The 57477-nt window shown below is 27.5% G+C and carries 70 protein-coding genes and 1 pseudogene (1 of these 71 only partly in view); 65 read left to right on the top strand and 6 right to left on the bottom strand.

Annotated elements, in window-relative coordinates; all coding sequences use genetic code 11:
• A protein-coding gene (locus tag ABUA17_RS07000) for a THUMP domain-containing class I SAM-dependent RNA methyltransferase (protein WP_055275729.1) crosses the window boundary here: on the top strand, nt 1-906 show its 3' portion. The gene continues 252 nt to the left of window position 1, outside the view; the window shows 906 of its 1158 coding nt (coding positions 253-1158); its start codon lies beyond the left edge, outside the window; the stop codon is at nt 904-906.
• Between the two features lie 66 nt (nt 907-972).
• On the opposite strand, the gene ABUA17_RS06995 is transcribed toward ABUA17_RS07000, so the two are convergent.
• Nucleotides 973-2712 carry an Rqc2 family fibronectin-binding protein gene (locus ABUA17_RS06995; protein WP_195951051.1) on the bottom strand — a complete coding sequence of 580 codons (1740 nt, stop codon included), beginning with the start codon at nt 2710-2712 and terminating at the stop codon, nt 973-975.
• An 89-nt stretch (nt 2713-2801) separates the two neighbouring features.
• Here ABUA17_RS06995 and dapF point away from each other — a divergent pair, with 89 nt between their 5' ends.
• The 34 genes from dapF (at nt 2802) to spo0A (ending at nt 29459) form a co-directional block, all read left to right on the top strand.
• On the top strand, nt 2802-3620 hold the full coding sequence (gene dapF / locus ABUA17_RS06990; RefSeq protein ID WP_055290968.1) for a diaminopimelate epimerase: 819 nt from the start codon (nt 2802-2804) through the stop codon (nt 3618-3620).
• A gap of 17 nt (nt 3621-3637) precedes the next feature.
• Nucleotides 3638-4633 (top strand): hypothetical protein, encoded by a 996-nt coding sequence (locus ABUA17_RS06985; RefSeq protein WP_195951052.1) that lies wholly within the window; start codon nt 3638-3640, stop codon nt 4631-4633.
• 124 nt (nt 4634-4757) lie between these two features.
• Nucleotides 4758-6155, top strand: a complete 1398-nt coding sequence (locus ABUA17_RS06980) for a GspE/PulE family protein (protein ID WP_070098822.1) — start codon at nt 4758-4760, stop codon at nt 6153-6155.
• Entirely contained in the window at nt 6127-7158 is a 1032-nt protein-coding gene (locus ABUA17_RS06975; RefSeq protein ID WP_042396701.1) for a type II secretion system F family protein, read from the top strand. The genes ABUA17_RS06980 and ABUA17_RS06975 overlap by 29 nt, the downstream gene beginning before the upstream one ends.
• An 11-nt stretch (nt 7159-7169) precedes the next feature.
• A complete protein-coding gene (locus tag ABUA17_RS06970; RefSeq protein WP_042396705.1) occupies nt 7170-7607 on the top strand; it encodes a prepilin-type N-terminal cleavage/methylation domain-containing protein in 438 nt (145 codons plus the stop codon).
• A gap of 3 nt (nt 7608-7610) precedes the next feature.
• A complete protein-coding gene (locus ABUA17_RS06965; RefSeq protein ID WP_042396708.1) occupies nt 7611-8045 on the top strand; it encodes a type IV pilus modification PilV family protein in 435 nt (144 codons plus the stop codon).
• Nucleotides 8038-8529, top strand: coding sequence for a type II secretion system protein (locus tag ABUA17_RS06960; RefSeq protein ID WP_042396711.1), 492 nt, complete (start codon nt 8038-8040; stop codon nt 8527-8529). The genes ABUA17_RS06965 and ABUA17_RS06960 overlap by 8 nt, the downstream gene beginning before the upstream one ends.
• Nucleotides 8520-8960: a hypothetical protein gene (locus ABUA17_RS06955; protein WP_055275721.1), complete on the top strand. Its 441-nt coding sequence runs from the start codon at nt 8520-8522 to the stop codon at nt 8958-8960. The genes ABUA17_RS06960 and ABUA17_RS06955 overlap by 10 nt, the downstream gene beginning before the upstream one ends.
• Before the next feature lie 17 nt (nt 8961-8977).
• A complete protein-coding gene (locus ABUA17_RS06950) occupies nt 8978-9610 on the top strand; it encodes a hypothetical protein (protein ID WP_195948773.1) in 633 nt (210 codons plus the stop codon).
• Nucleotides 9588-9980 (top strand): hypothetical protein, encoded by a 393-nt coding sequence (locus ABUA17_RS06945; protein ID WP_055275716.1) that lies wholly within the window; start codon nt 9588-9590, stop codon nt 9978-9980. The genes ABUA17_RS06950 and ABUA17_RS06945 overlap by 23 nt, the downstream gene beginning before the upstream one ends.
• The gene (locus ABUA17_RS06940; protein ID WP_195951053.1) at nt 9973-10344 is read left to right on the top strand and encodes a hypothetical protein; all 372 of its coding nucleotides are present in this window, start codon (nt 9973-9975) and stop codon (nt 10342-10344) included. Before ABUA17_RS06945 ends, ABUA17_RS06940 begins: the two co-directional genes overlap by 8 nt.
• 165 nt (nt 10345-10509) lie before the next feature.
• Nucleotides 10510-11067 carry an elongation factor P gene (efp, locus tag ABUA17_RS06935; protein WP_042396725.1) on the top strand — a complete coding sequence of 186 codons (558 nt, stop codon included), beginning with the start codon at nt 10510-10512 and terminating at the stop codon, nt 11065-11067.
• A 111-nt stretch (nt 11068-11178) separates the two neighbouring features.
• Nucleotides 11179-11544 (top strand): CD1247 N-terminal domain-containing protein, encoded by a 366-nt coding sequence (locus tag ABUA17_RS06930; RefSeq protein ID WP_042396727.1) that lies wholly within the window; start codon nt 11179-11181, stop codon nt 11542-11544.
• A 263-nt stretch (nt 11545-11807) separates the two neighbouring features.
• On the top strand, nt 11808-12731 hold the full coding sequence (spoIIIAA, locus tag ABUA17_RS06925) for a stage III sporulation protein AA (protein WP_042396730.1): 924 nt from the start codon (nt 11808-11810) through the stop codon (nt 12729-12731).
• Nucleotides 12716-13234: a stage III sporulation protein SpoIIIAB gene (gene spoIIIAB / locus ABUA17_RS06920; RefSeq protein ID WP_195951054.1), complete on the top strand. Its 519-nt coding sequence runs from the start codon at nt 12716-12718 to the stop codon at nt 13232-13234. Before spoIIIAA ends, spoIIIAB begins: the two co-directional genes overlap by 16 nt.
• 18 nt (nt 13235-13252) lie before the next feature.
• Complete coding sequence (gene spoIIIAC / locus ABUA17_RS06915) at nt 13253-13450, top strand: stage III sporulation protein AC (protein ID WP_042396735.1); 198 nt, start codon at nt 13253-13255, stop codon at nt 13448-13450.
• A gap of 9 nt (nt 13451-13459) precedes the next feature.
• Nucleotides 13460-13843 (top strand): stage III sporulation protein AD, encoded by a 384-nt coding sequence (gene spoIIIAD / locus ABUA17_RS06910; protein WP_042396738.1) that lies wholly within the window; start codon nt 13460-13462, stop codon nt 13841-13843.
• An 8-nt stretch (nt 13844-13851) separates the two neighbouring features.
• Nucleotides 13852-15051, top strand: a complete 1200-nt coding sequence (gene spoIIIAE, locus ABUA17_RS06905; RefSeq protein ID WP_055275713.1) for a stage III sporulation protein AE — start codon at nt 13852-13854, stop codon at nt 15049-15051.
• A gap of 4 nt (nt 15052-15055) precedes the next feature.
• Nucleotides 15056-15643, top strand: a complete 588-nt coding sequence (spoIIIAF, locus tag ABUA17_RS06900) for a stage III sporulation protein AF (protein ID WP_042396745.1) — start codon at nt 15056-15058, stop codon at nt 15641-15643.
• Nucleotides 15644-15648: 5 nt separating this feature from the next.
• Complete coding sequence (gene spoIIIAG, locus ABUA17_RS06895; protein ID WP_042396750.1) at nt 15649-16260, top strand: stage III sporulation protein AG; 612 nt, start codon at nt 15649-15651, stop codon at nt 16258-16260.
• Between the two features lie 39 nt (nt 16261-16299).
• Nucleotides 16300-16830: a SpoIIIAH-like family protein gene (locus tag ABUA17_RS06890; RefSeq protein WP_042396752.1), complete on the top strand. Its 531-nt coding sequence runs from the start codon at nt 16300-16302 to the stop codon at nt 16828-16830.
• Between the two features lie 84 nt (nt 16831-16914).
• Nucleotides 16915-17307, top strand: a complete 393-nt coding sequence (locus ABUA17_RS06885; RefSeq protein ID WP_042396755.1) for an Asp23/Gls24 family envelope stress response protein — start codon at nt 16915-16917, stop codon at nt 17305-17307.
• A 317-nt stretch (nt 17308-17624) separates the two neighbouring features.
• The gene (gene nusB / locus ABUA17_RS06880) at nt 17625-18032 is read left to right on the top strand and encodes a transcription antitermination factor NusB (protein ID WP_042396758.1); all 408 of its coding nucleotides are present in this window, start codon (nt 17625-17627) and stop codon (nt 18030-18032) included.
• Nucleotides 18033-18057: 25 nt separating this feature from the next.
• Complete coding sequence (locus ABUA17_RS06875; RefSeq protein WP_042396761.1) at nt 18058-18906, top strand: bifunctional 5,10-methylenetetrahydrofolate dehydrogenase/5,10-methenyltetrahydrofolate cyclohydrolase; 849 nt, start codon at nt 18058-18060, stop codon at nt 18904-18906.
• Nucleotides 18896-20131: an exodeoxyribonuclease VII large subunit gene (xseA, locus tag ABUA17_RS06870; protein ID WP_042396762.1), complete on the top strand. Its 1236-nt coding sequence runs from the start codon at nt 18896-18898 to the stop codon at nt 20129-20131. The genes ABUA17_RS06875 and xseA overlap by 11 nt, the downstream gene beginning before the upstream one ends.
• Entirely contained in the window at nt 20109-20324 is a 216-nt protein-coding gene (gene xseB / locus ABUA17_RS06865) for an exodeoxyribonuclease VII small subunit (protein ID WP_042396764.1), read from the top strand. Before xseA ends, xseB begins: the two co-directional genes overlap by 23 nt.
• On the top strand, nt 20314-21183 hold the full coding sequence (locus tag ABUA17_RS06860) for a polyprenyl synthetase family protein (RefSeq protein WP_042396766.1): 870 nt from the start codon (nt 20314-20316) through the stop codon (nt 21181-21183). Before xseB ends, ABUA17_RS06860 begins: the two co-directional genes overlap by 11 nt.
• Before the next feature lie 17 nt (nt 21184-21200).
• The gene (gene dxs, locus ABUA17_RS06855) at nt 21201-23060 is read left to right on the top strand and encodes a 1-deoxy-D-xylulose-5-phosphate synthase (protein WP_042396767.1); all 1860 of its coding nucleotides are present in this window, start codon (nt 21201-21203) and stop codon (nt 23058-23060) included.
• Between the two features lie 11 nt (nt 23061-23071).
• Nucleotides 23072-23881, top strand: coding sequence for a TlyA family RNA methyltransferase (locus tag ABUA17_RS06850; RefSeq protein ID WP_042396769.1), 810 nt, complete (start codon nt 23072-23074; stop codon nt 23879-23881).
• Between the two features lie 42 nt (nt 23882-23923).
• On the top strand, nt 23924-24754 hold the full coding sequence (locus tag ABUA17_RS06845; protein WP_042396772.1) for an NAD(+)/NADH kinase: 831 nt from the start codon (nt 23924-23926) through the stop codon (nt 24752-24754).
• Nucleotides 24755-24791: 37 nt separating this feature from the next.
• Nucleotides 24792-25241, top strand: a complete 450-nt coding sequence (locus ABUA17_RS06840; RefSeq protein ID WP_042396774.1) for an arginine repressor — start codon at nt 24792-24794, stop codon at nt 25239-25241.
• A gap of 20 nt (nt 25242-25261) precedes the next feature.
• Nucleotides 25262-26956, top strand: coding sequence for a DNA repair protein RecN (recN, locus tag ABUA17_RS06835; RefSeq protein WP_042396776.1), 1695 nt, complete (start codon nt 25262-25264; stop codon nt 26954-26956).
• A 183-nt stretch (nt 26957-27139) separates the two neighbouring features.
• Complete coding sequence (gene spoIVB, locus ABUA17_RS06830; RefSeq protein WP_042396778.1) at nt 27140-28330, top strand: SpoIVB peptidase; 1191 nt, start codon at nt 27140-27142, stop codon at nt 28328-28330.
• 310 nt (nt 28331-28640) lie between these two features.
• Nucleotides 28641-29459: a sporulation transcription factor Spo0A gene (gene spo0A, locus ABUA17_RS06825; RefSeq protein WP_055290978.1), complete on the top strand. Its 819-nt coding sequence runs from the start codon at nt 28641-28643 to the stop codon at nt 29457-29459.
• A 30-nt stretch (nt 29460-29489) separates the two neighbouring features.
• Here the strand turns inward: spo0A and ABUA17_RS06820 are convergent, their stop codons facing one another.
• Nucleotides 29490-29822, bottom strand: a complete 333-nt coding sequence (locus ABUA17_RS06820; RefSeq protein ID WP_243275558.1) for a DUF1622 domain-containing protein — start codon at nt 29820-29822, stop codon at nt 29490-29492.
• A 174-nt stretch (nt 29823-29996) separates the two neighbouring features.
• On the opposite strand from ABUA17_RS06820, the gene ABUA17_RS06815 reads away from it, so the two are divergent.
• The 17 genes from ABUA17_RS06815 (at nt 29997) to scpB (ending at nt 45078) form a co-directional block, all read left to right on the top strand.
• Complete coding sequence (locus tag ABUA17_RS06815; RefSeq protein WP_042396786.1) at nt 29997-30665, top strand: HD domain-containing protein; 669 nt, start codon at nt 29997-29999, stop codon at nt 30663-30665.
• 84 nt (nt 30666-30749) lie between these two features.
• Complete coding sequence (gene spoIIM / locus ABUA17_RS06810; RefSeq protein ID WP_078061300.1) at nt 30750-31385, top strand: stage II sporulation protein M; 636 nt, start codon at nt 30750-30752, stop codon at nt 31383-31385.
• 75 nt (nt 31386-31460) lie between these two features.
• Nucleotides 31461-32339 carry a tyrosine-type recombinase/integrase gene (locus ABUA17_RS06805; RefSeq protein WP_042396791.1) on the top strand — a complete coding sequence of 293 codons (879 nt, stop codon included), beginning with the start codon at nt 31461-31463 and terminating at the stop codon, nt 32337-32339.
• Between the two features lie 41 nt (nt 32340-32380).
• A complete protein-coding gene (locus tag ABUA17_RS06800; RefSeq protein WP_195951445.1) occupies nt 32381-33553 on the top strand; it encodes a phosphopentomutase in 1173 nt (390 codons plus the stop codon).
• A 17-nt stretch (nt 33554-33570) separates the two neighbouring features.
• A complete protein-coding gene (locus ABUA17_RS06795) occupies nt 33571-34875 on the top strand; it encodes a pyrimidine-nucleoside phosphorylase (protein WP_042396798.1) in 1305 nt (434 codons plus the stop codon).
• Nucleotides 34876-35031: 156 nt separating this feature from the next.
• A complete protein-coding gene (locus ABUA17_RS06790) occupies nt 35032-36246 on the top strand; it encodes a D-alanyl-D-alanine carboxypeptidase family protein (RefSeq protein WP_042396801.1) in 1215 nt (404 codons plus the stop codon).
• Between the two features lie 146 nt (nt 36247-36392).
• Entirely contained in the window at nt 36393-37013 is a 621-nt protein-coding gene (locus ABUA17_RS06785; RefSeq protein ID WP_042396804.1) for a hypothetical protein, read from the top strand.
• A gap of 121 nt (nt 37014-37134) precedes the next feature.
• Nucleotides 37135-37854: a PspA/IM30 family protein gene (locus tag ABUA17_RS06780; RefSeq protein WP_042396807.1), complete on the top strand. Its 720-nt coding sequence runs from the start codon at nt 37135-37137 to the stop codon at nt 37852-37854.
• A gap of 46 nt (nt 37855-37900) precedes the next feature.
• Nucleotides 37901-38974, top strand: coding sequence for an SPFH domain-containing protein (locus ABUA17_RS06775; protein WP_042396809.1), 1074 nt, complete (start codon nt 37901-37903; stop codon nt 38972-38974).
• Between the two features lie 63 nt (nt 38975-39037).
• On the top strand, nt 39038-39649 hold the full coding sequence (locus ABUA17_RS06770; protein ID WP_042396811.1) for a DNA-3-methyladenine glycosylase: 612 nt from the start codon (nt 39038-39040) through the stop codon (nt 39647-39649).
• A gap of 54 nt (nt 39650-39703) precedes the next feature.
• Entirely contained in the window at nt 39704-40069 is a 366-nt protein-coding gene (locus ABUA17_RS06765; RefSeq protein ID WP_042396814.1) for a methylglyoxal synthase, read from the top strand.
• Between the two features lie 246 nt (nt 40070-40315).
• The gene (locus ABUA17_RS06760) at nt 40316-41266 is read left to right on the top strand and encodes a CobW family GTP-binding protein (RefSeq protein ID WP_154821155.1); all 951 of its coding nucleotides are present in this window, start codon (nt 40316-40318) and stop codon (nt 41264-41266) included.
• An 11-nt stretch (nt 41267-41277) separates the two neighbouring features.
• Complete coding sequence (locus tag ABUA17_RS06755; protein WP_042396819.1) at nt 41278-41913, top strand: GTP-binding protein; 636 nt, start codon at nt 41278-41280, stop codon at nt 41911-41913.
• 16 nt (nt 41914-41929) lie between these two features.
• The gene (locus ABUA17_RS06750; RefSeq protein ID WP_052330627.1) at nt 41930-42838 is read left to right on the top strand and encodes a permease; all 909 of its coding nucleotides are present in this window, start codon (nt 41930-41932) and stop codon (nt 42836-42838) included.
• A gap of 18 nt (nt 42839-42856) precedes the next feature.
• Nucleotides 42857-43522, top strand: coding sequence for a TIGR03943 family putative permease subunit (locus ABUA17_RS06745; RefSeq protein ID WP_042396822.1), 666 nt, complete (start codon nt 42857-42859; stop codon nt 43520-43522).
• A 97-nt stretch (nt 43523-43619) separates the two neighbouring features.
• Complete coding sequence (locus ABUA17_RS06740) at nt 43620-44375, top strand: segregation/condensation protein A (protein ID WP_042396824.1); 756 nt, start codon at nt 43620-43622, stop codon at nt 44373-44375.
• Nucleotides 44368-45078, top strand: a complete 711-nt coding sequence (gene scpB, locus ABUA17_RS06735; RefSeq protein ID WP_394805646.1) for an SMC-Scp complex subunit ScpB — start codon at nt 44368-44370, stop codon at nt 45076-45078. The genes ABUA17_RS06740 and scpB overlap by 8 nt, the downstream gene beginning before the upstream one ends.
• 58 nt (nt 45079-45136) lie before the next feature.
• Here the strand turns inward: scpB and ytfJ are convergent, their stop codons facing one another.
• A complete protein-coding gene (ytfJ, locus tag ABUA17_RS06730; protein WP_042402709.1) occupies nt 45137-45556 on the bottom strand; it encodes a GerW family sporulation protein in 420 nt (139 codons plus the stop codon).
• Nucleotides 45557-45578: 22 nt separating this feature from the next.
• Complete coding sequence (locus ABUA17_RS06725; protein ID WP_195951447.1) at nt 45579-46163, bottom strand: DUF2953 domain-containing protein; 585 nt, start codon at nt 46161-46163, stop codon at nt 45579-45581.
• Between the two features lie 133 nt (nt 46164-46296).
• Between ABUA17_RS06725 and ABUA17_RS06720 the strand changes: the two genes are divergently transcribed.
• The 5 genes and pseudogenes from ABUA17_RS06720 to ABUA17_RS06700 all read left to right on the top strand — a co-directional run.
• On the top strand, nt 46297-47481 hold the full coding sequence (locus ABUA17_RS06720; RefSeq protein WP_070098869.1) for a D-alanyl-D-alanine carboxypeptidase family protein: 1185 nt from the start codon (nt 46297-46299) through the stop codon (nt 47479-47481).
• A gap of 102 nt (nt 47482-47583) precedes the next feature.
• A complete protein-coding gene (locus ABUA17_RS06715) occupies nt 47584-48192 on the top strand; it encodes an NUDIX hydrolase (RefSeq protein WP_042402714.1) in 609 nt (202 codons plus the stop codon).
• Between the two features lie 195 nt (nt 48193-48387).
• Entirely contained in the window at nt 48388-49728 is a 1341-nt protein-coding gene (locus ABUA17_RS06710) for an APC family permease (RefSeq protein ID WP_195951448.1), read from the top strand.
• Nucleotides 49729-49895: 167 nt separating this feature from the next.
• Nucleotides 49896-50888, top strand: a complete 993-nt coding sequence (locus tag ABUA17_RS06705; protein ID WP_042402721.1) for a sulfide/dihydroorotate dehydrogenase-like FAD/NAD-binding protein — start codon at nt 49896-49898, stop codon at nt 50886-50888.
• Nucleotides 50888-51673 (top strand): annotated as a pseudogene (locus ABUA17_RS06700) (FAD-dependent oxidoreductase); the annotation flags it as partial. The gene ABUA17_RS06705 and the pseudogene ABUA17_RS06700, both read left to right, overlap by 1 nt.
• Here ABUA17_RS06700 and ABUA17_RS06695 read toward each other — a convergent pair.
• Together ABUA17_RS06695 and ABUA17_RS06690 are read right to left on the bottom strand one after the other, a co-directional pair.
• Complete coding sequence (locus ABUA17_RS06695) at nt 51653-53371, bottom strand: recombinase family protein (protein ID WP_154821370.1); 1719 nt, start codon at nt 53369-53371, stop codon at nt 51653-51655. The pseudogene ABUA17_RS06700 and the gene ABUA17_RS06695 sit on opposite strands and share 21 nt — an antisense overlap.
• Nucleotides 53371-53742, bottom strand: coding sequence for a helix-turn-helix domain-containing protein (locus ABUA17_RS06690; protein ID WP_042402727.1), 372 nt, complete (start codon nt 53740-53742; stop codon nt 53371-53373). Before ABUA17_RS06690 ends, ABUA17_RS06695 begins: the two co-directional genes overlap by 1 nt.
• Nucleotides 53743-54004: 262 nt before the next feature.
• Here ABUA17_RS06690 and ABUA17_RS06685 point away from each other — a divergent pair, with 262 nt between their 5' ends.
• The 8 genes from ABUA17_RS06685 to ABUA17_RS06650 all read left to right on the top strand — a co-directional run bounded on the left by ABUA17_RS06685 (nt 54005) and on the right by ABUA17_RS06650 (nt 57380).
• Nucleotides 54005-54229, top strand: a complete 225-nt coding sequence (locus ABUA17_RS06685) for a helix-turn-helix domain-containing protein (RefSeq protein WP_052330765.1) — start codon at nt 54005-54007, stop codon at nt 54227-54229.
• 65 nt (nt 54230-54294) lie between these two features.
• The gene (locus ABUA17_RS06680) at nt 54295-54450 is read left to right on the top strand and encodes a hypothetical protein (protein WP_042402730.1); all 156 of its coding nucleotides are present in this window, start codon (nt 54295-54297) and stop codon (nt 54448-54450) included.
• 68 nt (nt 54451-54518) lie between these two features.
• On the top strand, nt 54519-55235 hold the full coding sequence (locus ABUA17_RS06675) for a phage antirepressor KilAC domain-containing protein (RefSeq protein WP_349817931.1): 717 nt from the start codon (nt 54519-54521) through the stop codon (nt 55233-55235).
• Between the two features lie 10 nt (nt 55236-55245).
• Nucleotides 55246-55410: a hypothetical protein gene (locus ABUA17_RS06670; RefSeq protein ID WP_288219101.1), complete on the top strand. Its 165-nt coding sequence runs from the start codon at nt 55246-55248 to the stop codon at nt 55408-55410.
• On the top strand, nt 55382-55507 hold the full coding sequence (locus ABUA17_RS06665; protein ID WP_349817932.1) for an aspartyl-phosphate phosphatase Spo0E family protein: 126 nt from the start codon (nt 55382-55384) through the stop codon (nt 55505-55507). Before ABUA17_RS06670 ends, ABUA17_RS06665 begins: the two co-directional genes overlap by 29 nt.
• Before the next feature lie 30 nt (nt 55508-55537).
• A complete protein-coding gene (locus tag ABUA17_RS06660; protein WP_349817933.1) occupies nt 55538-55690 on the top strand; it encodes a DUF6906 family protein in 153 nt (50 codons plus the stop codon).
• A 117-nt stretch (nt 55691-55807) separates the two neighbouring features.
• Complete coding sequence (locus ABUA17_RS06655; RefSeq protein WP_349817934.1) at nt 55808-56611, top strand: DnaD domain-containing protein; 804 nt, start codon at nt 55808-55810, stop codon at nt 56609-56611.
• Complete coding sequence (locus ABUA17_RS06650) at nt 56592-57380, top strand: ATP-binding protein (protein ID WP_052330750.1); 789 nt, start codon at nt 56592-56594, stop codon at nt 57378-57380. Before ABUA17_RS06655 ends, ABUA17_RS06650 begins: the two co-directional genes overlap by 20 nt.
• The last annotated feature ends 97 nt before the right edge of the window (nt 57381-57477 follow it).

Raw genomic sequence — 57477 nt, 5'->3', positions numbered from 1 at the left:
ATTATACCTGTAAATGGTGTTATGCACGTTGTAGGTAAATCTGTTAAGTCTACACTTTTTAGTGTTCCAGATTGTCAATCAATTGTTAAAAAAGCTATAGTAACAAGTATGAGCGAATCATATGGAGTATCTCATTTTTCTGAAGATGGACCAGTTTATAAGATAGAAGTATCAATTTTAAAGGATGTTGTAACTTTATCTATTGATACAAGTGGTGTAGGTCTTCACAAAAGAGGTTATAGAGAAGAAGCTGGTATTGCTCCATTAAAAGAAACATTAGCAGCTGCATTAGTTTTAATATCAAGATGGAAAGAAGATTATACTTTAGTTGATCCATTTTGTGGTTCAGGAACTATTTTAATAGAAGCAGCAATGATAATGCAAAATATAGCACCAGGTTTATTTAGAAACTTCGTAGCAGAAACTTGGCCAACTATAGGTTCAGAGGTATTTGAACAAGTAAAAGAAGGTGCAGAAAGATCTATTAAAAATAAGGATATAAAACTTATAGGTTATGATATAGATGGAAGAATGCTTAAGATTGCTAGAAGCAATTCACAAAAAGCTGGAGTTGCTAAATACATTGAATTCCAAAAGAGAGATTTCAAACAATTCTCAAGTAGTGAGAAAAATGCATTTATTATAACAAATCCTCCATATGGTGAAAGACTAGGAGAGAAAAAAGAAGTAGAAGAGCTTTATAAGTATTTAGGTATGAATAAGAGAAAGCTTGATACTTGGGATTTCAATATACTAACTTCTTATGAAGGTTTTGAAGTACCATTTGGTAGAAAAGCTACGAAAAATAGAAAGCTTTATAATGGTAAATTAAAATGTTACTACTATCAATACTTTGATAATGAAAAGATAAAGAACAATGGAGATATGGTTGTAAACCATATTTAAGGTAGTTAGAGTTAGAATAAAGAGAATGAAAAAGGTTAAATTGTAAAGCAATTTAACCTTTTTAATCTATTTCCTTTCTAGATTCAAACTTTTAATATCAGAAGGATCAACAGTCATTGTATAGTTTGTATGGTATATAACCATTCCAGGTTTAGCACCATTAGGCTTTTTTAAATTTTTTACTAATGTGTAATCAACATCTACTTTTGAAGATTCTTTTGCTTTACTGTAATATGCAGCTAAAGTTGCAGCTTCTACTAAAGTATTATCAGGAACATCGTTAGAACAAACAATTACATGTGATCCAGGAATATTTTTAGTGTGAAGCCACATATGATTTTTGTTTGCAAACTTTAATGATAAATTATCATTTTGAATATTATTTTTACCTACAAAAATGTCAATTCCGTCTGATGAGATATAGTGAAGCGGTTTTGATGGTTTTGCTTTTTTATTATTTTTACCATTAGCTTTTCTTTTTCTTACATAACCAGTTGAAATAAGTTCCTCTTTAATATCATCAATTTCAGTATAGCTTTCGCAATTTTCAATGTTAGTTAATACTGAGTTAAGATACTCTAATTCATCACTATTTTTTTCTAATTGTTCAATAGCTGATTCCTCTGATTTTTTTAACTTATTATACTTTTTATAATAGCTTTGAACATTTTCAGATGGTGTTTTGTTTTCATCAAGTGGTATAGTTACCTCTTCACCATCTTCACTAAAGAAATTAACAGTAGTGAATGAACTATCACCTTTTTTAATACTATAGATATAGGAAGTTAATAAATCGCCTTTTATTTTGAAATCTTCTTTATCATTACATTTTTCTAAGACACTATTTAATTTATTTTCTTTCTTTAAACATCTTTCAATATTAGTAGTTACTAATTTTTGAAGATTTACAGAACGTCCTTTAATTCTTTCTTGTTTATCCTTTTCTAAATAGTATTTATCCATTAATTCATGAATATTATCAAATACTTGCGGTGTAAAATTATCCTCAAGTTGATCTAATGGAAGCATATAAAAGTCTACATAATTGCCATCTTTATCTTTGTATATAGTAAAGACTTCGTTATCAATCAAATCTTTTAAGAATTTAGATAAGAATATGCTTATATTTTCTATTGAAAAATCATTATAAGTTTTATTATATTCCATAAATAAATGCTCAGATAATGGTTTGCTAATACCAGTAAAGCAAGAAACAAAGAAATTTTTGTTAAAAGTTATAGAATTATTATTCACAAACTCTTGCAAAGTGGTATTATTATAAGAGAAAGGATTAATTTTAGTTGATTTTGGAGGAAGTTTGTAAGTTATTCCTGGATACAAAACTCTAAAACTATTCATTGAAGGAGAAATATGTTTTATACACTCCATAATTTTATTATCTCTTTCTCTTACTAAAGTAATATTACTGTGTCTACCCATTATTTCTACTATTAATGTGTAGATACTATTAAAACCAAGTTCATCAGATGATTCAATAAGGAATTTTACAATTCTATCACCTTCAAGTTGGACAATATCAATTATTTTACCACCGATTAAATATTTTCTAAGAACCATTGTAAACATAGGAGCCTGCAAAGGGTTAGCTTTTATAACTTCTGTTAAGTTAAACCTTGGATATTTTGGTGAAGCAGATACTAAAAGTTTAAGATTCTTTCTTTCTTTTCGTAAAGTTATTATAATTTCATCTTTTTCAGGCTGATTAATTTTATCAATTTTAGAATTTAATATTGATTTTTTTAAATCTTCAACTAAACTATATAAGTAGATACCGTCTATTGCCATAAATTTCATCCTTTCTTTAGTATTAATTAAAGTAAGTATATCATTATTTTTTGTAATAGTAAAACGGTTAAATAAAGGAGGCAGATATTATGAAGTTTACAAAAATGCACGGAACAGGCAATGATTTTATATTTTTATTAGATTTAGATAATAAGTATATTGGACAAGAAGAAAGTTTAGCAAAAAAACTTTGTCATAGAAGATTTGGTATAGGAGCAGATGGAGTAGTTCTTGTAAGAAAATCTGATATTGCTGATATAAAAATGGTAATAATAAATAGTGATGGTTCATGGGCAAATATGTGTGGAAATGCTATAAGATGCTTTGGAAAATATGTTTATGAAAGAAATATTGTATCAAAAGATTTAATATCTGTTGAAACTGGAGATGGAGTTAAAAAACTGAATCTTACAATAAATAATGGCACTGTAGATGGTGTTAAAGTATATATGGGTGAAATATCTTTTGATGGTTCATTAGTTCCGTTAAAGAATAAATCACAATTAATAAATGAAGAAATAAATGTTAACGGTAAAAAATATAATGCATCAGCTCTTTTAGTAGGCGTACCACATACTGTCATATTTGTAGATGATGAAAACTATGATGTTAGTGAAGGGAAATATATTGAAAAGTTTGAACTTTTTGAAGAAGGAACAAACGTAAATTTCGTTAAAGTTGTAGACGATGAAAATATAATAGTAAGAACATGGGAAAGAGGTGCTGGAGCAACTTATTCTTGTGGAACAGGATGTTCAGCATCAGTTGTTGTATGTAATAAATTAAATTTAACAAAAGAAAAAGTAAATGTAAAAGTACCTGGAGGTGAGTTAAGAATAGAAATTGAAGGCAATTCAATTTATATGATTGGAGATGCAAACTTTATTTGTGATGGAATAGTGTATTAAAAAATGAGGAAAAATAAATGACTAAAAAAATATATATAAAATTATTAGTAGTATTTCAAGTTGTAGTATTAGGTTTTATACTTATTGGTTGCAATAAAAACGAAGAAGAAAATAAAGAAAGCATTATAATAAATAAAGGGGCATTTGTTGATGAAGGAAATGATTATGAAACCTTTAATATAAATGATGAAGGAAAATATGAGCTAATTGATACTGAAGGTAAAATAATTAATAACTATAATTTATCATCTAATACTTATACTTTCTTCAAGGATAATAGTTTTTATGTTAATTATAATTCAGAAGATATTAAGATTGAACATGATAATATTTTAGGTTTGAAAATATCGCCAGATGGAAACTATGTTTTTTATTTTATTAATGATGAATATCTTGTTCCTGCAGTTATGAGGCTTAATGATAAAAAAGAAATTTTATTAGAAAATAATGCTGTTATTTCTGGTCAGTTTATTGATTGGATCACTGATAAAAAATTAGCTTTTTATGGAGTAGATACAGTAAATAAATTGTCAGGGATATTTACATATGATATTGAAAGCAATTCTGAAGAAAATCTTTATAAAATTAATAATGGATTTGTAAAGTTTTTAAAACATATTAAAGATGGAGTTGCACTTGTAGAAGAACATTATGAAGAAAGTACAATGCTTAAGATAGTTAATATCGATGGGACTATAAGTGAGGTTTCTGATGAAGTTATAGATGTTAATGATGTTGAAGAGGTTAATGGAAACATATATTTATTAGGAAGAGTAAAAAATAATAATTTTTCTATTTATGAAATCAATAATGATGAATTAAAAAGACTTGTATTTGATTTTCCAAATACATTATATGTAGAAAAAGGATTATCCGTTAATGATAAAGGAGAAATTTTATTTGTAGGTGGAAGTGGAACAAGTAAAAATGAGCATCTTTATAAATATGCAGAAGGAACTGTTACTTTAGTTGACGATAGTCTTAAAACATGTGATTTTATAAATATTGAGTAAATAAGAGTTTAGAGTTATTCTAAATTCTTATTTTTTTTGTGAAAAATCACAAAATTTTTGTTGAAATAAACAAAGAAATGAATTTTTGGTATATAAAAAGCATTCATGGTGAGTTTTATAAAGGATGAAAGAAACAATCTATAATAATTTATTAAAAAATATTAATATTACAGTTGCTAGAAAAATTAATGAACAAAAAGCTAAAATCTTTAACGCAATTCCCTTTAAAGAAAATGAAAAGGAGGTTTATGTTTATTGTAGTGAGGTAAATAAAAAGGTTGAAGAGGATATGCTTTTCATTTTTAGAAAAAAAGTTATTTTAATTTTAATTAAGAAGGAAGAAATTCAGTATCTTATTAAAATAGCATATTTAGGCCAGAAAAAAGAAGCATATGACATAATTATTAAAGAAGCCATTAAACTTAATGTATCTGATATACATTATGAACCATATAAGGATTATGTAGTAGTAAGATTTAGAATTGATGGATTATTGAGGTCTATGTATATTTTTAATAAAGAAGAATATCAATTAATTTTATCAAAAATAAAGTTGAATTCTAATATTGATATAACTGAAAAAAGAAAACCACAGGATGGTAAAATTTCATTTGAGTACAATAAGAAAAGTTATGATTTAAGAATTAGTACAATGCCAGCTGTTTTTGGTGAAAAGGTTGTCATAAGAATTTTATATGGAAATGGATTTAATTATTCAATAGATAAGCTTAACTTAACGGCTGAACAAAAAGATAAGTTAAAATATATTATGAAAGTTAAATCAGGCCTTATTATTGTTAATGGACCTACGGGTTCAGGTAAATCAACAACTTTATATAGTATATTGCAGGAGTTAAATAAAGATGAAGTTAATATATCAAGCTTAGAAGATCCTATAGAAGCAATTATTCCAGGAATAAATCAAATGAATTTAAATAAAACTTTAAATATTGGCTTTGCAGAAGGTTTAAGGTGTTTTTTAAGACAGGATCCAGATATTATCATGATAGGTGAAATAAGAGATGAGGAAACTGCGGAAATGGCTGTTAGGGCATCTTTAACAGGACATAAGGTTTATTCTACAATACATACACGGGATCCAAGAGAAGTTTATTTTAGACTTGAAGATATGAAGGTTGAAAAATATTTAATAAGGGATTCATTAGTTGGAATAGTATCTCAAAGACTTATTAGGTTATTATGTGATAATTGTAAAACTATAATTGATGAAAAAAATATTGATGGAAAAGTAATTAAACTTTATGAAAAGTGTGGATGTAATGAATGTAATTTTACTGGATATAAAGGTCGATCATTAGTTGCTGCAATACATGTCATTGATAATGAGATGAAAGAGAAAATAAAAAATATAAATAATGATAATAGTCTTCTTTCGAATTTAGAAATGATTAAAAACTTAAAAGCTCTATTGATTAATGGGAATATTTCATTGTTAGATTATGAAAACTTTATTGAAGTGGAGGGATTAAGTTTTGAATTCAAAAAAGAAAGTAAGCTATAAAGATTTAGCATTAATTGCAGGTAATATTTCTAAATTATACGAAGAAGGTATTCAGCTATTACATATATTTTCATTATTAGATGAATTACCACTAAAGAAAGAATATAAGATGCTTCTTAAGGAAATGGAAATCATAATAAGAGATGGAGGAACCTTAAGAAAAGCTTTTAGTAAAGGGGAAGGCTTAATACCAATATTTTTTCTTTCTATGGTTGGGATAGGAGAAAGAACTGGGAGAATTGTTTATGTGTTGAAGGGATTAGAAATGTACTACAATAAGCTACAATATATAAATAAAACAATTATAAATTCAATAACATATCCCTTAATTTTAATGATTGCTTTAATTATATTAGGTTTTTTTGTTTTGTTTTTCTTTATTCCTAGTATGGCTAATATCTATGGTGCTATGGGGAAAGATATACCAGATATTTATTTAAAAATAATTTCTATGAAGAAATTTGTTTTTAGGAATCCAATTTTAATAATACTTCAAGTAATGATTTGGGGGATAATCGCACCAATATTCATATTTAATATTTTTCTTAGAAAGAGTTTTTATTATTATATAGAGAAAATTCAGGTTTATAATTTGTTTAATGAATATATAACTATTGTTCTTATGTCAGTAGTTATTAATAGTGGTATTAATATCGCTATAGGTTTGGAATATTGTTGTGAAGGAGAGTTAAATGAAAAGATAACTAAAGTCTTAAGAAAGATAAATGATGATATAAAAAATGGAAAAGTATTATCAGAATCTATGAATGAAACGATGATGTTTTCTAAATATACATTAGCTCATATAAAATTAGGGGAAGAATGTGGTTCTTTAGATAAGAGGCTTATTATATTAGAAACAGAAATATTTAATAACTTAAACGATAAAATTAGTAAAATAACTGTATTAGTTCAGCCTTTATTAATATTAACTATAGGAATAATCATATTAAGTTTTATTATAAAATTTGTAGTTCCCCTCTTAGATATTGTTTTAATTTAAGGAGTTTTTTTATGAAAAAGGGTTATACATTAATAGAATTAATAATTGTAATAGCAATAATTTCAGTATTGTTACTACCAACTATAAATATAGCCAATTCTATTAATAGCACAATAAATAGGGCTGAAGCAATTGGTTTTTGTAATGAACTAAGCAATATGATAAGTTATGCAAAGTTTTACTGTGTTAAAAATGCTAGTTATGGTGAAATTGAAATTAATAAGAGTGTTGGTACTGTAAATTTTAAAGATAAAAAACAAGGGGGAAAAATAATAAAAAGTATATATTTAAATAGTAAGTGTAAATTTTTAACTGTATATATTTTGAAGATTAACAATTTAGGACATATAGATTCTGATACAATTCAAATTTTAGATGGTAACGGTAATATTCATAAAATAGCAATAGCAACTGGAGTTGATACAGTAAATATATATGAGGGTAATTAGATAATGAGCAAGAAAAAGGGTAGTACATTAATAGAAACTATTGTTGCAGTGAATATTATAATGATGATGTTTTTAGTTGTTACCATGTTAATTGCAAGCAATAGAGCTAATTATTATAAAAGGAGAAAGATAGAAGAAGCAAGTAGAGTAGTATATTGTATCATGCAAGAAATAAAATATAATATATCAATGAATGAAATAATAGATGAAAATGAAATAGAATATCTTTCGTTAAGATATGATGAGGATATTTTGAAAAATTTGACTACAAAATCATTAACTAGTATGGATTTTGGAAGTGATATATTTATTTTTATCAATAAAAAAAGTGATAATGAAGAAATCTTAGAGGTTAAAATAGAAGTTTATCTTGAAAATGATATTGATAAATTAGAAAAGAGCTTTTTAAAGTATAAATGGATGGAGTATTATGAGTAAAAATAAAAGAGGTTATACATTAATTGAAAGTATTGTTGTAATAGCAATTGTTTTTATTTTAGGGGGTATAACTATAGGTTTATCTTTTGAAGGAGTAAAAGACTACTATATTAGTTTATATAATTGTTATTATGAAGATAAATTTGATAATGCTTTATTAAATATAGAGTCTTTATGGAAAAGTTCAGCTATTGTAGCTATAGAAATAAACAGCAGTTTTGATGATGTATATACAAGTGAGATAACTGGGGATAATATAGTAGTTAAATTTAAAGAAATAAGTGGTAATGAAAAAACTAAAATAATTCATTTAAGTAATGGAAAATTAATGTTAAAAACTATAAGTAGTGAAGATGGAAAAATTAAAGTTGGTAATAACACTATAATTGATAATATCAATGATTTTACTGTTATAAAAAAGGGAAAGCTTATATATTACTGCATAAGTAGTGAAAATTCAGGAGTAAGAATAAGATGTATATAGTTAAAAAGCATGGAGTTATAATGCTAGAAGTGTTAATTTTGTTAAATATATTAATAGTATTAATAGTTTTAAGTAGCAAAACAATAGTTGCAAATAGCAGTAAATATTCATTATATGAAATAGGAGAAGATGTTTTAACATTAACAAATGAAGAAAATAAATTAATAGAAGAAGTTAAGGAAGTTATATTTAATGATCAAGAAATATTAAATAAATTTGAAAGCTATAAAGATGATAATAGCATAAGCTTTGAATATTGTTTTAGCGAAAATGAAAATATAAAACTTATAATATCTAATGGAAACTGTTTTTTGAATGATGTTAAAAGTGAAACATCACAATTAATTAGAAAAATAGATTGTATTTTTATAGAAAATGAAGAAAGTATAGATATTATTTTTGTTCCAAGCTTATATAAAACCTTTATCTAAGAAAGCAAGGAGAAAGTATGAGAGATATTGTAATTGCTAAAAAAAATAAATATATTCACAAAGGAAAAATATATGATGATATATCTATTAAAAAAATAATAAATAAAGAGGTTAATTTATATATAATAGAAGAAAATTTATTAATAAAATCTTATGATGGAATAAAAAGTGTAAAGGAAAATGTTATTTGTGACATAATTAATGATGAATATGGAGTTAATCATAATGTTTTGATGCATTATGAATATGATAAAAAAAGAAAAAAACTATTTTTATATTCAATTGGAGATGTTGAAAGAATACAGTTTTTATGTGAGGGTTTAAGTGAGGTAACTATTTTACCTATACAATTTTATATTAGAGAAATAACAATGAAAAAAATTAAAAAACCATCGCAGTATAGAGTTTTAACAAAAATAAAGGATCACATTTATTATTTAGAGATTACCAATAATTTAATTACAAAAAGTATTGTAGATAATAAAGAAAATTTTGTTAAAAATTTTAATTATAAAGATATTAATGAAGGAAAAACTTTTGTTATAGACAAAAATATAGATAATGAGCTTATGGAACAATTTAAGGAAAAAAGGACTTTTATAAGATTAAATATTGGAGATAAAATTAATGAAAAAATATTTGAGGTATAAAAATTTTCTTCCTTTAGATTATATAGAAAAAAAGAAGCTTAAAGAAAGTAAAGAAAATAAAAAAGGATATCAAGCATTAATATTACTTAACTTAATATTATTAAGTTTTAATTTAAAACCTTTATTTAAGGAAGAAATAAAAACTAATAATAATTATGAAATTAATGATAGTTATATTAAACCTGAAGAGGTAAGTAAATGGTTAGGGTTGTATGATAATAAAATTGTAGAATTACATGTAGAAAATAATGAAGCTGATATCACTTACAATATTGATGAAGATATTAGTTATTTAGAAGAACGTGGTATTGTAATAAAAAAGATAACAAACAAAGATGATTTAAAGGTTGTGAAAATTTTTTATGAATAAATTTAAATTATATATGCATTATAATAAAGAAAGTGTAATTATTTTACTAACGTTTTTACAAGTTTTACTTTTTTTATTTTGTAGTACAATAAAAGAGGAAAAAGATATTAAAGAAATGCCGGTTGTTATGACAAAAGTAAATTTACTTTATAGTGATGTTTTTAATGAGTTAAAAACTATAAAAAATATCAATATTTTAGAAATGGAAGAAAGAGCAGAAAAGTGGAATATAAAAATAGAGATAAGTGGGAATGAAGAGAATATAGTTGAAGTGTTAGATAAACTAGAATTTTTTGATATAAAATCTTATAATATCATTGGAAAAGATGGAGTTTTGTTAGCAAACTTGGAGTTATATAGATAAATTGATTAAAATTTTAGATGTTCTTCCTTAAATAATTGCATTTCTTTAGTAATTTTGATAGAATGTTTTTGTTGTGTCATTAAACAACAAAAGAAGTTATGACTATTTGTAATTAATAAAGGTCATAATAACAATGAATTCAAGTTATTTGGAGGGAATTTTTTTATGATATCAGCAGGAGATTTAAGAAAAGGTACAACTTTTGAGTATGAAGGACAAGTGTATACAGTTATAGACTTCCTACACGTTAAACCAGGTAAGGGAGCTGCTTTCGTTAGAACTAAGCTAAGAAACGTTATTTCTGGTGGAGTTACAGATACAACTTTCAACCCAACAACTAAATTACAAGAAGCTGTAATTGAAAGAAAAGAAATGCAATACCTTTATTCTGATGGAGAATTATACTACTTCATGGATCAAGAAACTTATGAGCAAATTCCATTAAACTACGAAAAAGTAGAAGATGCTATAAAGTTCATAAAAGAAAACATGTTTGCTGTAATTAAGTTCTACAAAGGTGATGCATTCTCAGTTGAAGCACCAAACTTTGTTGAATTATTAATCACTCAAGCAGATCCAGGAGTAAAAGGAAACACAGCTACAAACGCTATGAAACCAGCTACATTAGAAACAGGAGCTGTTGTTAACGTACCAATGTTCGTTAATGAAGGTGACACTATCAGAGTTGACACTAGAACTGGCGAATACATGGAAAGAGTTTAATATTTAAAAGTAAATGCTAGGTTTAAAAACTTAGCATTTGTTTTATTTAAAAAAAGCAAAAATGGGTATAATTAGTAATAAGTAAAGTATTTCTTCGAAGGAAGTGAAAGTATGAAAGATATAAATAATAAGATAAATAATCTTAAAGAAAAAATAGAAGGTATCAAAGAAGAACAATATAAAGAGTTATTTGATTCTGTAAGTGATATTTTAAGTGATTTATCTTCTAAGATTGAAGAAATATCATTAAAGCAAGATTACTTAGAAGAGAATATTGAGTATATTGACAATGATTTAACTGATATTCAAGATGAACTTTTTGAAGAGGTTTCATTTGATGATTTAAATTCTATTGAAGATGAATATGTAGAGATTAAATGCGACAATTGTGATAAACCACTTTTTGTTGAACAACAAGCTTTAAATAATAATTCTAGTATTCCTTGTCCATTCTGTGGAGGAAAGGCAAGAGAGTGATAAATAATTATTTTATACATATTAAAGTGAAAGCATAGACTAATGCAATTAAATTTGCAATAGTCTATGCTTTTTTTCTATTTAAAAGCATTTATATGATAATAACTAAATATATTTTAAAGAGGGAGTTATTTTACATAGTATTAAAATTTGTAAATTATATAGTTATAAAATAAATATTTTACATATTTTTTTATAGTATGAATAATTATCTATTATGTGAAATAAAAATTAAAGAGAAAGATAATTAAGGAAGTGAGTTTATGGAATATGATGAGATTTACAAAATACTTCCCAAAGAGATTAGTAATATAGTAAAGCAATATTTACAAGAAGATGCCGTACAGGAAATACGAATTAAAAGCGGAAAGCCAGTAATATTAAATTTATCATATGGAGAAAAGGTGCTTGATTATAGGACAACTAGTGAAGATTTGAAGTTTATGATGGCTAAGGTATCGAATTACTCTTTATATGCTTTTGAAGAGGAGATAAAGCAAGGATATATTACTTTAAAGGGTGGACATAGAGTTGGATTAGCAGGAGAGTGTGTTATATCAAATGGAGAAGTTAGGACTATTAAAAATATTTCATCTTTAAATATAAGAATTTGTAGAGAAATAATAGGTTCTTCTAACAAGATAATGAATTTAATAACTAACAATAATAGAGTATATAATACGTTAATTGTTTCACCACCTAAGTGTGGGAAAACAACAATCTTACGAGACATAGCAAAGAATATATCAAATGGAATGTACAAGATAAATTTATCTGGTAAAAAAGTAACGATTGTAGATGAAAGAAGTGAAATAGCAGCTTGTTATAATGGTGTACCACAAATGAACGTCGGGATAAGAACTGATATTTTAGATAATTGTTTAAAGAAGTCAGGAATGATTATGGCAATAAGAAGTTTATCACCTGAAGTTTTAATTTGCGATGAAATTGGAACAAAGGGAGATTTAGAAGCTTTAAACATGGCATTTAATTCAGGAGTGAATGTAATAGTAACAGTTCATGGATATGATATTGCTGATGTTTATGGAAGGGCTGTATTTAAGGATTTAATTGATAATTGCATATTAGAGAGAATTATATTACTAAGTAATAGGAAGGGGGCTGGAACTATAGAAAAAGTATATAAGGTCAGTAGAGAAAGGGGATTACAATGCTTAGAAATATAATGATATTTTTAATGTTTCTAATATGTACCTTTATAGGTTATTTTATAGGAGAAAATTACAAAAGAAGAAGTATTCATTTAAAGGAAATGCAAAAGGCATTATTGCTTTTAAATAATGAAATACTATATTCCAATACACCATTGCCAAATGCCTTATTTGAAATTGGAAACAAAGTTTCAGAGCCTATTTCTTTTATATTTATTGAAATGTCTTCCATATTAGAGGAAGGCAATATTAGTAGTGTATATGAAAGTTTTGAAATAGCTTATGAAAAAAATAAGGATAATATAAGTTTAAATAAAGATGATTATAAAATCATAAATGATTTCTTTAAGACATTAGGTAATAGCGGAGTAACGGGTCAAGAAAGAATTTTCAGCTTAGCTTTAGATAATATAGATATTAATTATAAGGAAGCTAAAAAGTTAGAAAAAGAAAATATTAAATTATATAGAACGTTGGGATTATCTATAGGTGCTATGTTAGCAATATTTTTTATCTAAAAGGGGAGAGGCTTAGGGATGTTTGATGTAAGTTTGTTATTTAAAATAGGTGCAATGGGAGTTTTGCTTATGGTTATAGAGAAAATATTAAAGGACAATGGTAAGGGAGAAATAGCAGTATTAGCAAATTTAGCAGGAATAGTCATTATATTGATTACTGTAATTGGAATGATTTCAAATTTATTTGATACTGTTAGAACTATGTTCAGTCTTTAGGTGACTTATATGGATATTATTAAAGTTGCATTTTTTGCTTTTACTGCATTATTTATATATCTTTTATTAAAACAAACTAAATCTGATTTAGGACCACTTGTAATACTTGTAGCTGGGGCTGGTATTTTTCTATATATGATAGGGCAGCTCGGAGAGGTAATAGATTTTATAAATGACATTGCAAATAAAGCTAATATAGATACTGTATATATAGGAATTGTACTTAAAATTTTAGCCATTGCATATATAACCTCATTTTGTAGTGAGATTTGTAAGGATTCAGGAGCAGGTAGCATAGGAAGTAAGGTAGAGTTTGCAGGTAAAATAATGATTTTAGGATTAGCGATACCAATACTGATGGCTGTATTAGATTCAATACTTCAGATATTGTAGGTGAGAAAATGAAAAACAATATTTTAAAGATAGTTTTAATTTTTGTTTGTGCATTTGTATTAAGTTTAAGTAGTTTTTTTATTACAACAGAAAATGAAGTTTATGCTGAAGATCAAACTACAACAACATTAATTAATGATGAAGAAACAGAATCGAAATTAAATAATTTATATGACTATATAAATACGATGAAAAGTGATGTTGAACTAATGAATGAATTAGATCCAGTTTCATATATACAAAGTTATATTGAAAATGGAGAAGGAAATTTGTCTGTTTCAACGGTAATAAGCGCTGTAGTGAGTTTGTTTTTTAAAGAGGTAAAAACAGTATTATCATTAGCTTTTTCAATTGTAGTAATTGGAATAATATGCTCATTGTTTAAAAATTTACAATCCTCTTTTTCAAGTGAAGGAATTTCACAGATAGCATTTTTTGCATGTTATGCAATATTAATTATATTGCTATCAAAGACATTTATTATTTCTTTATCGCTTGCTAAGGATGTAATAGTACAAATAGCTACATTCATGGATAAAGTATTACCATTATTAGCAGCACTACTAATTGCATCAGGAGGATTAACACAAGCGGCAACAATGGATCCAATAATTTTAGGAGCAACAATATTAATACCTAAAATTTATTTAAATATAATTATACCTTTAATATTAATTACATTTGTGTTGCAATTTGCTAATAATATTTCTACGGAACCAAAGTTATCTAACTTATGTGGTCTTATTAAAAAGTCTACTGTATGGATACAAGGATTTATTATCACAGTATTTATTGGAGTTTTAACTATAAGAGGAATAAGTTCTTCAACAATAGATGCAGTTACATTAAAAACTACAAAATTTACAATAGATAATTTTATCCCAATTGTAGGTAAATCCTTATCGGATGCTATATCTTCCGTAGCTGGATATTCATTGATAATTAAAAATGCAATTGGCTCTATTGGACTTATAGTAATTATTTTAATAATTATATATCCAATAATAAAAATAGTATTATCATCACTTATATTTAAGCTTTCAGCCGCATTATTAGAGCCGATAACTGATAAAAGAATTACATCTTCAATTGCAGCAGCAGGTGAATCATTAATCTTAATAATGTCATGCGTATTATGTGTAAGCTTAATGTTTTTTGTACTTATAGCAATAATGATATCAGCTGGAAAGTTTGTTGTAGGAGGATAGAGAAATGGAATATTTAAATAATTTTGTTATTACATTAGTTGCAACAATAATTTTTATGACAGCTGTAGAGATAATTGCCCCTGATAATTCAATGAAAAAATATATAAAATTTGTTTTAGGATTAATATTAATTTCAGTAATGATTAATCCAATAATTAAATTCTTTACTGGTGGGGAGCAAGAGGTAGTTAAAATAATCAAAAATTATGAAAATATGCTTACACAAGGTATGACTAGTGAAAGTACTTCAGAGGATATAAGCGAAACGCAAAAGGAATCTTTTAAAAAAAATTTAAATAGCAATTGTGATAGTATGCTGAAGGAAGAGTTTTCAGATATGGATTTTAAATCAAATGTAGAGTGTACTATAAATTTAGAAGATATGACATACAGTATAGATGGTTTAGAGGTAGGAGTAAAAGAAAGTGGTATTAAAATTGTAGATAAAATTAAAATTAACATAAATGATGAAAGTGAAGAAACTGTATCTAATGAAGAAAATATTGAAAATGAAGAAGAAATAAAAAAATATTTATCAGAAGTATTTAAAATACCAGTAGAAAAAATAAAATTATACAGTATGGGAGGATAAAGAGTATGGATAAAGATAAGTTTAATAAAGAAATTAACAAAATGTTTCAAAATAAAAAGTTTGTTAATTGTTTAATTGTTTTATTAGCTATTATATTTCTATGGTTGGCAGTAAGTAATTTTTTAGGAGATGATATTGGAATATCGAAAGGAAGTGATACGCCACAAGGAGCACAAGAAGTATCTACAGATGATGGACTTATGACATCTAAGGAATTACTAAATTATGAAGATCAACAAAAGGCAGAGCTAGAAAAAATACTTTCTAAGATGAGTGGAGTAGGAGAAGTAATAGTTAATATTTACTTTGAAAGTGGAGAAATACAAGTGCCAGCAACAAATTCAAGTACTCAAACATCTGAGACGCAAGAAGAGGATACAAATGGAGGTACAAGAGTTACAAAGCAAGAGACAGAAGGTACAACTGTGGTTATGAAAAGTGATTCTAGCACAAGTGAACCATTTATAACTAAAACATATAAACCAACGATTACAGGAGTATTAATAGTTGCAGAAGGCGCAAATAGCAGTGAGGTTAAATATAATATACAAAAGGCAGTTTCAAATTTATATAATTTAAGTTTAGATCAAGTTAACGTATATCCAATGAATAACTAGCATATAAATGTTATATAAAATATATGGGAGGAATTAAAAATGACAAAAAAACAATTTGGGATTATCTTTACTCTAATGGCTTTGATAGTATGTGTAGGAGTTCTATCAATGAAATTAAATGAAAATGGATTAAATGATCCAACAAGTTTAGAAGCTGTATTAAAACAAAATACAGATAAAACTAATGAAAGTGAGGCTTCAACAGAAGAAACATTAAGTACATCTGAATATTTCTATAGCATGAGATTAACTAAAGAGCAACAAGACGATAAGTATGTTGATGATATGAAGGCTATTACTGAAGATGCTAATGCTTCTCAAGAATCTAAAGATGTTGCAAATAATGCTTTAGTTGCCAAAGCTAAGATGAAAGACCAAGAAAGCAGAGTAGAATCTGAAATAAGAAATAAAGGGTATGAAGATTCATTATGTATGATTAATGATAATGGAACTGTTAAAGTATATGTAAAAGTTGATGATGTTTTAGCAGAAGAAGATGCTGCAACAATTAAAAAGATAGTAGAAGATATCACTACATTAAGTGATGTAGATATAACATCAATGAAATAATGCATTGTAAAGTAATAACTCTTTTGTTATAATGAACATAAGTAAAAGTAGGTTTAACAAGATAAACCTTTAGGAGGTTAGGGAATGGAAAATGTAAACAATGAATCTGCAATAGGAATTGTTAAAATTTCTGACGAGGTTGTAAGTGTTATAGCAGAAATAGCGGCTGATGAAATTAAAGGAATCGTTGAAATTCCACATGGGGTTTCAAGTAACATATCACAAATTTTAAAAGGAAAAAAAGCTTCTAGTGGTAAAAGCGTAAAAGTTACATTAGAAGAAGATAAAGCTACAATTGAAATAAATGTAGCTGTAGAATATGGAATGAGAATTCCTGAAGTAGTTGCATCAGTTCAAGAAAATGTTAAAAGAACTGTTGAAGCTATGACTGGATTGAAAGTTGACAAAGTTAATGTTAATGTTCAAAACATATATGTTCCAAAACAAGAACAACCAGAAGCTGAAAAAGAAGTATAGTTAAAAAAACCCTCTGATATTCAGAGGGTTTCTCAATGTATAAGGAAATATTATATCTTTCAGTAGATGATTAAGTTCAATTAAAAAGTAAAATTTGAATTTTACTTTATGGAAGAAGTATTACAAAAAAACATGTGATATAATAATAAAAAATATTAAATTATTTATTAAAAATAAAAAAAAATGAAGTATGAAAGTATTATTTTTCTAGACAGAAATAAGATAATATTGTAATATACATATGTTTAATTAATGTAATATAAGCTTATAATACAGATAAGAAGATTATGTATATTATATATACCTAGGAGGAAGTTATGAAAAGACAAAAATCAAGAGAAAAAGCAATGGAACTGCTTTTTAGTATGGAATTAAGTAAAAATACTTACGAGGAAACAATAGAAACATTCATAGAAGATTATGAAATGGATTTAAAAACTATAGATGTTGATTACATAAAAAATGTTGTAAAAGTTGTTACTGACAATTTAGAAGATATTGATAGCAGAATAGTTAATGCGTTAGTGAACTGGAAATTAGATAGAGTTTCAAAAGTTAATTTAACAATATTAAGATTAGCTGTAGGTGAAATGTTATTTGTTGACGATGTACCAGGTAGTGTAGCAATTAACGAAGCTGTAGAATTAACTAAAAAGTATTCAGATGAAAAGAGTACATCTTTCGTAAATGGAGTTTTAGATAAAGTATTAAAAACTTTAGAGTAATAATTAATAAACTGGAGGGGCAAAAATGGGTAAAAGAATAGATGGCAAAGAAATAGCTTTAGAAATAAAAGAGGAAATTAAAGAGTTTGTAAATAAGAGAAAAGAAAACAATTTAAATGTTCCTAAGGTAGCATCTATATTAGTTGGAAATGATGGAGGATCTTTATTTTATTTAAATAATCAAGAAAAGGTAGCAACATCATTAGGAATGGAATTTGAAAAAGTTCATTTAAATGAAGAAGTAACAGAAGAAGAATTAATTAATAAGATAGATAAATTAAATAATGATAATACTGTTAGTGGAATAATTCTTCAATTACCATTACCAAAACATATAGATGAAAAGAAAGTTATATCAGCTATATCTCCTAAGAAGGATGTTGATTGTTTAACATTTGTTAATCAAGGAAAGCTATATATGGGAGAAGATACTTTTATGCCATGTACGCCTAAATCGGTATTAACAATTTTAAAAAGCTTAAATATTAATTTAGAAGGTATGGAAGTTGTTGTTATTGGAAGAAGTAATATTGTTGGTAAGCCAGCTGGAGCATTATTACTTAAGGAAAATTGTACAGTAACAATGTGCCATTCAAGAACTAAAAATTTAAGGGAAGTATGTAAAAGAGCAGACATTTTAGTTGTTGCAATTGGAAAGGCAAAGTTTGTAGATGAAAGCTTTGTAAAAGATGGAGCTATAGTAATAGACGTAGGAACAAACTCTGTTGAAGGAAAGATTACAGGGGATGTAGATTTTGATAAAGTTATTGATGTAGCTTCATTTGTTACTCCAGTTCCTGGCGGTGTAGGCGCGCTTACTACTACCTTACTTATGAAAAATGCATGTGAGGCTATAGAAAAGTATGAAGATTAAAACCTTAACGGTATCTGAAGTTAATAATTATATAAAAAAAATATTAGATAATGATTTTATATTAAATAATCTTTCAGTTAGGGGAGAAATTTCTAATTTAAAATATCACTCAAGTGGTCATATTTATTTTTCATTAAAAGATGATAATAGCAAAATTAACTGTATTATGTTCAAAAGCAAAAGCTATGATTTAGATTTTGTTCTTAAAGAAGGTATGGCTGTAATAGTTTCTGGTAGAGCTTCTGTTTACTCTGCTAATGGAACTTTTCAGTTATACTGTGATAGAATTGAACAAGAAGGACTAGGTGAGCTTCACATAAAGTTTGAAAAGCTAAAAGAAAAATTAAGTAGGGAGGGGTATTTTGATGAAGAACTTAAAAAACCCCTTCCTAAAAATCCTTATAGAATCGGAGTAGTTACATCAGAAACTGGTGCAGCTATATGTGATATAATAAATGTTATACGAAGAAGAAATAGTAAAGTAGATATTGTTCTTTATCCAGCATTAGTGCAAGGAGAAGGGGCTTATAAAACTGTAATTGATGGGATTGAATATTTTAATAAGACTAAGAGTGTAGAAGTTATAATCATAGGAAGAGGCGGAGGATCGCTTGAAGAATTATGGAATTTCAATGAAGAAGCCTTAGCTTATGCAATCCATAAATCAAATTTACCTATAGTTTCAGCAGTAGGTCATGAGGTAGATTTTACAATATCTGATTTTGTATCAGATTTTAGAGCTGCTACACCTTCACAAGCAGCAGAGGTAGTTGTACCTTTAGAAAGAGAATTATATAGGGAAATTAATGAATTTGAAAATAAATTAAACTTTATTATAGATAGTAAATTATCTAGTGAAAAAAGAAAACTTATGAATTTAGAAAAAGTTTTAAGTTTAAATTCACCAAGTAGCAAAATAGCTAATGCATATATAGAAATAGATAATTTAAAAGAAAAAATAGAAAAAATTATAGCATTTAAAATAAAGAGCAATAAAGAAAAAATATTTTCACTTAATAATGTATTAAATGCTCATAATCCAATAAATATATTAAGAAAAGGATATGCTATAATAGAAGATGAAAATGGAAAGATAATAAAAAGTAAAGATTTCTTTAGTGAAGATAAAGAAATTAAAATTTCTATGGAAGATGGATACGTTATAGGGAATTTTGTTCCAATAGAAAAAGGGGGAAATTGTCATGGCCAAGAAGGAAAGTTATAATGAGATGCTAGAAAACTTAGAAGGCATTTTATCAACTTTAGAAAATGATGAATTAAGTTTAGAAGAAGCTATGAAGGAATATGAAAAAGGAAGCAAAATAGTAAATAAACTATATAAAACCCTAGATACTTTAGAAGGGAAATTTCTAACTATTAAAGAAAATTCTGAAGTTGTGAGGGAAAATGATGTTTAGTGAAATGAAAAAGGAAGTTAATACTTTTCTATTAAATTATTTTGAAAATAAAGGTAGTTTTAATAAAGTAATTTATGATTCAGCTAGTTATAGTCTTAATATTGGTGGAAAAAGAATCAGACCTTTACTTATGTTGCTAACTTATAATATGTATAAAGAAAATTGGAGAGAAATATTAGAATTCTCTAGTGCAATAGAAATGATTCATACATATTCATTAATTCATGATGATTTACCTTGTATGGATAATGATGATTTAAGAAGAGGAAAGCCAACCAATCATAAGGTATATGGTGAGGATATTGCTGTATTAGCAGGAGATGCTTTATTGAATGAAGCAATGAATGTAATGATGAAATTTTCATTAAATCATGGTAGAGAGGCATTAGTGGCATCTCAAAAGATAGCAGAAGCTGCGGGTGCAGAAGGAATGATTGGTGGTCAAGTCGTTGATATAATAAACGAAGGAAAAAAGATAAGTGAAGAAGAGCTTAGATATATGCATATGAAAAAGACAGGCGCACTTATTAAAGTTTCAATAGTAGCTGGTGCAATACTTGGTAATGCATCAGAAGAAGAAATTGAATTATTAGAAAAGTTCGGGGAAAATTTAGGTTTAGCATTTCAAATTAAAGATGATATATTAGATGTTATTGGTAATACTGAAAAACTAGGCAAAAAAGTTTTAAGTGATGAAGAAAATGATAAGACTAATTTCATAAGTATGCATGGTTTGGATTATTGTATTAAGGAATGCGAAAGACTAACTAATGAAAGTATTAATATACTAGATAGCTTATCTGTAAATACGGAAGCTTTAAAAATTTTAACTAAGGAACTTTTGGATAGAGAAAACTAAACAAAGGAATGGTAATTATGTCAAAACTATTAGAGGATATAAATTCACCAACAGATGTTCATGCCTTGACTGATAAAGAGTTATATGAGCTTAGTAATGAAATAAGAAGCTTTTTAATAGATAAGGTATCAAAAACTGGAGGACATTTATCTTCAAATTTAGGTGTAGTAGAGTTAACGCTTAGTTTATATAAGAGCTTTAATTTTGAAGAAGATAAAATAGTATGGGATGTTGGACATCAAAGTTATGTGCATAAAATATTAACAGGAAGAAAAGATAAATTTGATACATTAAGAAAATATAAAGGTCTTTGTGGATTCCCTAAAATTAGTGAAAGCAAATACGATGCATTTGGAGTTGGGCATAGTAGTACTTCAATTTCAGCAGCTTTAGGAATAGCAAGAGCTAGAGATATAAAAAAAGAAAACTTCAATGTTATTGCAGTTATTGGCGATGGTGCATTAACTGGAGGAATGGCATTAGAAGCCCTTGATGATGTTGGATTTAATAAAACAAATATTATTATAGTTCTAAATGATAATCAAATGTCTATTTCTAAAAATGTAGGTGGTCTTTCAGATCATTTAAATAAACTTAGAGTAGGCCCAGGATATAATAAGCTAAAAGAAGATATTAATAGTACACTTAGCCATAGTGATGCAGGAAAAACTGTAGTTGAGTGTTTACATAGAGTTAAAGATAGTATTAAACATTTATTAGTTCCACCAATGTTATTTGAAAACATGGGAGTTAAATATATTGGACCTATAGATGGGCATAATATAGAATTAATGAATGATGTATTTACTAAAGCAAAGCAAATAAAAGGTCCAGTTATAATTCATACTATTACCCAAAAAGGTAAAGGTTATGAGTATGCTGAACAAAATCCAAATAAATTTCATGGAGTTTCTCCTTTTGATTTAGAAAGTGGAGAAGCATTTATGCCTTCAAAAAAGACATATTCAAAAGTATTTGGAGATACAATGATAGAGCTTGCAAAAAGTAATAGTGATATAGTTGCAATTACTGCAGCCATGCCTGATGGTACAGGCTTAAAAGAGTTTGCAAAAGAATATAAGGATAGATTTTTTGATGTAGGAATAGCAGAGCAACATGCAGTTACACTTGCTGCAGGTATGGCATCTGCAGGTTTAAGACCAGTTTTTGCAGTGTACTCAACATTTTTACAAAGGGGCTATGATCAAATAGTTCATGATGTGTGTATTCAAAATTTACCTGTAGTATTTGCAATTGATAGAGCCGGTATTGTAGGAGATGATGGTGAAACTCATCAAGGAGTTTTTGATTTATCATATTTATCTGCTATACCTAATATGACAATTTTAGCACCAAAACATTTAGAGGAGTTACCTTTAATGCTTAAATGGGCATTAAATCAAAACAGTCCAATAGCAATAAGATATCCAAGAGGTGCTGATTGTGTTAAAGATATTAATCCTATAACTGAAATAAAATATGGAAAATGGGAAAAAATAATAAGCGGTGATAAAATTGCAATAATTGCTGTTGGTAAAATGGTTCAACATGCAATGATAGCTTCAGATTCATTAAAGGATAAAGGAATAAATCCAACAGTAATAGGAGCTACTTTCGTTAAACCGATAGATACAGAAATGTTAAAAGAATTGTCTACTCAAGGATATGATATTATCACAATTGAAGACAATGCTATAAATGGCGGTTTTGGAAGCTATGTTTTAATGGAATTAAGCAAACTTGATTTTAAAGGTAAGTTTAAAGCTTTAGGATATGGTGATAGTTTTGTTCCACATGGAGATGTGGAGTTATTATATAGGGATGCGGAGTTAGATCCAGAATCAATAGAAAAGTGCGTTATAAACGTTATGAAATAAAGGAGAAGAATATGGCATCAAAAAAAGAAAGATTAGATGTATTATTAGTTGACAAAGGTATTTGTACATCGAGAGAAAGAGCAAAAACTAATATTATGGCAGGACTTATATTTGTTGATGGACAGAGAGTTGATAAGGCTGGAGAAAAAGTAAGCGTTGATGCAGATATAGTTTTTAAGGGTGAAGAACTTAAGTACGTAAGCCGTGGTGGATTAAAATTAGAAAAAGCAATGAATACTTTTGGAATAGATCTTACTAATAAAGTATGTATGGATATAGGTGCTTCAACAGGAGGATTTACAGATTGTATGCTTCAAAATCATGCAAGTAAAGTATTTTCAGTAGATGTTGGTTATGGACAGTTTGCTTGGAAGTTAAGAACAGATGAAAGAGTTGTTTGCATGGAGAGAACAAATATAAGATATGTAACTCCAGAAGATATTGGTGTGCCATTAGATTTTGCATCAATAGATGTATCATTTATTTCATTAAGAACAATAATGCCTGCAGTTAAAAATCTTTTAGGTGACAAAGGTGAAGTTGTTGCACTAATAAAACCACAGTTTGAAGCTGGAAGAGAAAAGGTAGGGAAAAAAGGTGTTGTAAGAGACATAGAAGTTCATTTAGAGGTTGTAAATAAAATTGTAAACTTCTTAATTGAAAATGACTTTAATGTTTTAGGATTAAGTTTCTCACCAATTAAAGGGCCAGAAGGTAATAGAGAATATTTAGTTTACTTTACAAAAGATAAAGAAAAAGAAGGCACTTTTGAACTAAGTCAAATTGATGATGTAGTAAGAGAATCACATAGCCAGCTATAAATGCTGGCTATAGGTATATAGCAAATAATAAAAGGAGTTAATATGAAAAATATTATAGTAGCATTAAATCCTTCAAAAGATAAAGATGGTAAGATATTATCTTTAGTTATAGAGGAAATTACAAAGGTGTTTAAATATTCAAAAATTACTGTATTAAATAGTTATGAGATGAGTAAATATAAATTTGATAATAAACTTGATTTGCTAATAGTTTTAGGGGGAGACGGTACATTACTAGGTATAGCTAGAGATATAAATGGAAGATATGATGTACCAATCTTAGGAGTGAATATTGGAAATTTAGGTTTTTTATCTAGTATAGAAATACAGGATTTTGGCGAAGCTTTAAATAAGATAAAAAATGGACACTATACTATTCAAAATAGAATCCTTTTAGAATGTACAATGTTAAATGATGAAAATAATGAAAAAGGTAAAGCTTTAAATGATGTAGTTATTGCAAGAGGTACATTATCAAGAATGGTTAAATTTGAAGTGTTTATCGATAATAAGCTTTATTATAGATTTAAAGGTGATGGAATAATAATTGCAACTCCTACTGGATCAACTGGATATTCATTTTCAGCAGGAGGACCATTTATTTATCCTGATGTAGATGTAATTACATTGACTCCTATTTGTCCACATACAAGGGGAATGCAACCTATAGTTTTAAAAAGTAGTAGTGAAATACTTATAAAAGCAGAAAATTATAATGGAGAAATTTATTTAACCTTTGATGGACAAGAAGCTAAACAAATTAATGATAATACATCCATAATAATAAAAAAATCTGATTATTTAGCAAAAATTATGTTATTTGATAACTATGATTATTTTAATGTTTTAAGACAAAAAATATTAGATAATTAAAAAAAGAAAAGAATTACAGATGGAGAAGGTGATTAATTTGAAGTCCAAAAGACACAATCAAATTTTAGATATTATTAATAATAATGATATAGAAACACAAGAAGAGTTAGCAGAAGCACTTAAGAAATCTGGATATGATGTAACACAAGCAACAGTATCAAGAGATATAAAATTATTAAAGCTTGTTAAGATGCAAAGTGAAAATGGTAAATATAAATATAGTGCACCAACAAAAGAGGAAAGAGGTATAAATGATAAATTATATAGCATATTAAAAAATGCTGCAATTTCTGCAGAGCAAGTTGATAAGTTTGTTGTTGTAAAAACTTTAACAGGTGCAGCATCAGCAGCAGCAGAAGCTATAGATAGTTTATATACTAACGATGTTGCTGGTACTATTGCAGGAGATAATACAATTTTTGTTTTAGTAAGAACTGATGAAAAGGCTTTAGAACTTATTTCTAAGATAAGAAAGATGATTTCTTAATTATTTAAAGGTGGGGTATAATGCTAGTTGAATTAAATATTAAAAATTTCGCGTTAATTCAAGAGTTATCGGTAGAGTTTGGTGCGGGATTCAATATATTATCAGGAGAAACCGGTGCAGGTAAATCAATTCTTATTGATACTATAGATTATGTATTAGGTGGAAAGTTTTCTAAAGATCAAATAAGATATGGTGAAGATAAAACAATTGTTGAAGCTGTTTTTTCTATAGAAAATGATGAAGTTTATGAAGTATTAGATGAATTATCTATAGATAGAGATGAAATGCTTATTATTAGAAGAGAAACAACTCTAAATGGTAAAAGCATTATTAAAGTTAACAATAGAAGTATTGTTTTATCTCAATTAAAAAGGATTAGAGAAAAACTTTTAGATATCCATGGCCAGCATCAAAATCAAAATTTACTTAATAGAGGAACTCATATTCTATATGTAGATGAATTTTATCATGAAAAAATAAAAGATTTACTTAGTGAATTTGAAGAGTTAAGACATGTATATATAGAAAATATTGAAAAGATAAACGAGTTAAAAGGTAATGAAGATAGAGAAAAATTAGCAGACTATATTAAGTTCCAAATTGAAGATATAGAAAAAGCTAATCTAAAAATTAATGAAGAAGAGGATCTTAAAGATGAATTCAATATGCTTTCAAATGCTGAAAAAATTTCTAATAGCTTAGTTAAATCATATGGGTATTTAAATTCATCTAATGATGGAATTTCTGTATTAGAAGGACTATCAAAGGTTATATCGGAATTATCATTAGTAGAAAATGTTTCAGAAGTAATTAAAGAAAAGAAAAATCAAATTGAAGAAGCATTTTATAATTTAGAAGAAGTAACAAGAGAAATTCGTGATATTGGTAGTGAAATAACTTATGACGAAGATAGATTAGCACAAATAAATGAAAGAATTTATAGTATAGGAATTTATAAAAAGAAATATGGAAATTCAATAAGAGAAATCCTAGAAAATTTAAAAAATTTAAAAGAAAAATATAATGAATTAGTTAATAGTGAAGAAATAATTAACAAATTAAAAGAAGAGCAAAGAAAACTTGAAGAAAAAATGAAGGTTATAGGTGAAAAACTTCATAATTTAAGAGTTGAAGCAAGTGAAATATTAGAAGTTAACATAAAAAAAGAATTGTCTTATGTTGGGCTTGAAAAAGCTATAATTAAAATAGAAGTTCTTTTAACTGAAAATATGAATAGTAGAGGATATGATGAAGTACAATTTTTAGTTTCTGCAAATCCAGGAGAACCATTAAAGCCATTAGAGAAAGTACTATCTGGTGGTGAGCTTTCAAGAATAATGTTAGCTTTAAAATGTGTTTTTGTAGATAAGGATAAAATTCCTACATTAATTTTTGACGAAATAGATACTGGTATAAGTGGAACTATAGGAAAACGTGTTGGTGAAAAAATGTACGAAGTATCAATAAAACACCAAGTTTTATGTATTACACATTTACCACAAATTGCAGCACTTTCAGATAATCATTACTTTGTTTCTAAGGAAGTATTAAATGGAAAAACATTTACTGGAATTAGAATGTTAAATAGAGATGATAAAATTAGGGAAATTGCTAAAATGGTTGGTGGAGATGAAATTAGTGATGTTACTATCGAAAATGCATCAGAAATGGTGAAATTTGCTGAAATAAAAAAGAAAGAGATGAAAAATAATTAGCTTTTATATACATAAGGCTTTGAAATACTGCAAACAATAAAATCATGGTAATTTATCATGGTTTTATTTTTTTTATATAAAATGTATTTAAATATAAATTTTTAACTATGTTAACAGAGTTATTACAGCATATAAAGATAGTATAGCGGGAAAATTAATGTCAGAAGGCAAGGAGGAGATAAAATGATTAAAAAAATATTAAAGTATTTTAGTATAATTACTGCTCCAATAGCTATTTTGGCATTAGTAGCATATTTAAGTGTTTCGCAACTGCCAGAAAAAATATACATTAATGATAGTACCGAAGTGTCAGATATTTCTGTACATAACCAAGGTGTATTAAATACTGTTAAATTAACTAAAGATAAAGTTAATATTGATTTCCTTGGTCTTATTCCAATAAAATCAGTGGCAGTACAAAAATTAGAGGATATTAAATTATATCCTGGAGGAACAAGTGTAGGTATAAAATTATCAACAGAAGGTGTATTAGTAGTAGGTTTTTCAGATGTAGATACTAGAGATGGAAATGAATTAAGTCCAGCAAAAGCAGCAGGAATACAATTAGGAGATGTTTTATTAAAGGTAAATGGAAAAGATGTTGAAAGTTCAAAGCAATTGATCACTTTAATTAAAGAAGCAAATTCTAGTACTGTTAATGTAGAATTTATCCGTGAAGGTTGTAAATTCAATAAAGATATTGAATTAGTGAAAGAAGGAGAAGACTACAAATTAGGCTTGTGGGTCAGAGATTCTACAGCTGGTATAGGAACATTAACTTTCTATCATGAAGATAGTGAAACTTTTGGTGCTTTAGGTCATCCTATAACAGATGGTGATACTAATACTACATTTACAATTAAAGATGGAGATCTTTTATCAGCATCAATTTTAAGTGTTAGAAAAGGTGAAAAAGGAGTACCAGGAGAATTAAGAGGATTATTTGTAAATGAAAAGAATTCTATAGGAGAAATAAAAAATAATTCTACTTCAGGGATTTTTGGAAATTCATATGAACCATTAATAAATCCTAAATTTAGTGAACCAATGTCAGTTGGTTTTAGAAATGAAGTGGTTGAAGGTCCAGCTACAATAATAACTACAATTGATGATGAAGGACCAAAAGAATATGATATTGAAATAGTTAAGTTACTCCAACAAGATAAGAGTGGACCAAAGAGTATGATAATAAGAGTAACTGATGAAGAGTTATTAAGTAAAACTGGTGGAATAGTTCAAGGAATGAGTGGAAGTCCAATAATACAAAATGATAAAATTGTAGGTGCTGTAACTCATGTACTTATTAATAAGCCAGATATAGGATATGGTATATATATAGAATGGATGCTTGAAGAAGCAGGGATTATAGAATAAATAAAGTTGAAAAATGCAATCGTAAGATATAGTATTTTTAAAGAATGATACTATATCTTACGATTTTAAGATTAATATATTATTTTACAAAAAAAACTACAACATTTTTATAAAAAAATTTCAAAATAATGTCAAAACCCCTATTATATTTTTAAATTTTATGTTATAATACAATCAATGGAGTTAAAAAGCATGTAAATATAACTGAATTAGAAGTTTTAGAAAATAAACTAATTTAAGTTTTAATGTTATTTTAAGTTTTAAATTTAAAAAAAATACTATTATGATGGGTAGAAAGGGAGAGAAAACGATGGATGGAAATAAAATATCTGTAATTATTGCTGATGATAATAAAGAATTCTGTAGTATTTTGAATGACTATCTTTTAAATCAAAAAGATATAGTTGTAACAGGGATTGCGAAGGATGGAAGAGAGGCATTAACACTAATTGAGGAGAAGAAACCTGATTTAGTTGTTTTAGACATAATTATGCCACATTTAGATGGTTTAGGGGTTTTAGAAAGATTAAATTCTATGGATTTAGATAAATTCCCAAGAATAGTTGTTTTATCTGCAGTAGGACAAGATAAAATAACTCAAAGAGCTATAACTTTAGGTGCTGATTATTATGTAGTAAAACCTTTTGATATGGACATATTCACTAAACGTATTAGAGATATGTTTAATGATACAATCGGAAATAATGAGCCAGTTAAAAAGCAAGTTGCTATGACTGCTACTGAAATGATTAGTACAAGTAACAACAGGGGTCCTGTTGATTTAGAAACTGAAATTACAAACATAATTCACGAAATAGGTGTACCTGCACATATTAAGGGATATATGTATTTAAGAGAAGCTATTACTATGGTTGTTAATGATATGGAATTATTATCAGCTGTAACTAAGGAATTATATCCTTCAATCGCTAAGAAATATAATACAACAGCTTCAAGAGTTGAAAGAGCTATCAGACATGCTATTGAAGTTGCTTGGGGTAGAGGACAAGTAGAAGCTATCAATAAGTTATTTGGTTATACTGTACACAATGAAAAAGGTAAGCCAACAAATTCAGAATTCATAGCTATCATTGCAGACAAGCTAAGATTAAAGAATAAAGTGTCTTAATATATATAAAGACAGTAACGGATTTTAAAATCAGTTACTGTCTTTTTTAGATTTTTCTATTTTCATTTCTTTTTCTAATACAAAAGTCATGATTATTCTTATAATAAATACTGAAGCTAAAATAATTAATTCATCCATATTTTTAATGATAACAGTCTTCAATATTTCTGCTGCTAACTTAAAATCTAAAGTTGTAACCATAACATCTGCAAATTCATATTTAATATCAACATCTCTTTTGAAAAATCTTTTTAAAATATAGTGATAAAAAGCTGTAAAGACTCCAAGAGTTAAAATCAAAATTCCCATAAGCTCAAAAATATGAATAAGAATAGGTAAATATTTGTTAAATAATTCTTCCAAAATGTATACACCTCAAATTGATAATATCTTTAGGTTACCCAAAGCTTAAAAAATAATACGAATATAGTAATAAACTTATAAATAATTATTAGAATAAAACATATGTGTATTAAATATTTTGAAAGAATGTAGGAAAACTAAATATGTACGAAACTATATGTAAAGGAGAAAAGGATGGAAAAAAATAAATTAAGGGAAATACAAAAAGAATTAATAATTTGTGAAAAACCATCAAGCTATTTAGAAGAAATTAAAGATTCGTTAAGAAATACACCTTTGGATGCATTACTTATACTTCAAAATACAGAACAAAACCTTAAATATCATCCAGAGGGAAATGTCTGGAATCATGTTATGCAAGTGATAGATACAGCAGCTAAAGTAAAAGAATTTGCAAATGATAAAGAAAGTTTAATGATGGGTGCATTATTACATGATGTAGGAAAAGGCCCAACAACAAAGAAAAATAAACAAGGAAGATGGATTTCGTATAATCATGATGTAGAAGGAGTAAAATTAGCAGAAAAAATATTAGATTATTATAATTATGAAAATGATGAAAAAAGTAAAATATTAAATTTAATAAAATATCATATGCATCATCTTTATATAATTCAAGATTTACCTTTTGCAAAAACAAAAGAAATGATAAAAGATGTAGATTTAAATGATATGATTTTACTATTTATAAGTGACAGATTAGGAAGAGGGCAATTAGAAGATAATAAAAAAGCAAAAGAAATAGAAGATATAAAAAAAGTTATATCAATTTTAGAAGAAAACTACAATTTGGATTTAAAAAATATAAAGGAAAAAGTGAAAAAAATAGAAAAAATTATATAAAATTTAAGTTACATATATTCACTTATGAATATACTAGAAATTACTATCATATTATTAAGATATAACAATATGGGGGTGGTTTCTTTGGAGATTATAAGTAAATTAAACTTAAATAAAAAAGAAAATAAGTTTTATTATTTTATGGTTTTTATATTCTTTTGCGTAGGTATAGCATTAGGTACATATATAGTCAAATATATGAGTGCAAGAGATGCAACAGATCTTACGAGCTATTTTTCTACATTTACTGAAAGTATAGCAAAAGAAGCAGTGAATAATAAAGTTTTATTATTTAATATACTAAAGAAAAATTTAATGCTTATAACAATAATTATAGCATTGTCCTTTACAGTATTTGGGACGCCAATAATTCTTTTATTGGATTTAGTTAAAGGATTTACATTAGGATATACCTTTAGCTTTTTAATTTCAACCTTCGACGGTAAAGGATTATGGTTAGCGTTAGCTTCAACAATACCACAGAATATTATTTATATTCCTTGCTTTATAGCATTAAGTATAGTTGGAATTGAATTTTCTTCAACAAAACTTAAAGATAAGTTCTTTAATAAAGGTAAAGTAAATACAATAGTAGAGAGAGAACTAATTTTAAAGATTGGGGTATTGGCATGTGTATTCATTATCGGAACTCTAATTGAAGCATATCTTGGTCCAAATATTATTAAGTTTGTAGTTACAAATGTTTATAAAGTTGGTTAATTAATAGATGATTATAAAAGGAAATTCTAAAGCTGTTGTCGAATAATAATAATTAAGGTGGGAATGGGGAGAATTATGAAAGAAATAGTAAATGAATATCGTGAGTCATTACTTGAAAGTCATAAAAGTGATAACACTGTTTATGCTTACGTAACTGATGTGAATTTGTATATCAAGTATCTAAATAGTAAAGATATATATTTAGATGAAACTGACAATGTTACAGTTAAAAATTATATCGACCATTTGTTGGAAGAAGGAAAATCTGAAAGATCAATAAGTAGAATTGTTATTAGCTTAAGAAGCTTTTATAATTATTTAAAAGATCAAAAGATAATAAGAGATATACCGAAGATATATTATAAGAGTACAGATCAATCAAAGAAGCTTCCAGAAATATTAACCGTTGAAGAAGTAGATAAGATTATTAAAGTAGTAGATAAGGATTGTAATAAGGGAATTAGAGACAATGCATTATTAGAACTTATGTATGCTACAGGAATGAAAGTTTCTGAAATAATTAATCTATCTGTTGAAGATGTAAATTTAGATTTACTATATGTTAGATGTCATGATAATAAAAATTATGAAAGACTTATCCCTATTGGAAGAAGCGCAGAAGCGGCTTTAAGGGAATATTTATCTATAAGGGATATAATAGCTTCAGCAGGAGTACACAATTTGTTTGTTAATTTAAATGGTAACCAATTAACAAGACAAGGAGTTTGGAGAATAGTAAAAGAATATTCTCACAAAGCAGGAATAAATAAAGATGTTAATTTAAATACATTTAGACATTCCTTTGCAGTACACCTACTTCAAAATGGAGCAAATGTAAGAGCGGTACAAAAACTTTTAGGAAATCAAGTATTAACTTACATGGACACTTACTATGAGATAATAAATAATGATAAAATAAACTTGGTTTATAAAAACTCCCATCCGAGAGCTTAAGGCTTTTAAAAAGGGGCTTTATATACGAAAGGAGAAAAAATATGAAAAGAGCTATATTAATTGTATTAGACAGTGTAGGAGTTGGAGAATTAGAGGATGCAAAGAGCTATGGTGATGAAGGAAGTCATACTTTAGATCATGTATATAAATCTTGTAATGGTCTTGAAATAAAAGAACTAGAAAAGTTAGGAATAGGTAACATAGAAGGTGTTAATGCTCCTAAGAAATGTGAAAATGCTATAGGTGCTTATGGTAGAAGCAAAGAAGCATCAAAAGGAAAGGATACTGTTACAGGGCACTGGGAAATTAGTGGTGTAATTTTAGAAAAACCTTTAAATACTTACCCACAAGGTTTCTCTAAGGAAATAATAGATGAATTTATAAAGAGAGCAAATATAAAAGGAATATTAGGTAATGTTGTTGCTTCAGGAACTCAAATAATTGAAGATTTGGGAGAAGAACATGTTAAAACTGGATATCCGATTATATATACATCTGCAGATAGTGTATTCCAAATTGCGGCTCATGAAGATATTATTCCAGTTGAGAAATTATATGAAATGTGCCAAATAGCAAGAGATATGCTTGTAAATGAATGGGCAGTAGGAAGAATTATTGCAAGACCTTTTATAGGAGAAGCTCCAAACTTCAAGAGAACTTCTAATAGAAGAGATTATGCATTAGATCCTTTTAATAAGACTATGCTTGAATATTTAAAAGAAGAAAATTTAGAAGTTGCAGCCGTTGGTAAAATTGAAGATATCTACAATGGAAAGGGTATTACTTGTGCAGTTCATACAAAAAGCAATATGGATGGTGTAGATAAAACTTTAGATTATATGGATACTATAAAAGAAGGTCTTATCTTTACAAATCTTGTTGACTTTGACATGTTATATGGACATAGAAATGATCCAAGTGGATACGGAAAAGCTTTAGAAGAGTTCGATAATAGACTACAAGAAATTTATTCAAAAATGACTGATGAGGATATCCTTATAATAACAGCTGACCACGGCTGTGATCCTACAACTAGCAGTACAGATCACTCAAGAGAGCATATACCTGTAATAGTTTATGGAAAACATGTAAAACCAGGAGTTAATATTGGAACAAGAGAAACATTCGCTGATATAGGAAAAACAATATTAGATTTCTTTAATGTTAAGAATGAATTAGTTGGAAAAAGCTTCTTAAATGAAATAATGGAATAGTTGGAGGAATTAAACTTATGAGAATGTATGACCTTATAATGAAAAAGAGAAAAGGCGAAGAATTAACAAAAGAAGAAATAAACTTTTTTGTAGAAGGGTTTACAAATGGAAGTATACCAGACTATCAAGCATCAGCAATGCTTATGGCTATATTTTTCAATAAGATGAATAAGAGAGAAACTGCAGAATTAACTAATGCTATGGTTGAATCTGGAGATAAAATTGATTTAAGTAATATTAATGGAATAAAGGTAGATAAGCATTCTACTGGTGGTGTTGGAGATAAAACATCTATTTGTTTAACTCCTTTAGTTGCATCACTTGGAATACCAGTTGCTAAGATGTCAGGAAGAGGTTTAGGTCATACTGGTGGTACTATAGATAAACTTGAAACATTTAAGGGATTTTCTGTTGAATTAACAGAAGAACAATTCATGGAAAATGTTAATAATATTAATATTGCTATTATGGGGCAAAGTGGAAACTTAGTTCCTGCTGATAAGAAGTTATATGCACTAAGAGATGTTACAGCAACTGTTGATAACATGTCTTTAATAGCATCAAGTATTATGAGTAAGAAAATAGCTTCAGGAGCTGATGCTATAGTTTTAGATGTTAAGGTTGGAGATGGTGCATTTATGAAAACACCAGAAACAGCTAAAGAACTTGCAAGAGAAATGGTTGATATCGGAAATCATCTTGGAAGACAAACTATTGGAGTAATTTCTGATATGGATCAGCCATTAGGATATGCAATAGGAAATAGCTTAGAGGTTATGGAAGCTATTGAATTATTAAAAGGAAATGGCCCTAAAGACCTTTTAGAACTTACATTAACTATAGGCTCAAATATGTTACTTTGTGCTAAAAAAGCGGAAAGCGAAGAAGAAGCTAGAAAAATGTTACAAGAAAATATAGCTAATGGAAAAGGCTTAGAAAAACTTAAAGAATTTATAAAAGCACAAGGTGGAGATATTTCACCAATAGATGATTTTAGTAAATTCCCTAAGGCTAAGTATATAGAAGAAGTTATTGCACCAAGAGATGGTTATATTACTAAGATTAAAGCAGAAGCTTTTGGACTAATTGCCATGGAACTTGGAGCAGGACGTGCAACTAAAGAAAGTGAAATAGATTTAGCTGTAGGACTTGTTTTAAATAAAAAGAGAGGCGATAAAGTTAACAAGGGTGATGTTCTAGCGTACATACACTCAAATAACGAAGGGAATATAGAAAAGGCTAGAGAAAGTATCTTAAATAATATAACTATTGAAGATAAATATGACTTAAATATTCCGCTAATTTATGACATTATAAAATAAAGTTAACAAACTTAATCAGTGACAAGCTTGTCGCTTGTCACTTTCAATGATTAGGGGTGTAGCCTAAGAGGAAAATATGATAAATAGAAAGTAAAATTCTTTTTATCATATTTTTATTTTTTTTGGGCAATAATAAGCTTAAAAGGAGGAGAACAAATGAAGAAAAAATTATTTAAAAAAATCTCTATTATTCTTTTATGTTTATTATGTTTAAATACAGTTATTCCAATGGCGTCTGAAAGAAATGAATGGGAAAATGAATATCCACAGGATATTTATACAGCATGTTTAGAAGAAGGTATGAATGTAGATGCAAAATCTGCAATTCTTATTGAGCCTGTAAGTGGTACAGTACTGTATGAAAAAAATCCAGATGAAAAATTTGCCCCAGCTTCTGTAACTAAAATAATGACAATGTTATTAGCAATGGAAGCTATTGATAGTGGTAAAATTTCATTAGATGATAAGATAACTTGTAGTGAAAATGCTAAGAGTATGGGTGGAAGCACAATGCTTCTAGACACTGGAGAGGTAAGAACTGTTGAAGAAATATTAAAAGGAATAGCAATAGCATCAGGTAATGATGCAGCAGTTGCTATGGCAGAATTCTTAAGTGGTTCTACTGATGAATTTGTTAAATTAATGAATGAACGTGCTCAAGAACTAGGAATGACTAATACAACATTTAAAAATTGTAATGGTTTACCAGTTGAAGGGCATTTAACAACAGCAAGAGATATTTCTATAATGTCATTAGAATTACTAAAGCATCCAACAATATTAAAATATAGCGGTACATATATGGAAACAATATCTGAAGGAAGAAAGAGTCCTATTGAGTTAGTAAATCACAATAAATTAGTTCGTTTCTTTGATGGATGCGATGGTTTAAAAACTGGATTTACTCAAGAAGCTAAGTATTGTATAAGTGCAACAGCTGTAAGAGATGGAGTAAGAATGCTTGCTGTAATTATGGGAGCACCTACATATAAGATTAGAAATAGAGATGCTAGTATGCTTATGAATTATGGTTTCTCAAAATATCAAGGTAAAAAGCTATTTAATAAAGATGATGATGTTGAAACTGTATATTTAGGAAAGAGTGAAGATAGATATTATGTAGCAAAAGCTAAAGATGACTTATCTATAGTATTCTTAAAAGGCAGTGAAGGAGAACCACAAAATAAGATTATATTAAATGAGCCAAAAGATAGTTATACTGAAGGTGAGATAGTAGGAAAATGTGAAGTATATCTAGATGGTCAAAAGGTTGGAGAAGTAGAGTTATATTGTGATAGAGATGTTGAAAAAGGCGGATTTATTGATAACTTAAAATATAATATGAAAAATCTATTTAAAAAGGGAGTATAAATAGTATATTTAGTGATTGGATAGACAATATGTTGAGTTAGTCACTAAAATAAAATATAAAAGTTATGTTAAGGGATTAATTCATAAAAAAAATGGATTAATCCCTTTTTTTATACTACAATGTAAATGTAGGAAGGTGAACTTTAGTGAAGAGAAAATTAATATATGTAATGGTAATAGTGGGTTTATTAACGGGATGTTCAGCAAATAATGATACTGTAACAAATGGTGAGAATAATAATACTATTATTGAAGAAAATATTGAAGAAGAAACTATGGAATATACTGTGTTTAATGCTTTAGGAAAAAGCTATGAATCAAGTAAAAATATATATGAATTAAATGAAGGGGATAAGATATATGATGACATGAATGGTTATCCTCACGTGCAAGGTGAATATAAGGAAATAGATTTTGCAATAGATTTATTAACGGAATATCTACATAAAAACTCAGAAGCATATAATTATATTGTTAGTGATTGGGATAGTAATAGTGAAGACGTTGTATTGATAGCGGATGAAGAAAAAGAAAGAGTTATGGAAAATGCAAACTTTCTAGGGGAACAATTTGGCCTATCAAATGAAGATCCTGTTTATTTTAAGTTAGATAAGGTTATACTACAAAGTAAAAATGAAAATGATAGTATTGTTGAATTAGAATTAAGAGGCTACTTATCTGCAACTGATGGTAATTATAGACCACTTGGAACATTTACTGTTACGGTTTATACAAAAGATGATAAGTTATATGCTTCAATAGTTTAAAGTAATATATAATTAGTTTTTTATAAAGCGAAATATGAAATTAAAAGGAATTAATATTTTTATTTAAGCTAAATAATGGTAAAATATAAATAGTAATATTTTAAATATAGGAGGATTAAAAATGTCAATTTTAAAAAGATTTAGTGATATAATGTCATCAAATATTAATGCGTTATTAGACAAGGCAGAAGATCCTATTAAAATGATAGATCAATTAATGAGAAACTTAAATGATGATTTAAATAAAGTTAAAGCAGAAACAGCTTCAGTAATGGCGGAAGAGACTAGAGCTAAAAGAGAATTAGATGAATGCCAAAGAGATGTAAATAAAATGTTAGAGTATGCAAAAAGGGCTGTAGATGCAGGAAATGATGATGATGCAAGAGCGTTTTTAACAAAGAAGGTATCATTATCTGAAAAGTTAAGTGCACTTAACACAAAGTATGAAGCTGCACATAATAATTCAGTTAAGATGAAAGAAATGTATAATAAATTAACAAGTCAAATTGAAGAGCTTAATGAAAGAAGAAGCACAATTAAAGCTAAAGTTGCAACTGCAAAGATGCAAGAAAGAATTAATAAAATGGGCTCATCTATAAATAATTCAAAATCAAGTTTAGATTCATTTAGCAGAATGGAAGAAAAGGCAAATAGAATGTTAGATGAAGCAAATGCTATGGCAGAATTAAATTCAAAGCCAAGTGATGGAATAGATGATTTAATGAGTAAATATGATAAAACTTCTAATAGTGATGTAGAAGATGAACTAGCAGCTTTAAAGGGAAATAATAATGCTTCTGCAATTGACGATGAGTTAGCAAAACTTAAAGAAGAAAAATAATATATAGAATATTTTAATGGCATGGATAATATAGGAGGCAAATAGTATGGGGTTGTTTAGTAATCAACTGTTAGACGTAATAGAATGGAATGAAACGAGAAATGATGTTTTGTTCTGGAAATGGAAAAATAGCGAAATTAAAAAGAATAGTAGATTAATAATAAGACCAGGTCAAGATGCTATATTTATGCATAATGGCAAAGTTGAAGGTGTATTTACTGAAGAAGGTAATTATGAAATAGAAACAGAAATAATACCTTTATTGTCAACTTTAAAAGGGTTTAAATTTGGATTTAAGTCTGGACTTAAAGCAGAAGTACTATTTATAAATACAAAAGAATTTCAAGTTAAATGGGGTACTAAGAGCCCAGTAAATATTCCAGCACCAGGAATGCCAGGTGGAATGCCTATAAGAGCTTTTGGATCATTTAATGTTAAGATAGATGATCATATGACATTAATAGATAAGATTGCAGGTATTAAAAGTCAATTTACTGTTGATGATGTAAAAATGAGAGCTTTAGCTGTTGTAGATCAGCTTTTAATGAAATGGATAGTTAGAGAAGGAAAGGATATGTTTAATTTACAAGCAAATTCCTTTGATATAGCAAATGGTATAAAGACTGATTTAGATATGGAAATGATTAAAATAGGTCTTACTATAACATCATTTAATATAGAAAACTTCAGTTATCCTGAGTCAGTTCAAAAAATGATAGATAAAAATGCAGCTTATGGAATGGTAGGTAATATAGGTCATTACCAAAATGTTTCTATGGTAGAGGCTATGGAGAAAAATCCTAATAACTCAATGGCTAATATGGCTCAAGCAGGAATGGGTATGCAAATGGGAATGAATATGATGAATGAAATGAAGAAAAACATGGAAAATAGTTCATCATCTAATTCATCACATAATGCTGGCGGAAATAATTCTAGTACAACTTGTAAGAGTTGTGGAGAACCTTTAAGTGCAAATGCTAAATTCTGCCCTAATTGTGGAACGAAAAATGTTCAAGAAGAAGTTACTAAAACAAAGAAGAAGTTTTGTAGCGAGTGTGGGGCACAAGTAGCAGAAGGTGCTAAGTTCTGTGGAGAGTGTGGCTGTAAAGTAAATTAAAAAGAATTATAATTTTGAAATAGGAAATACCTAAACTTAAGAAAAACATTTAAGGAGTACATTATGATTATCGATAAAGAGTTTTATAACAGAAGTGCAATAGATGTTGCTAATGATTTACTTGGAAAGGTATTAGTTAGAGAAGTTGATGGTAGAATCTTAAAAGGAAAAATAGTTGAAACAGAAAGCTATATAGGAGCTATAGATAAAGCTTGTCATGCTTATAATGGTAGAAGAACAAAAAGAACTGAAATATTATATAGTGATTGCGGAGTAGCTTATGTTTACTTTATATATGGATTATATCACTGTTTTAATGTTGTTACTAATGAAAAAGATGTGGCAGAAGCAGTTTTAATAAGAGCAATTGAACCTTTAAATGAATTTGATTATATTTCACAAGTTAGATATAAAAAACAATTTAAAGAATTAAGTAAAACTCAAATTAAAAACTTAACTAATGGTCCATCTAAATTATGTTTAGCTTATTTAATAGATAAAGATTTAAATGGGGATAAACTATATGAACAAGGGAAAATCTATCTTGAAGAATCTGAGGAAAATGATTTTGAAATAGTTAAAACAAAAAGAATTGGAATAGACTATGCAGAAGAGGCTAAAGATTTTTTATGGAGATTTTATATAAAAGATAATGATTTTGTATCAAAAAAATAACAAATGTAATTTCTGAATCTTCAAGGTGCAGAAAAGTAAAAGGGAGAGATAAAGATGAGAGTAGCATTAATTGCACATGATAAGAAAAAAGAGGAAATGGTTAATTTCGCAAAAATAAATGAGGAAAGATTATCTCATTTAGAACTTTATGCAACAGGAACAACTGGTTTAAGAATTATGGAAAATACAAATTTAGAAGTGCATAGATTAAAGAGTGGACCTCTTGGTGGAGATCAACAAATCGGAGCTTTAGTTTCTGAACAAAAGCTTGATTTAGTAATATTCTTAAGAGATCCTTTAACATCACAACCACATGAACCAGATATAAATGCATTACTAAGACTTTGTGATGTTTATGAAATACCTCTTGCGACAAATGTTTCAACAGCCCAATTAGTATTAGATGCATTGCATAAATAAAAATTTAATAAAGAAATTACTAAATCGTATAGGTATAGTTTTTGATGTATAAAAAATAGAGTTGCATAATGGCAACTCTATTTTTTTATTTGTGTATAACGTTCATATAAAATGATACATCTACAATATTATTATATACAAAAAATAAAAAAATATATGATAAACATTATTGAAAGTAAAATAAGCATAAAAGTAAGAAAGTTTTCATAGAATTTTTTGAGAACAATAATATAGGGAAAGTTTAGAATGAGTGTTAAAGTAGAATTATTTTCAGGGTTTCTTGGAGCGGGAAAAACACAATTAATAAAGAAGCTAATAGAAGAAGGCTATTATAATGAAAATATAGCTATTATTGAAAATGAATTTGGTGAAGTAAGTATTGATGGAACAATATTAAAAAGAACAAATACATTAGTAAAAGAAATTAATGCAGGATGTATTTGCTGTCAGGTAACCGGTGATTTTAAGGAATCAATTTTAGATGTTGTTGAAAATTGCAATGTAGGCAGGCTGTTAGTAGAACCTACAGGAGTAGCAAAGCTAAGTGACATAAAAAAAGTATTTGAAGAGAAAGAATTGAAAGATGTTGCTTATGTTGAAAAGGCAATAACAGTTGTTGATGCAGAAAAATTTAATTTATATTTATCTAATTTTAAAAGCTTCTTTGATAACCAAATAAGAAATGCTGATATTGTGATATTAAGTAGAACTCAAAATATAAGTAGTGAAGAGGTTAAGAAATTACATGATGAAATAGGAAAAATAAATAAAAATGCAATCATCGTTAGTAAGGAATGGAAAAATACTAAAGCTGAAGACTTAATACCAAAGAATTTTATTATAAGGAATAAAGGTACAAAAAGTGGAAAAACATCATTAAAGAAAAGCAGTTTTTCTAAAGGAATACTTAAAAAAGAAAATAATGAAGAAGACCAATTTGAAAGCTTTGCACTTAAGGTTAATAGAAAAGTTTCTAAGGAAGAACTTTTAAGTAAATTTAATTTTATTAAAAATAGCTTTGAATTTGGAGAAATAATTAGAGCAAAAGGAATAGTTGACACTAATAATGGTAAGGAACAGTTTGACTATACTTTATCTGAAATAAATATGGAAAAGATAGCTTATAGAGGAGAATCTGTTATTTCCTTTATTGGGACAAACTTAAATAGAGATAAAATAAAAAATTTCTTTCTTTAGGTGGTGGTATTATGAAGGTTGGCATAGAAGTAGTTACTGGATTTTTAGGGGCTGGAAAGTCAGCCTTTATTAATTCATTAATCAATAAAACTAAGGCAGTTGGTGAAAAAATAATAGTCTTAACATGTGAAAGCGGAAATGTAAAAATTAAAGAGTTAGAAGAAAATGATATTACTGTTAAACATATTGATTTTATAGAGGATAACTCAGAGTTAAACGGAGAAATTTATAAGATTGTTAAGGAATATAAGCCACATAGGATAATAATTGAGTATAACGGTACAGAAACTTTAGAACATTTATACAGATGCATTTTTGATAATGAAACAGGAAAACTCATAAAATTAAATACAATGTATTTTGTATGTGACGGAGATAGCTTAGATTTTTATATTAAGAATATGGGAGAACTTTTACTTCCTTTTATTCAAAGTAGTGATGTTTTAGTAATAAATAATTGTTATAAGTTAAGTGAAGAAAAAATAGAGGAAGATATAGATCTTCTTGGTACATTAAATCATAAAGCACAAATTATAAAGTCAAATAATAATGAGGATTTCGAAAAAGCATTAGATGAAAGTAAGTTGCTTGAAAATAATTTTTTAAGAAACATGAGGGTTAAGATAATTGATTATATGAGAAAGTGAGTTAGCAGGTGAGAAAGTGAGTATAAGTAAATTTGAATCTTGGATGTGGAGTTACCTTGGAATTATTGTTGAAGCACTACCTTTTTTACTAATAGGTGCAGTTTTATCAGCAATAATTCAAATTTATGTTTCTGATGATTTTATAAAAAAAATAATACCTAAAAACAGTATTATAGGATATTTTATAGCTGCAATTGCAGGAATATTTTTTCCAGTTTGTGAATGTGCAATTGTTCCTATTGCAAGAAGCTTAATAAAGAAAGGATTACCTGTAGGTGTTGGAATTACATTTATGTTAGCTGTACCTATAGTTAATCCCGTTGTAATTATGTCTACATATTATGCATTTCCAGATAACATAAGTGTTGTTATCTATAGAACTATTGGAGGAGTAGTAGGTGCATTAATAGTTGGTTTATTGACTGGTATAATGTATGACAAAAAGAAGAAAAATGAAGTTGTTAAAGATGATAATGTTGGACTTTATTGTGATTGTTGTACTTATAGTAATAATTATTATATTTCATTGAAAGGTAAGATAAAGAATTTAATATTAAATGCTTCTAATGAATTTTTAAATATAAGTATTTATTTTATTTTTGGTGCATTCCTTTCAAGTATTTTTGTTGTTTTTATGCAAGATAGCTTAATAAATAATATGACCTCAGGAAAAACCATAGGAATTATAATAATGATGTGTTTGGGCTTTTTACTTTCTTTATGCTCAGAAGCAGATGCATTTGTTGCAAAAGGGTTTATGGACAACTTTGGGGTTGCAGGAGTAATTGCCTTTTTAATATTAGGTCCAATGATGGATCTTAAAAATTTAATTTTAGCCTTTGGATTCTTTAAAAAGAAGTTTGTCCTTAAGCTTTTAGCAATGATTTCTGTTGTAGTATTTCTGATTTGTTTAGTTGTAGTTTAATTAATATATGGGGGAGCTATGAAAAAATTCAATGTTGATGAATTAATATGGTTTATTATTTTAATATTAATGGAAGTTTCGATTGTTTTTTTAATAAGAAGTGGAAATATTACTAACTTTGTAGGAGTAGACATGATAAAATACTTTTACTTAAGTATAGTTATTTTAGGTGTGTTTACAATTGCTCAGTTTGGAAGAATATTTACTATTAAAAGAAGGGTTGAAATAACAAATAAATTTATTCCATTAACTTTCACATTATGTATAGGTTTTATTTTGCTTTTTATATTTCCATTATTAAAAACTAATAATATAAATAGTGATTTGGGCCTTAATAAAAACGATGATGCTATAATTATAAATAGCGAAAATTATGAAATTTTAAATGACATAAATGACAATAAAGAAAAGTTCGAAGGAAAAAAGATGATTTTTTTAGGGTATGTAGATAAAAGTGAAGAAAATCCTGATTGCATTATTATTTCAAGAATAGCAGTGAAATGCTGTCAGGCAGATAAAGAAAAAATACAAATAAGAGTAAAAGGTATTGATAATGATTTTGAAGATGGGCAATGGATAAGTATAAGCGGAGAAATTTGCTTTGATGAAAAGTTCTTTATATTAGCTAATGAATATAAGCTTCAAAATGAACCAACGGATATATATTATCATGAGCACCTTTAGGGTTGTTCTTTTATTAGAAAATTGATATTATATAAGTTATGAGACCCTATAAGATTAATAGGGAAGTTTAATAAAAATATAAGGGCGGGATGAATTAATGGAATTGCCAAAGGTTAAAGTGGCAGATTTTGAAGGACCTTTTGATTTATTACTACATCTTATTAAAAAGAATAAGATGAATATATATAATATCGAGATATATAAAGTTACAAATCAATATTTAGAATATCTTAATACTAGAAAAGTAATGGACCTTGAAATTACATCTGAATTTATAGTAGTAGCAGCTACTTTAATAGAGATAAAATCAAAAAATCTTTTACCAAAAGTAAAGGTTGATGAAGAAGAGGAAAGTGAAGAAGATATTGAAAAAAGATTAATGGAACGACTAATTGAATATAAGAAGATAAAGAACGTTTCAGAATTCTTTAAGAATAAATATATAAATGCTGGTGAAGTTTTTAGTAAAAAGCCTGAAATTATTGAAGAAATAAAACCAGAAAAAATCGATAATGATGATATATTTAAAAATCTTACACTTTTAGATTTATATAATATTTATAATAAAATATTAGAAACCTATAGAGAGAAACAAAATAAGGTTAATGTAGTACAAAAGAAGATATATGTAGATAAGTATAAGGTTGAAGATAAGATGGAAGAACTTTTAGAAAGGTTTAATTCTAGTGAAGTTATTGAATTCAATAACTTAATGAAAGAAAGTACATGTAAGCTTGAAACTGTAGTAACATTTTTAGCATTATTAGAGCTTATAAAGATAAGAACTATTCAAGTTTTCCAAGATGAGAGTTTTTCAAATATACTTATTAAGAGGAGGAGAGATATTGAGTAACATTGATGTTAAGCAATATGAATTTAATGAACTATCAAGAAAGTCAGATATAAAATCAGCCATAGAATCAATGCTATTTGTAAGTGGTGAACCTTTAGCATTAAGGGAATTAAGCAATAATTTAGAACTTAAAGAAAAGAATGTTGAAGAAATCCTGAGTGAAATGGCAAATGAATATGAAGATAAAAGTAGAGGAATAAGATTAATTAGCATAAATGGAGCATATCAATTAGTAACTAAAAGTGAAAATTCAGATTTTGTTCAAAAGCTATTAAAGAAAAATAAAAAACATTCTCTATCACAAGCTTCTATAGAAAGTTTAGCAATAATTGCATATAAACAGCCAATAACACGTATAGATATAGATGAAATAAGAGGTGTTAAATCTGAATCTGCTATTGCAAGATTAATTGAAAGAGGATTAATTAAAGATATAGGTAGATTAGAAGTTCCAGGAAGACCAATACTTTATGGAACAACAGATGAATTTTTAAGACAATTTGGTTTAAAAACAATAAAGGAATTACCATCATTAGATTTATATAGTGATGAAGAAACCCAAAGTTCAATTGATTTATTAAATAAAGCAATTGAAGATATGGAACCAGAAGTTGATGATTTTGAAAATAATGATAATGAAAATAATATAGAAGAGGACGTAGCAGAAGAGATGAATGAAGCTGCTATTGATGAAGATAAATAATTTTTATTATATAAATAAAGCTGTATCAAAATTTAATTGTTTTGATACAGCTACTTTTTTATAAGTCTAAATCTTGACTTTCAGTTCCAGCATTTTTATCTTTAAAGAATCCTTTAAATAAGTCTAAAAGTTGAGGAACTGAATCTACAATTCTATCAACAGTATTATCATAATCTACAGGTTGCAATCTTACAGAGCCGTCCTTAACTATTAAAAATGCTACTGGCTTTACAGTGACACCAGCCCCTGAGCCACCACCAAAAGGATAATTTTCATCTCCATCATCTTTAACAGCAACATGGTTACCAAATTCACTTCCACCAGATGCAAAGCCAAAGGTTACTTTAGAAATTGGAACAATCGAAGTTCCATCACTAGTTTCTACTACATCTCCAACTACAGTGTTAACATCTATCATATCACGTAAATTTTCCATAGTACTTCTCATTAAGTTTTCTAATTCATGTTTATCAGCCATAATAATCCCAAAATAAAGGGATTCACCTCCTATTTTTATTAAATGATTTTATAATAATAAAACATATATAAATAATTTTTGCTAAATTAAAGGTAATTATACTGTTTAGTGTGAGTTCAAAAAGTATTTTATCTTTAAAAATAGGCTTAAAATCATTTTTATATCTTTTTACCTTAAATATAATAGAAAAAATATTTAGTAGGATTGGATTAATATTATAAAGTAAACCAAAAGCTATAGCAGTTTTGCTTGAATCTCCTAAGGAATAAGAAATATTACTATCAAACTTTAATGTTGGCTTAAATTTATTATAAGCAAGGTTATGATAAAGTTTTTTAAAAGGTATTTCTTTAAACTTAACTTTTTTATTAGAGGAGTCATTATCATCTTTATAGTCATCAATTGTTTTTTCGATATTCTTACCTTTATCCTCTTTTGGTTTTTTCTTATTAAGAAATTTCTTTATTAAGCCACCATCATTAGATAATAAATTAATATTATAAATTTTTACGTAAAACCTATCCTTAGAGACATAAAAATGAAAGCTCAGGGGTATAGGTATAAACAAAATTAATACTATAACAACAAAAATTATTAAAATATGCATAATTAACCTCTCCTAATCTTCTATTAGTATTGCCACAAAAATTAAATCTAAATCATAAAAATTTAATAAACATGTTTAAAAATTTAATAAATGAAAATACTACATGTGTAAGGAGAAAATAGGAGTGATGGATATGAAAAATTTTAAAATCCTAGGAGTAACTTTAAGTTTAGTACTAATTATTTGTAATTTAATGAATAATTGTGTTTATGCGCAAAGCTTTGATGATGAAGATGAAGTTGAAGATTTAGCTATAATCGATGATATTCAAGATGATGATATAGATGATGTTGATATGGAAAATCTATTAAATAGCATTAGAGTAAATGCAAGATGTGCTATAGCAATGGATAGTAAAACAAAGCAAGTGTTATTTGCACAAAATGCAGACGAAATAGTGCCTATGGCAAGTACAACAAAAATCCTTACAGCCTTGATTGCAATAAGTCAAGGTAATTTAGATAGAGAAGTAACTATAAGTAAAAATGCATCATCTATAAGGGGATCAAAAGTTAAATATACAGCTGGTGAGAAAATAAAATTAATAGAATTATTATATGGACTATTATATAAGTCTGGTAATGATGCAGCAATTGCAATAGCAGAAGATATTGGTGGTAGTGTAGAAGGATTTGCTAATATTATGAATGACTATGCAAGAAGTTTGGGATTAGTTAATTCTCACTTTGAAAGTCCACACGGGTTAGATAGTGCTAAGCATTATACATGTGCTTATGATTTAGCATTATTAACTGCAAAGGCAATGGAAAATGAAACATTTTGCCAAATTTGTGGAACAAAAACTATAACAAGAGATGCATCAGGTTTTACAAGAGATTATAATAATATCAATAAAATTTTGTATAGAATTCCAGAAGCTAATGGAGTAAAAACTGGATATACAGGTCAAGCAGGAAAATGTTTAGTTTCATCAGTTAGACATGAAGGTAGAAACATTATTATCGTAGTTTTAAATTGTAGTGACAGATGGAATGTTACAGAACAAATTTATAAATATGTTTCAGATAATTATTGTTTTAAAGCAAATAATATGAAAGATATTGTAAATTCATCAGAATTTATTAATTTAGGAACAATAGTTGAAGAGTCAGAATTTGATTATGGATTTAAAGGTCAAGGATCTGTTGAGGTAGAAGTGTTTAACACATTATTTGATAAAAATAGTGGAGACATTATAGGAAAAGTAGCATTAAATGATAGTGGAAATGAGTTGTTAAAAAAAGCTCTAATATGCGACACTGATATATCACAAAAAGAATTTGATAGTTTAATACAAAATGAAGGCACTAATAATTAGTGCTTTTTTCTTTTATTGTATATAAATTTGGTATAAAATGAATATGTAGGTATTGTTAATTATTAAATTAAAATAATGTAAATAGAATCGGAGGAGAATATTTTGAGTAAAACTATAGTAAAAGAATTAAAAGTATTATCTAAAACTAAATTTTTAAGCTTATATAATGCTGATTATATAAATAGGGGTGGTAAGGAAAAAACTTGGACAATTGCATCAAGAAAAACTAAAGAGGCATTAGAAGATCAATTCTTTAATGGAAAAGAAGATAAAGTAGATGCTGTTGTTATATTAGCATATCATAAGGATGAAAAGAAATTAGTTGCTATTAAACAGTTTAGAATTCCTTTAAATAACTATGTTTATGAGTTACCAGCAGGATTAATTGATAATGATGATGATATAATACCAACAGTTAAAAGAGAATTAAAAGAGGAAACAGGATTAGACTTAGAAGAGGTAATAGAAAGTAAAGTAGGAAATAAGCTTTATTTATCACCAGGTATGACTGATGAATCAGTTTCATTAGTATATTGTACTTGCTCAGGAGAAATTTCGACAGAAAATTTAGAGGAAGATGAAGATATCGAAACTATATTATTATCTAAAGAAGATGCAATTAAAATATTAAATAGTAATGAAAGATGTGATATTAAATTCTTCATGGCTTTACAGAGTTTTGTAGCAATGGGTGATGAAATTTTTAAATAAATTAAAAAAATAATTAAAATCTCAAAATTTTTTATAAAAAATCAAATTGTTTTATTTACTAAATGTTAGTTTCATGATATATTAGTAGAAACTTAGCATATTGTTCTACAAGATATCTATTTTGGGATATATGGAAATTACAATTTCTGAGTGAACTTATGAAGAAAGACATAAAAACATTGGGGGGAAAACAACATGAAGAAAAACGAATATGGATTATTCACTGCCATAGCAATGATTGTTGGAATTGTTATAGGTTCAGGAATATTCTTTAAGAGTGACAATATTCTTGTTGCTACAGGAGGAAGCGTAGCATTAGGAGTATTAGTATTCTGTATAGCAGCAATTGCTATAATTTTTGGAAGTTTAACTATATCACAATTAGCATCAAGAAGTTCAAAAGAAGGTGGCTTAATAGCATATGCTGAAGAGTATTATAATAAGTCAACATCATGTGCTTTTGGTTGGTTCCAAACATTTTTATATTTTCCAACATTAATAGCAGTAGTTTCTTGGGTGGCTGGAATCTACATTTGCATTTTATTTGGAATAGAAGGAACATTAGAAAAACAAATGTTAATTGGATTAGCAATAATGGTGTTCTTATTTGTAATTAATACTTTATCAGCAAGGTTAGGTGGATTATTCCAAAATGCATCTACAATAATAAAGTTAATACCTTTATTATTAATTGCAGTTGCTGGATTAGTATTTGGAGATACAAGCAGTGTTTCATTTAGTGATATTACTGCAATGAAGTCTACAGGATGGATTGCTGCAATAGCACCAATCGCATTTTCATTTGATGGATGGGTAGTTTCTACATCAATTTCACATGAAATAAAGGATTCAAAAAGAAATTTACCAAAAGCTCTTATAATAGCACCTATATTTATTTTAATAGTATATGTTTTATACTTTGTTGGAATAAGCATGTATATAGGGCCAGAAACTATTATGAGCTTAGGAGATGCTCACGTTGACTTAGCTGCAAACAACTTATTAGGACCATGGGGAGCAAAAATTGTATTAATATTTGTTATAATTTCAATCATGGGTACTATTAATGGATTAACTTTAGGAATGATAAGATTACCACATTCTTTATCAGTAAGAAATATGTTCCCAAAATCAAAGGTTATTAATAAGATAGATGAAAAATTATTAATGCCAGTTAATTCTGCAATAGTAGCATTTATTATAGCTATAGTATGGTATATTGCTCATTACTTAACAACTAAATTTGGATTACTTCCAAATTCAGATATATCTGAAATATCAATTACAATGAGTTACACAATGTACATACTTTTATATGTAAAAGTTATTCAATTAGGTAGACAAGGTAAGATTTCAGGTATTTGGAATACTATAATTAATCCTGTTTTAGCTATAATAGGTTCATTAATTATTTTATTCGGAAGCATGGGTAATCAATTATTCTGGATATATGCGGCATTCTGCTTATTAGTAATGTTATTAGCAGTTTTATTTTGTAAGAAAAACGAAAAAATTATAAACGGTTGTTTAGAATAAATTATTAATAAAAATTTAAAACACACAATTATATGAGTTAACTCTTATAATTGTGTTTTTTTATAATATTTTACAGTAGAAAATTTTATATATTAGGCGATTTATAGTAACAAAACGGATTTAATGAAATAATCTATATAGTGTATAGTATTAATTTAGGAGTCGAAATGTTTAAGGAGACGATTGATTGTATAGATGCTGGTACTGAGTATTGCCCTTGCCATTTAGCTGAAAGTGGTGAATGCATACTTTGCTCTCAACTACAAGGAAGTCATTTTTGTGATTGTCTAAATTGGAATGGAGTTTGTATTTATCAAGAACTTTATAATAATGGTAATAAAGCTAAGGAGCAAAGAAAGGCTTATACCTGCAAAGTATCTGAAAAAGTGCTATGTCAAGATGATGTGCTTTTAATTAAATTTGAAGCACCACATAAATTAGCAATAGATTTAGCAAAGCCAGGAAGCTTTATATTTATAAGAAGTGATGAAAATGTTTATTTTGATGTTCCTATTTCAATATTAGATTCTAATATTGATACAAATATTATTTCAGTAATGATAGAAATAAGAGGTGTCAAAACAAAACAATTATTAAATATTGAATCTGGAGGAGAAATAACAATTAGAGGACCTTATTGGAATGGTGTATTTGGTTTAAAAAACATAAGAAAACAAAAAAATAATAATATTTTAGTAATTGCAAGAGGTATTGGAATGGCTCCTATGGTACCTGTAATTAAAAAATTAGTTCAAAATGATAATAAGGTTACTGTAATTGTTGATAAACAACCTTTTAATGATGTATACGTATCTGAATGGTTAGATAAGCTAAATATCGTTCCTCAAGAAATGAATTTAATTGAAAAAGGTAAGCTATCTCCTGAAGCTAAGGTGGCTATAAAATCAATAATTGGTTACAATAATATATCTTTAATCCACATTGCTGGAGCGGATATATTAACTTATGATGTAATCGAATATTTAGATTATTTAGATAGACAAGATATTGATTTATCATGTTGTAATAATTTTAAGATGTGTTGCGGTGAAGGTGTATGTGGAGCATGCACAGCAAGGTTTTCAGGTCACAGAGTAAAGAGATTCTGTAAGGTGCAAGCTAGTCCAAGAGCTATATTTGAGGGGAGGAGATTAATATGATGAAGGTTATAATAGTTGGTGGGGGCTGGTCTGGATGTGCAGCTGCTTTAACAGCAAAGAAAGCCGGAGCAGAAGTCCATGTTTATGAAAAAACAGATCTTTTACTTGGACTTGGTAATGTTGGCGGAATAATGAGAAACAACGGACGTTATACAGCTTCAGAAGAGTTAATTGCATTAGGTGGAGGAGATCTAATTAAGCTAACAGATAAATGTGCAAGACATGCTAATATAGATTTTCCAGGACATAAACATGCAACATTGTATGATGTAAATAAGATTGAAGGTGTAGTTAGAGATTATTTAATAGATAAGGGAATTAACCTTCATATGGAAACAAGGGTAACAGACGTTGATTTTGAAAATAATAAAATTAATGGAATTTTACTAAGTGATGGAAGCTATGTTAAAGGTGATGTATTTATTGAAACTACTGGTACAACAGGACCAATGGGGAATTGTTTAAGATATGGTAATGGATGTTCTATGTGTATTTTACGTTGCCCAGCATTTGGACCAAGACTTAGTATTAGTGCAAGATGTGGAGTAGCTGATATTCAAGGTGAAAGAAATGACGATGTGCTTGGTGCATTTTCTGGATCTTGTAAGCTTGCTAAGGAGAGTTTATCTGATAGTATAAGAGAGCAACTTGATAAGACTGGAGTTGTTGTTTTGAAGGTTCCTTCTGAGGATGTTAATTATGGAAAGCTTAGTACTAAGGTTTGTCAACAATATGCTTTGAAGGAATTTGCGGAAAATGTAGTTTTACTTGATACTGGTCATGCTATGAGAACAGAAATGCAACAATAGTTGCTGCATCTCTTCACTTGTAAATTTAAGCTCTTTTTGATTATCTTCAGTGCCAACAAATTTAATTTCTATATTTCCTTTACCTGGACCATCACTGTACCAATAAATAGTATCTATTAAATTATCTATAATAAGTTTTTGTTGTGATCTATCAAGCTCATCTATATTAGCACATTTATCTAATAGTTCTTCTATAAGGTCAAGATTTAGTAAATTATTTTTTAAATTTAAAGCTTTTGATTCTAAGTTATTAATATTTTCTTCTATAGCATTACATTCGTTTTTTAAAGTCTTTATTCTATCAAGTAAAATATCGTCAATATCATTACATAAAGATAATTTAGTAACTAAGTTATCTATTTGTAATTTTTTTTCTTTAAGTGATTTAGTTAAAGATAATTTTTCTATATTAATATTTTCATCACTTGCATCAGATTTATATTTATTTCTTACTTTTGATATAAACTCTTTTTTCTTTAAGCTAAGTTGTTTTAAAGAGAGTAAAACTAATTTTTCTATAACAGCTGCTTTAGCATTTCCATTGTCACAAAGGCTACCTTTTGATTTTCTTTTTAATGAGCAATTATAATAAAATAACTTTTCTCCAGTAGCTTTTGATACTCTTCCATGAACAACTAACATATATTCCTTACATTTTCCACAACGTAGTTTGCCAGCTAATAAAGCGTTATGTGTTTTACCTAGTCTTGGGAATGTATCTTTATTTTTATCAAACTGTTTTTGTACTGAAAGCCATAGATCTGGTTCAATATATCCTTTAATAGAACTAACAGCTGCAAAACGTTCTGATATATCCTTTTTAGCTTTAGTATATTTACCATCTTTTTTTGTTTGTTCAGTTTTGTTATAAGTTAATAGTGAATGAATATTATCTGGACTGCCATATATAGTCCAATTAGAATTTTTTAAGTATTCAACTACTTCACTATTAGCTTTAACATAGATTGGATTTTGTAGTATTGTTTTTAATGATGATTTTTCATATAAAACATTATTTCTAGATTTAATATTATTTTCATGAATATAAACTTCTAATTTATGAAGGCTACCTAATTCAAGATATTTGTTATATAAAAAGTTTACAAATTCCATTTCTTTATCATTTATAACTAATTGAGGAGTTACACGAGTAAGACCATTTTCATCAATATGTTCTATTTTTTCTGAAGAAAAACCAACTGGTATTTTACCACCAGTCCATTTACCATTCTTAGCAAGCTCTAACATATTATCTTTAACTCTTTCCGCTATAGTTTCTCTTTCAAGTTGAGCAAAGACACTAGCAATATAAATCATGGCTCTACCCATTGGACTTGAGGTATCAAACTGTTCTTTTATACTTATAAATGAACAATTATTAGATTGTAATACTTCCAATGTGCTTGAGAAGTCAGCGACATTTCTTGATATTCTATCTAATCTATAACATACTAAAATATCGAATTTTTTACTTTTTATAGCTGCCATTAATTTTTTAAACCTTGGTCTATCAAGGTTACCGCCCGAAAAACCTTCATCTTCATAAATAGTGAATTCTATATCTTTACCTATAGTATTTGTAATATATTCTTTACACATTTCTATTTGATTTTCAATAGAATCACCTTTACCAGTAAATTTTGATTTTCTACTATAAATAGCTACTCTTTTCATTAGTTGGACCTCATTAATCTAATTACATCTATTCCATTTTTATATATAGATTTAAGAATGTCTTTTTCTTTAGAAGTTAATTTAATACCATCTATCTCTAGTTCATCAGATTCAAATATTGCATCAATAGTGTCTGGAATATCATCTACAGTATGTTCTATTACATCTATTCCAAGCAACTCATTTGTAGAAGTTTCTAAGGCAGTTGCAACCTTTTCTAAAGTAGTAGAGTTTATATTTTGTTTTTTACCATTTTCTAAGTCATAAATAGTAGCATAGCCAACTTCAGCTATTTCAGTTAACTTTTTTAAACTCAATCCTTTTTTATTTCTATATTCTTTTATATTTTTACCTAATAGTGAAATTCCCATAAGAATCCTCCATAAAAATTATTATATTTATATTTTATCACTTTCGCGATAAAAAGCAATATAACTACAGAACATAAAAACGACAAAATAATACATCGGTATCGTTAAAACGATAGAAAAAGGTAAAAAAAAGCCGAAAATGATAGAAAAGCGATAATAATTTATTCTGTTAAAGCGATAGGGAGATTTATAGATTTTACATTATCGTTAAAACGATATAATATTGATAGAGTAATCATGTTAACGATAGCGAGGTGAAAAAATGAATAACAAATTTTTATTTGAAGAGTTTAAAAAAAAGAATATTACAATATCTAAATTAGCTTGTGAATGTAAATTAGCATATGCTACTTGCTATGATATTTTATCAGGGAAAAAGAAAAATCCATCAATATCAAGTGTTCATAAAATTGCTTCTTATCTAAATATATCTATTGATAAGTTAATGGAGGGTGGTAGCGATGAAAAGAGTTGTATTGAAGATTAAAAGAAAAGTAACAGAAACAAATGATGAGGCATAGAATATTATAGCTTTTTAATAGGGGGAATTTTATGTATACAGTAACTTTAATATTACCAACTGATATGACGGCATTAGAAGAAAAGTTTGCTGAAGTAATGGCTGATATAGTTGCTGAAAAGTTAAGTCATCAAGAACTAGGAGTATTTATAGATAAATTAGAAAAGTTAGACAAGGATGAATTGTAACAGATGATAAAAGGCTGAAAAGCCTATAAGAGTTAAGTAAACATAATAAATAATATGGAGGAAAATAAATGGAAAACATAAAGCACAAACATAAAGAAGGAGTTCAATTATTTGTTAATAAAGAATTAGAACTTGAAGTAAGAGCAATTAAAAATGATGATGCAAGTATTTCTTTAAATGCTGAAGATACAGCTATAGGTTTTGGATTTACACAAATTAAAAATGGGAAAACGTATGTAAGATGGGAAACTATGAATGGTTACTGTAAGGAATTAAACTTTTCCCAACATGTTGGGAAAGATGATTACATTCCAGAAAGCTTATTTTATCTACTTGGAATGAAAGCTAATAATGATGTTGCTAAAAAGTTTCAAATGTGGTTAGCAACAGAAGTGTTACCAAGCATGAGGAAGTACGGAATGTATGCAACAGATGAATTATTAGATAATCCAGATTTACTTATAGCAGCAGCAACAAAATTGAAAGAAGAAAGAGCAGCAAGGTTAGAAGCTGAAAAACAAAGGGACAAGCTGGTACATCAAAATAAGTTATACACAACATCAGAAATTGCTAAGGAATTGGGATTAAGTAGTGCTACAAAGCTTAATAATTTATTGTCAGAAAAGAAGATACAGTATAAGCAAAATAAAACTTGGCTTTTATATTCTAAGTATTCTGAATTAGGTTTAGTTAGTATTAAGCAAGAAGTTTTAGATAACGGGAAAATAATATATGACAGAAAGTGGACTGGCAAAGGTAGAGATTTTATTTTGAATTTATTTTAGAGAGGTAATCATGGAAGGTTTTAATTGGTGGGGAGCATTTACGTTTGTTATGCCAATAGCTCTAGTAATAATAATCGGAGTTATAGCAATAATTACATCTATTTTAGATGGCGTAGATAAGTTAATAAAGAGAATTGGAGGTACTCATGGAAGAATTAAGAGAAAAACTTCATAAAGCTATTGAAAAATATGGGATAGGAGATGAAAGAACTATTGATATTAGTAAAGAGTTGGATGAAGTTATTTGTAGAGAGCAAAAGCAATATTTTTAAAGTGAAGTATGAGAGATAGGAGTTTATTAAATGAAGAAGCTTAAGAAGTTAACAAGAGAACAAAAGGGGTTTTTGAGAAATAACGGCTTAAATCCAAGAGAGTTTTTAGTTGAAAGGGCAACTCCATATGAATTTGTGTTTTGTAATATCCATACAAAAGTCTTATGGAATTTTAGGAGATAAAAGAAAAATGGACATACCCCAGCTACCAAACTAAGAGTAAGTCCAAACAAAACAAATCAATATAAGTATAATACAAAAAACATAAAAAATATAGATGTTAGAAAGAGGAAAGTAATAATGGCAGGAAGACGAATGTTTGCAAAGACGATTATAGATAGTGATATTTTTCTAGATATGCCTTTGAGTACACAAGCATTATATTTTCATCTTAGCATGAGAGCTGATGATGATGGATTTATAAATAATTCTAAGAAAATTCAGAGAATGATAGGTTGTGGAGATGATGACTTAAAGCTATTAATAGCAAAAAAATTTTTAATACCATTTGAGTCAGGTGTTGTGGTCATTAAACATTGGAGAATTCATAATTACATTCAGAATGATAGATATACAGAAACAAATTATAAGTTTGAAAAATCCATGCTAAATATAGATGAAAATAAATCTTACACGTTCGAAGAAACTGGAAGAAAATTGATAAAAAATAAGATAGTTAATATTAAAAATGCACCGTATCCAAAATGTATACATGATGGTTACACTTCGGATACACAGGATAGGATAGGTAAGGATAGGATAGGTAAGGATAGGATAGGTAAGAACAACCTAGAAGAGATAACTGAGGATATTTGTAGTAGTATAGAAAAAGACTTAGATGTATTTAAGCATTTTGAAAAGTGTGGCTTTATAGTAAATGCAATGTTAATGGAGCAAATATCTAGTGATATAGAAGTTTATAGCAAACAATGGTTAATAGATGCAGCAACCGAAGCTATGAATAGAGGGAAAATTAATAATTATAAATATGTTTTAGGAATATTACAAAATTGGTTATCAAAAGGAAGGAGTGAAAGTGATGGAAGTAGCAGAATTACTAGCAACAACAATAGGGAAAAGTCTGATGAATGGGTTGGATTATGATACTACTATAAAAGTTTGTGAAAAGTGTGGAGATCCAATTCAAAAAGATATTGTAATTCTAAATGTTCTTAGAAGAGTTCCTATAGTTTGTAGTTGTAGAAAGAAAGAGCTAGAGGAAAAAGCAATTGAAGATGAGAATAAGGAAAAGCAAATTAGATTAAATAGCATATTTAAAAATAGTTTAATGGATGAAAAATTTAAACAATGCACATTTGAAAATTGGAATCATGATATTGGTTCAGAAAAGATTTTTAACATATGTAGTAAATATGCTAGTAACTTTACTAAAGCTAAAGAAAACAATTTAGGTTTATTAATATACGGAGCTCCTGGTAATGGGAAAACTCATGCAACTGCTTGTATAGCTAATTATTTAATGCTAAGAGGAACGCCGACAATTTGTGTAAGTATTAATAAAATGCTTGAAAGAATAAAGGAGACATATTCTTCTTATGGAAAAGAGGGAGAAGAAACTATACTAAAGAGCTTATCTAATGCAGATTTATTAATAATTGATGATTTAGGTACTGAACAAAAAAATGAGTGGTCAGCATCTAAAATATACAACATTATTGATAGCAGGTATAGAAATTCATTACCAACAATTATAACAACAAATATTAATATTAATGACTTGGAAAATATGTATCACAAAAGAACTTATGACAGGCTGATGGAAATGTGTACACCAGTAGTAAGTGATGGTAAGAGTATAAGAGCTCAAAAAGGTAAAGAAAAGTTTAATATATTAAGAGAAATTATAGGATAGTTTGCTATTAATGCTTTAGGGCATTTATATAAATAAAAAATATTAAAGAAAGGACCTTTGGACAGGCTATTAAAAGTAGTGGGGATTACAGATTTAG

The sequence above is a fragment of the Clostridium sp. RTP31139st1_H3_RTP31139_211217 genome (genome assembly GCF_040227035.1).
GTDB lineage: Bacteria > Bacillota > Clostridia > Clostridiales > Clostridiaceae > Clostridium > Clostridium saudiense.
Note: the sequence above shows the minus strand (reverse complement) of the source record. Positions and strands in the feature narration are given on the sequence as shown.

Bases quoted from the DNA above. Each gene is read 5' to 3' on its own strand.
- ABUA17_RS06860 (WP_042396766.1), top strand. From the start codon at position 20,314: ATGATGTTTAGTGAAATGAAAAAGGAAGTTAATACTTTTCTATTAAAT.
- nusB (WP_042396758.1), top strand. From the start codon at position 17,625: ATGAAAAGACAAAAATCAAGAGAAAAAGCAATGGAACTGCTTTTTAGT.
- ABUA17_RS06965 (WP_042396708.1), top strand. From the start codon at position 7,611: ATGAGCAAGAAAAAGGGTAGTACATTAATAGAAACTATTGTTGCAGTG.
- ABUA17_RS06995 (WP_195951051.1), bottom strand. From the start codon at position 2,712: ATGGCAATAGACGGTATCTACTTATATAGTTTAGTTGAAGATTTAAAA.
- ABUA17_RS06710 (WP_195951448.1), top strand. From the start codon at position 48,388: ATGAAGAAAAACGAATATGGATTATTCACTGCCATAGCAATGATTGTT.
- ABUA17_RS06970 (WP_042396705.1), top strand. From the start codon at position 7,170: ATGAAAAAGGGTTATACATTAATAGAATTAATAATTGTAATAGCAATA.
- spoIIIAB (WP_195951054.1), top strand. From the start codon at position 12,716: ATGCTTAGAAATATAATGATATTTTTAATGTTTCTAATATGTACCTTT.
- ABUA17_RS06805 (WP_042396791.1), top strand. From the start codon at position 31,461: ATGAAAGAAATAGTAAATGAATATCGTGAGTCATTACTTGAAAGTCAT.
- ABUA17_RS06755 (WP_042396819.1), top strand. From the start codon at position 41,278: ATGAAGGTTGGCATAGAAGTAGTTACTGGATTTTTAGGGGCTGGAAAG.
- spoIIIAE (WP_055275713.1), top strand. From the start codon at position 13,852: ATGAAAAACAATATTTTAAAGATAGTTTTAATTTTTGTTTGTGCATTT.
- ABUA17_RS06875 (WP_042396761.1), top strand. From the start codon at position 18,058: ATGGGTAAAAGAATAGATGGCAAAGAAATAGCTTTAGAAATAAAAGAG.
- ABUA17_RS06890 (WP_042396752.1), top strand. From the start codon at position 16,300: ATGACAAAAAAACAATTTGGGATTATCTTTACTCTAATGGCTTTGATA.
- spoIIIAD (WP_042396738.1), top strand. From the start codon at position 13,460: ATGGATATTATTAAAGTTGCATTTTTTGCTTTTACTGCATTATTTATA.
- ABUA17_RS06760 (WP_154821155.1), top strand. From the start codon at position 40,316: ATGAGTGTTAAAGTAGAATTATTTTCAGGGTTTCTTGGAGCGGGAAAA.
- ABUA17_RS06955 (WP_055275721.1), top strand. From the start codon at position 8,520: ATGTATATAGTTAAAAAGCATGGAGTTATAATGCTAGAAGTGTTAATT.
- ABUA17_RS06745 (WP_042396822.1), top strand. From the start codon at position 42,857: ATGAAAAAATTCAATGTTGATGAATTAATATGGTTTATTATTTTAATA.
- ABUA17_RS06790 (WP_042396801.1), top strand. From the start codon at position 35,032: ATGAAGAAAAAATTATTTAAAAAAATCTCTATTATTCTTTTATGTTTA.
- spoIIIAA (WP_042396730.1), top strand. From the start codon at position 11,808: ATGGAATATGATGAGATTTACAAAATACTTCCCAAAGAGATTAGTAAT.
- ABUA17_RS06930 (WP_042396727.1), top strand. From the start codon at position 11,179: ATGAAAGATATAAATAATAAGATAAATAATCTTAAAGAAAAAATAGAA.
- spo0A (WP_055290978.1), top strand. From the start codon at position 28,641: ATGGATGGAAATAAAATATCTGTAATTATTGCTGATGATAATAAAGAA.
- xseB (WP_042396764.1), top strand. From the start codon at position 20,109: ATGGCCAAGAAGGAAAGTTATAATGAGATGCTAGAAAACTTAGAAGGC.
- ABUA17_RS06675 (WP_349817931.1), top strand. From the start codon at position 54,519: ATGGAAAACATAAAGCACAAACATAAAGAAGGAGTTCAATTATTTGTT.
- ABUA17_RS06720 (WP_070098869.1), top strand. From the start codon at position 46,297: ATGAAAAATTTTAAAATCCTAGGAGTAACTTTAAGTTTAGTACTAATT.
- ABUA17_RS06670 (WP_288219101.1), top strand. From the start codon at position 55,246: ATGGAAGGTTTTAATTGGTGGGGAGCATTTACGTTTGTTATGCCAATA.
- ABUA17_RS06650 (WP_052330750.1), top strand. From the start codon at position 56,592: ATGAATGGGTTGGATTATGATACTACTATAAAAGTTTGTGAAAAGTGT.
- ABUA17_RS06665 (WP_349817932.1), top strand. From the start codon at position 55,382: ATGGAAGAATTAAGAGAAAAACTTCATAAAGCTATTGAAAAATATGGG.
- recN (WP_042396776.1), top strand. From the start codon at position 25,262: ATGCTAGTTGAATTAAATATTAAAAATTTCGCGTTAATTCAAGAGTTA.
- ytfJ (WP_042402709.1), bottom strand. From the start codon at position 45,556: ATGGCTGATAAACATGAATTAGAAAACTTAATGAGAAGTACTATGGAA.
- ABUA17_RS06765 (WP_042396814.1), top strand. From the start codon at position 39,704: ATGAGAGTAGCATTAATTGCACATGATAAGAAAAAAGAGGAAATGGTT.
- dapF (WP_055290968.1), top strand. From the start codon at position 2,802: ATGAAGTTTACAAAAATGCACGGAACAGGCAATGATTTTATATTTTTA.
- ABUA17_RS06740 (WP_042396824.1), top strand. From the start codon at position 43,620: ATGGAATTGCCAAAGGTTAAAGTGGCAGATTTTGAAGGACCTTTTGAT.
- efp (WP_042396725.1), top strand. From the start codon at position 10,510: ATGATATCAGCAGGAGATTTAAGAAAAGGTACAACTTTTGAGTATGAA.
- ABUA17_RS06985 (WP_195951052.1), top strand. From the start codon at position 3,638: ATGACTAAAAAAATATATATAAAATTATTAGTAGTATTTCAAGTTGTA.
- ABUA17_RS06885 (WP_042396755.1), top strand. From the start codon at position 16,915: ATGGAAAATGTAAACAATGAATCTGCAATAGGAATTGTTAAAATTTCT.
- ABUA17_RS06685 (WP_052330765.1), top strand. From the start codon at position 54,005: ATGAATAACAAATTTTTATTTGAAGAGTTTAAAAAAAAGAATATTACA.
- ABUA17_RS06725 (WP_195951447.1), bottom strand. From the start codon at position 46,163: ATGCATATTTTAATAATTTTTGTTGTTATAGTATTAATTTTGTTTATA.
- ABUA17_RS06960 (WP_042396711.1), top strand. From the start codon at position 8,038: ATGAGTAAAAATAAAAGAGGTTATACATTAATTGAAAGTATTGTTGTA.
- ABUA17_RS06795 (WP_042396798.1), top strand. From the start codon at position 33,571: ATGAGAATGTATGACCTTATAATGAAAAAGAGAAAAGGCGAAGAATTA.
- spoIIIAG (WP_042396750.1), top strand. From the start codon at position 15,649: ATGGATAAAGATAAGTTTAATAAAGAAATTAACAAAATGTTTCAAAAT.
- spoIIIAF (WP_042396745.1), top strand. From the start codon at position 15,056: ATGGAATATTTAAATAATTTTGTTATTACATTAGTTGCAACAATAATT.
- ABUA17_RS06770 (WP_042396811.1), top strand. From the start codon at position 39,038: ATGATTATCGATAAAGAGTTTTATAACAGAAGTGCAATAGATGTTGCT.
- ABUA17_RS06655 (WP_349817934.1), top strand. From the start codon at position 55,808: ATGGCAGGAAGACGAATGTTTGCAAAGACGATTATAGATAGTGATATT.
- spoIIIAC (WP_042396735.1), top strand. From the start codon at position 13,253: ATGTTTGATGTAAGTTTGTTATTTAAAATAGGTGCAATGGGAGTTTTG.
- xseA (WP_042396762.1), top strand. From the start codon at position 18,896: ATGAAGATTAAAACCTTAACGGTATCTGAAGTTAATAATTATATAAAA.
- ABUA17_RS06695 (WP_154821370.1), bottom strand. From the start codon at position 53,371: ATGAAAAGAGTAGCTATTTATAGTAGAAAATCAAAATTTACTGGTAAA.
- ABUA17_RS06940 (WP_195951053.1), top strand. From the start codon at position 9,973: ATGAATAAATTTAAATTATATATGCATTATAATAAAGAAAGTGTAATT.
- ABUA17_RS06850 (WP_042396769.1), top strand. From the start codon at position 23,072: ATGGCATCAAAAAAAGAAAGATTAGATGTATTATTAGTTGACAAAGGT.
- ABUA17_RS06690 (WP_042402727.1), bottom strand. From the start codon at position 53,742: ATGGGAATTTCACTATTAGGTAAAAATATAAAAGAATATAGAAATAAA.
- ABUA17_RS06945 (WP_055275716.1), top strand. From the start codon at position 9,588: ATGAAAAAATATTTGAGGTATAAAAATTTTCTTCCTTTAGATTATATA.
- ABUA17_RS06950 (WP_195948773.1), top strand. From the start codon at position 8,978: ATGAGAGATATTGTAATTGCTAAAAAAAATAAATATATTCACAAAGGA.
- ABUA17_RS06845 (WP_042396772.1), top strand. From the start codon at position 23,924: ATGAAAAATATTATAGTAGCATTAAATCCTTCAAAAGATAAAGATGGT.
- ABUA17_RS06775 (WP_042396809.1), top strand. From the start codon at position 37,901: ATGGGGTTGTTTAGTAATCAACTGTTAGACGTAATAGAATGGAATGAA.
- dxs (WP_042396767.1), top strand. From the start codon at position 21,201: ATGTCAAAACTATTAGAGGATATAAATTCACCAACAGATGTTCATGCC.
- ABUA17_RS06815 (WP_042396786.1), top strand. From the start codon at position 29,997: ATGGAAAAAAATAAATTAAGGGAAATACAAAAAGAATTAATAATTTGT.
- ABUA17_RS06680 (WP_042402730.1), top strand. From the start codon at position 54,295: ATGTATACAGTAACTTTAATATTACCAACTGATATGACGGCATTAGAA.
- ABUA17_RS06660 (WP_349817933.1), top strand. From the start codon at position 55,538: ATGAAGAAGCTTAAGAAGTTAACAAGAGAACAAAAGGGGTTTTTGAGA.
- ABUA17_RS06980 (WP_070098822.1), top strand. From the start codon at position 4,758: ATGAAAGAAACAATCTATAATAATTTATTAAAAAATATTAATATTACA.
- ABUA17_RS06705 (WP_042402721.1), top strand. From the start codon at position 49,896: ATGTTTAAGGAGACGATTGATTGTATAGATGCTGGTACTGAGTATTGC.
- ABUA17_RS06800 (WP_195951445.1), top strand. From the start codon at position 32,381: ATGAAAAGAGCTATATTAATTGTATTAGACAGTGTAGGAGTTGGAGAA.
- spoIVB (WP_042396778.1), top strand. From the start codon at position 27,140: ATGATTAAAAAAATATTAAAGTATTTTAGTATAATTACTGCTCCAATA.
- ABUA17_RS06780 (WP_042396807.1), top strand. From the start codon at position 37,135: ATGTCAATTTTAAAAAGATTTAGTGATATAATGTCATCAAATATTAAT.